Annotated in this window: 48 protein-coding genes, 1 pseudogene and 1 other annotated feature (2 of these 50 cut by a window edge); of the genes and pseudogenes, 14 read left to right on the top strand and 35 right to left on the bottom strand. The window is 55.6% G+C overall.

Annotated features, from left to right (window positions below; all coding sequences use genetic code 11):
* A protein-coding gene (locus DW724_RS04145) for a 3-phosphoglycerate dehydrogenase family protein (RefSeq protein WP_118564215.1) crosses the window boundary here: on the bottom strand, positions 1–779 show its 5' portion. It extends 373 nt beyond the left edge of the window; 779 of the gene's 1,152 nt are visible here — the first part of the coding sequence; its start codon is at positions 777–779; its stop codon lies beyond the left edge, outside the window.
* A 104-nt stretch (positions 780–883) separates the two neighbouring features.
* Complete coding sequence (gene serC / locus DW724_RS04140) at positions 884–1,975, bottom strand: 3-phosphoserine/phosphohydroxythreonine transaminase (RefSeq protein ID WP_110435419.1); 1,092 nt, start codon at positions 1,973–1,975, stop codon at positions 884–886.
* Between the two features lie 351 nt (positions 1,976–2,326).
* On the opposite strand from serC, the gene DW724_RS04135 reads away from it, so the two are divergent.
* The 4 genes and pseudogenes from DW724_RS04135 to DW724_RS16290 form a co-directional block, all read left to right on the top strand.
* Positions 2,327–3,772 carry an aminotransferase class I/II-fold pyridoxal phosphate-dependent enzyme gene (locus DW724_RS04135; protein WP_118760771.1) on the top strand — a complete coding sequence of 482 codons (1,446 nt, stop codon included), beginning with the start codon at positions 2,327–2,329 and terminating at the stop codon, positions 3,770–3,772.
* Positions 3,773–3,833: 61 nt separating this feature from the next.
* On the top strand, positions 3,834–4,157 hold the full coding sequence (locus DW724_RS04130; RefSeq protein ID WP_110435421.1) for a cyclic-di-AMP receptor: 324 nt from the start codon (positions 3,834–3,836) through the stop codon (positions 4,155–4,157).
* Positions 4,154–5,035 (top strand): hypothetical protein, encoded by an 882-nt coding sequence (locus DW724_RS04125; RefSeq protein WP_118760770.1) that lies wholly within the window; start codon positions 4,154–4,156, stop codon positions 5,033–5,035. Before DW724_RS04130 ends, DW724_RS04125 begins: the two co-directional genes overlap by 4 nt.
* Positions 5,036–5,064: 29 nt before the next feature.
* Positions 5,065–5,937, top strand: a pseudogene (locus tag DW724_RS16290) (PSP1 domain-containing protein); the annotation flags it as partial.
* A 380-nt stretch (positions 5,938–6,317) separates the two neighbouring features.
* Here the strand turns inward: DW724_RS16290 and mfd are convergent.
* The 4 genes from mfd to DW724_RS04100 form a co-directional block, all read right to left on the bottom strand.
* Positions 6,318–9,782 (bottom strand): transcription-repair coupling factor, encoded by a 3,465-nt coding sequence (gene mfd / locus DW724_RS04115; RefSeq protein WP_118760768.1) that lies wholly within the window; start codon positions 9,780–9,782, stop codon positions 6,318–6,320.
* A gap of 225 nt (positions 9,783–10,007) precedes the next feature.
* On the bottom strand, positions 10,008–10,442 hold the full coding sequence (gene nifU, locus DW724_RS04110; RefSeq protein ID WP_118477998.1) for a Fe-S cluster assembly scaffold protein NifU: 435 nt from the start codon (positions 10,440–10,442) through the stop codon (positions 10,008–10,010).
* Positions 10,443–10,559: 117 nt separating this feature from the next.
* Positions 10,560–11,801 carry a cysteine desulfurase family protein gene (locus DW724_RS04105; protein ID WP_110435446.1) on the bottom strand — a complete coding sequence of 414 codons (1,242 nt, stop codon included), beginning with the start codon at positions 11,799–11,801 and terminating at the stop codon, positions 10,560–10,562.
* A gap of 230 nt (positions 11,802–12,031) precedes the next feature.
* On the bottom strand, positions 12,032–13,027 hold the full coding sequence (locus DW724_RS04100) for a putative ABC transporter permease (RefSeq protein WP_118760767.1): 996 nt from the start codon (positions 13,025–13,027) through the stop codon (positions 12,032–12,034).
* A 120-nt stretch (positions 13,028–13,147) separates the two neighbouring features.
* Between DW724_RS04100 and DW724_RS04095 the strand changes: the two genes are divergently transcribed.
* Together DW724_RS04095 and DW724_RS04090 are read left to right on the top strand one after the other, a co-directional pair.
* Positions 13,148–14,326: an iron-containing alcohol dehydrogenase gene (locus DW724_RS04095; RefSeq protein WP_118760766.1), complete on the top strand. Its 1,179-nt coding sequence runs from the start codon at positions 13,148–13,150 to the stop codon at positions 14,324–14,326.
* Positions 14,327–14,439: 113 nt separating this feature from the next.
* Positions 14,440–15,291 (top strand): AraC family transcriptional regulator, encoded by an 852-nt coding sequence (locus DW724_RS04090; protein WP_118564222.1) that lies wholly within the window; start codon positions 14,440–14,442, stop codon positions 15,289–15,291.
* A gap of 274 nt (positions 15,292–15,565) precedes the next feature.
* Here the strand turns inward: DW724_RS04090 and DW724_RS04085 are convergent, their stop codons facing one another.
* From DW724_RS04085 to DW724_RS04030, 13 genes are all read right to left on the bottom strand, one after another.
* On the bottom strand, positions 15,566–15,802 hold the full coding sequence (locus DW724_RS04085; RefSeq protein ID WP_118360048.1) for a hypothetical protein: 237 nt from the start codon (positions 15,800–15,802) through the stop codon (positions 15,566–15,568).
* Complete coding sequence (locus tag DW724_RS04080) at positions 15,765–16,862, bottom strand: sodium:solute symporter family transporter (protein ID WP_118760765.1); 1,098 nt, start codon at positions 16,860–16,862, stop codon at positions 15,765–15,767. The genes DW724_RS04085 and DW724_RS04080 overlap by 38 nt, the downstream gene beginning before the upstream one ends.
* A gap of 35 nt (positions 16,863–16,897) precedes the next feature.
* Positions 16,898–17,029 carry a hypothetical protein gene (locus DW724_RS16225; RefSeq protein WP_256372137.1) on the bottom strand — a complete coding sequence of 44 codons (132 nt, stop codon included), beginning with the start codon at positions 17,027–17,029 and terminating at the stop codon, positions 16,898–16,900.
* Between the two features lie 207 nt (positions 17,030–17,236).
* Positions 17,237–18,256: a sugar ABC transporter substrate-binding protein gene (locus tag DW724_RS04075; protein ID WP_118760764.1), complete on the bottom strand. Its 1,020-nt coding sequence runs from the start codon at positions 18,254–18,256 to the stop codon at positions 17,237–17,239.
* A gap of 200 nt (positions 18,257–18,456) precedes the next feature.
* A complete protein-coding gene (locus DW724_RS04070; protein WP_118360052.1) occupies positions 18,457–19,350 on the bottom strand; it encodes a TIM barrel protein in 894 nt (297 codons plus the stop codon).
* A gap of 116 nt (positions 19,351–19,466) precedes the next feature.
* On the bottom strand, positions 19,467–20,594 hold the full coding sequence (locus DW724_RS04065) for a Gfo/Idh/MocA family protein (RefSeq protein WP_118360053.1): 1,128 nt from the start codon (positions 20,592–20,594) through the stop codon (positions 19,467–19,469).
* Positions 20,595–20,957: 363 nt separating this feature from the next.
* Positions 20,958–21,617 (bottom strand): CDP-diacylglycerol--glycerol-3-phosphate 3-phosphatidyltransferase, encoded by a 660-nt coding sequence (pgsA, locus tag DW724_RS04060; protein ID WP_118760763.1) that lies wholly within the window; start codon positions 21,615–21,617, stop codon positions 20,958–20,960.
* 6 nt (positions 21,618–21,623) lie between these two features.
* Complete coding sequence (gene rimO / locus DW724_RS04055) at positions 21,624–22,958, bottom strand: 30S ribosomal protein S12 methylthiotransferase RimO (protein ID WP_118728760.1); 1,335 nt, start codon at positions 22,956–22,958, stop codon at positions 21,624–21,626.
* A gap of 166 nt (positions 22,959–23,124) precedes the next feature.
* On the bottom strand, positions 23,125–23,496 hold the full coding sequence (gene rplL / locus DW724_RS04050; protein WP_118564225.1) for a 50S ribosomal protein L7/L12: 372 nt from the start codon (positions 23,494–23,496) through the stop codon (positions 23,125–23,127).
* 78 nt (positions 23,497–23,574) lie between these two features.
* Positions 23,575–24,141 carry a 50S ribosomal protein L10 gene (gene rplJ, locus DW724_RS04045; RefSeq protein WP_110435457.1) on the bottom strand — a complete coding sequence of 189 codons (567 nt, stop codon included), beginning with the start codon at positions 24,139–24,141 and terminating at the stop codon, positions 23,575–23,577.
* 13 nt (positions 24,142–24,154) lie between these two features.
* Positions 24,155–24,319 (bottom strand) — a sequence feature (ribosomal protein L10 leader region).
* Between the two features lie 54 nt (positions 24,320–24,373).
* A complete protein-coding gene (locus DW724_RS04040) occupies positions 24,374–25,759 on the bottom strand; it encodes a citrate/2-methylcitrate synthase (RefSeq protein ID WP_118760762.1) in 1,386 nt (461 codons plus the stop codon).
* Positions 25,760–26,101: 342 nt separating this feature from the next.
* Positions 26,102–27,517, bottom strand: a complete 1,416-nt coding sequence (gene cysS, locus DW724_RS04035) for a cysteine--tRNA ligase (protein WP_118760761.1) — start codon at positions 27,515–27,517, stop codon at positions 26,102–26,104.
* 752 nt (positions 27,518–28,269) lie between these two features.
* Positions 28,270–29,190, bottom strand: coding sequence for an FUSC family protein (locus tag DW724_RS04030; protein ID WP_118760760.1), 921 nt, complete (start codon positions 29,188–29,190; stop codon positions 28,270–28,272).
* 686 nt (positions 29,191–29,876) lie between these two features.
* Here DW724_RS04030 and potA point away from each other — a divergent pair.
* Genes potA through DW724_RS04010 form a run of 4 tightly spaced genes read left to right on the top strand, consistent with a single transcriptional unit; the run spans position 29,877 to position 33,617 of the window.
* The gene (potA, locus tag DW724_RS04025) at positions 29,877–30,929 is read left to right on the top strand and encodes a spermidine/putrescine ABC transporter ATP-binding protein (RefSeq protein ID WP_118753471.1); all 1,053 of its coding nucleotides are present in this window, start codon (positions 29,877–29,879) and stop codon (positions 30,927–30,929) included.
* Positions 30,926–31,777 (top strand): ABC transporter permease, encoded by an 852-nt coding sequence (locus DW724_RS04020; RefSeq protein ID WP_243105690.1) that lies wholly within the window; start codon positions 30,926–30,928, stop codon positions 31,775–31,777. Before potA ends, DW724_RS04020 begins: the two co-directional genes overlap by 4 nt.
* On the top strand, positions 31,774–32,583 hold the full coding sequence (locus tag DW724_RS04015) for an ABC transporter permease (RefSeq protein WP_243105689.1): 810 nt from the start codon (positions 31,774–31,776) through the stop codon (positions 32,581–32,583). The genes DW724_RS04020 and DW724_RS04015 overlap by 4 nt, the downstream gene beginning before the upstream one ends.
* On the top strand, positions 32,580–33,617 hold the full coding sequence (locus DW724_RS04010) for an ABC transporter substrate-binding protein (RefSeq protein ID WP_118760759.1): 1,038 nt from the start codon (positions 32,580–32,582) through the stop codon (positions 33,615–33,617). Before DW724_RS04015 ends, DW724_RS04010 begins: the two co-directional genes overlap by 4 nt.
* A 148-nt stretch (positions 33,618–33,765) precedes the next feature.
* Here DW724_RS04010 and DW724_RS04005 read toward each other — a convergent pair whose 3' ends face one another.
* Genes DW724_RS04005 through DW724_RS03995 form a run of 3 tightly spaced genes read right to left on the bottom strand, consistent with a single transcriptional unit; the run spans position 33,766 to position 37,307 of the window.
* Positions 33,766–36,060 carry a xanthine dehydrogenase family protein molybdopterin-binding subunit gene (locus DW724_RS04005; protein WP_118760758.1) on the bottom strand — a complete coding sequence of 765 codons (2,295 nt, stop codon included), beginning with the start codon at positions 36,058–36,060 and terminating at the stop codon, positions 33,766–33,768.
* Positions 36,057–36,530 (bottom strand): (2Fe-2S)-binding protein, encoded by a 474-nt coding sequence (locus DW724_RS04000; RefSeq protein ID WP_118360063.1) that lies wholly within the window; start codon positions 36,528–36,530, stop codon positions 36,057–36,059. Before DW724_RS04000 ends, DW724_RS04005 begins: the two co-directional genes overlap by 4 nt.
* 12 nt (positions 36,531–36,542) lie before the next feature.
* Positions 36,543–37,307 (bottom strand): FAD binding domain-containing protein, encoded by a 765-nt coding sequence (locus DW724_RS03995; protein WP_118477967.1) that lies wholly within the window; start codon positions 37,305–37,307, stop codon positions 36,543–36,545.
* Between the two features lie 138 nt (positions 37,308–37,445).
* Here DW724_RS03995 and DW724_RS03990 point away from each other — a divergent pair, with 138 nt between their 5' ends.
* Both DW724_RS03990 and DW724_RS03985 read left to right on the top strand, forming a co-directional pair.
* The gene (locus DW724_RS03990; RefSeq protein ID WP_118760757.1) at positions 37,446–37,787 is read left to right on the top strand and encodes a winged helix-turn-helix domain-containing protein; all 342 of its coding nucleotides are present in this window, start codon (positions 37,446–37,448) and stop codon (positions 37,785–37,787) included.
* Positions 37,777–38,394: a nucleotidyltransferase family protein gene (locus DW724_RS03985; protein WP_243105688.1), complete on the top strand. Its 618-nt coding sequence runs from the start codon at positions 37,777–37,779 to the stop codon at positions 38,392–38,394. The genes DW724_RS03990 and DW724_RS03985 overlap by 11 nt, the downstream gene beginning before the upstream one ends.
* A gap of 482 nt (positions 38,395–38,876) precedes the next feature.
* Here the strand turns inward: DW724_RS03985 and DW724_RS03980 are convergent, their stop codons facing one another.
* The 5 genes from DW724_RS03980 to DW724_RS03960 all read right to left on the bottom strand — a co-directional run bounded on the left by DW724_RS03980 (position 38,877) and on the right by DW724_RS03960 (position 46,098).
* Complete coding sequence (locus DW724_RS03980; RefSeq protein ID WP_118753466.1) at positions 38,877–40,277, bottom strand: uracil-xanthine permease family protein; 1,401 nt, start codon at positions 40,275–40,277, stop codon at positions 38,877–38,879.
* A 263-nt stretch (positions 40,278–40,540) separates the two neighbouring features.
* Positions 40,541–41,377 carry a prephenate dehydrogenase gene (locus tag DW724_RS03975; protein ID WP_118760756.1) on the bottom strand — a complete coding sequence of 279 codons (837 nt, stop codon included), beginning with the start codon at positions 41,375–41,377 and terminating at the stop codon, positions 40,541–40,543.
* A gap of 106 nt (positions 41,378–41,483) precedes the next feature.
* Entirely contained in the window at positions 41,484–42,137 is a 654-nt protein-coding gene (locus tag DW724_RS03970; protein ID WP_117488140.1) for a VanZ family protein, read from the bottom strand.
* Positions 42,138–42,203: 66 nt separating this feature from the next.
* Positions 42,204–44,126, bottom strand: coding sequence for an NAD(+) synthase (locus DW724_RS03965; protein ID WP_118760755.1), 1,923 nt, complete (start codon positions 44,124–44,126; stop codon positions 42,204–42,206).
* 574 nt (positions 44,127–44,700) lie between these two features.
* Positions 44,701–46,098: an alanine/glycine:cation symporter family protein gene (locus tag DW724_RS03960; protein WP_118760754.1), complete on the bottom strand. Its 1,398-nt coding sequence runs from the start codon at positions 46,096–46,098 to the stop codon at positions 44,701–44,703.
* A 226-nt stretch (positions 46,099–46,324) separates the two neighbouring features.
* On the opposite strand from DW724_RS03960, the gene DW724_RS03955 reads away from it, so the two are divergent.
* Positions 46,325–46,876 carry a DUF3877 family protein gene (locus tag DW724_RS03955; RefSeq protein ID WP_118760753.1) on the top strand — a complete coding sequence of 184 codons (552 nt, stop codon included), beginning with the start codon at positions 46,325–46,327 and terminating at the stop codon, positions 46,874–46,876.
* 58 nt (positions 46,877–46,934) lie between these two features.
* Here the strand turns inward: DW724_RS03955 and DW724_RS03950 are convergent, their stop codons facing one another.
* The 8 genes from DW724_RS03950 to rsxC all read right to left on the bottom strand — a co-directional run bounded on the left by DW724_RS03950 (position 46,935) and on the right by rsxC (position 54,376).
* A complete protein-coding gene (locus tag DW724_RS03950) occupies positions 46,935–48,143 on the bottom strand; it encodes a peptidylprolyl isomerase (RefSeq protein WP_118760752.1) in 1,209 nt (402 codons plus the stop codon).
* A gap of 593 nt (positions 48,144–48,736) precedes the next feature.
* The gene (locus DW724_RS03945) at positions 48,737–49,150 is read right to left on the bottom strand and encodes a Mini-ribonuclease 3 (RefSeq protein ID WP_118760751.1); all 414 of its coding nucleotides are present in this window, start codon (positions 49,148–49,150) and stop codon (positions 48,737–48,739) included.
* Complete coding sequence (locus DW724_RS03940; protein ID WP_202183507.1) at positions 49,150–50,052, bottom strand: RnfABCDGE type electron transport complex subunit B; 903 nt, start codon at positions 50,050–50,052, stop codon at positions 49,150–49,152. Before DW724_RS03940 ends, DW724_RS03945 begins: the two co-directional genes overlap by 1 nt.
* Positions 50,053–50,073: 21 nt before the next feature.
* Positions 50,074–50,664 carry an electron transport complex subunit RsxA gene (rsxA, locus tag DW724_RS03935; protein WP_118760749.1) on the bottom strand — a complete coding sequence of 197 codons (591 nt, stop codon included), beginning with the start codon at positions 50,662–50,664 and terminating at the stop codon, positions 50,074–50,076.
* A 21-nt stretch (positions 50,665–50,685) separates the two neighbouring features.
* Positions 50,686–51,309 carry an electron transport complex subunit RsxE gene (gene rsxE, locus DW724_RS03930; protein ID WP_110435486.1) on the bottom strand — a complete coding sequence of 208 codons (624 nt, stop codon included), beginning with the start codon at positions 51,307–51,309 and terminating at the stop codon, positions 50,686–50,688.
* 14 nt (positions 51,310–51,323) lie between these two features.
* A complete protein-coding gene (locus tag DW724_RS03925) occupies positions 51,324–51,932 on the bottom strand; it encodes an RnfABCDGE type electron transport complex subunit G (RefSeq protein WP_118477951.1) in 609 nt (202 codons plus the stop codon).
* 3 nt (positions 51,933–51,935) lie between these two features.
* A complete protein-coding gene (locus tag DW724_RS03920; protein WP_110435488.1) occupies positions 51,936–52,949 on the bottom strand; it encodes an RnfABCDGE type electron transport complex subunit D in 1,014 nt (337 codons plus the stop codon).
* A gap of 14 nt (positions 52,950–52,963) precedes the next feature.
* On the bottom strand, positions 52,964–54,376 hold the full coding sequence (gene rsxC / locus DW724_RS03915; RefSeq protein ID WP_117750996.1) for an electron transport complex subunit RsxC: 1,413 nt from the start codon (positions 54,374–54,376) through the stop codon (positions 52,964–52,966).
* A 460-nt stretch (positions 54,377–54,836) separates the two neighbouring features.
* Between rsxC and DW724_RS03910 the strand changes: the two genes are divergently transcribed.
* Positions 54,837–57,671, top strand: the 5' portion of a protein-coding gene (locus DW724_RS03910; RefSeq protein WP_118760748.1) for a heavy metal translocating P-type ATPase. It continues 156 nt past the right edge of the window; the window shows 2,835 of its 2,991 coding nt (coding positions 1–2,835); it begins with the start codon at positions 54,837–54,839; its stop codon lies off the right edge, out of view.

Here is a 57,671-nt window from a genome sequence, read left to right as displayed (position 1 = left end):
ATCTCGTCGGACGCAAAGTCGGAAACGTAAGCCGCGACCTTGCCGCTCTCGAGTGCCTTCGCCATCGCCTTGGTGTCAACCAGCTCGCCGCGCGCAAGGTTGATGACGCGAACGCCGTCCTTCATCTTCTCGATCGCCTCTGCGCTGATGGTGTTCTTCGTGTCAGCGTTCAGCGGAACATGAATGGTGATGTAGTCGCAGTTTGCGAAAATCTCGTCCAGCTCGGTAACGTGCTTGACCGAGCGGTCGAGCTTGAGTGCGCCGTCAACCGACAGGTACGGGTCATAGCCCCAGACCTCCATATCCAGGCCAACAGCCGCATTTGCAACCTTAACGCCGATCGCACCCAGACCGATGATGCCCAGCTTCTTGCCGGCGATTTCCGGGCCTGCATAGGTGGCCTTGCCCTTCTCAGCAGCAGGACCGATGTCCGGCGTGCCCTTGAGGCCCTTAACCCAGTTTGCACCCTGTACCACCTTGCGGGAGGCCAGCAACAGTGCGCAGATAACCAGCTCCTTAACGGCGTTAGCGTTTGCACCCGGTGTGTTGAATACTACGATGCCTTCTTCAGAGCAGCGGTCGATCGGAATGTTGTTGACACCGGCGCCTGCACGCGCGATGCAGCGCAGGTTCTTCGGGAACTCGACGTCATGCAGCTTGGCAGAACGAACCAGAACGGCGTCATAATCGGTGAAATCCTCGGAGCAGGTGTACTTTGCCGGATCGAGATCGTCCAGACCTACCTTCGAGATCTTGTTGTAAAGTTTTACGTTATACATGGGATTATCCTCCAATAGAAAATGGAGAATTGAAAATGGAAAATGTCGCTATCCTTGCGCGATACCGCAATTTTCCATTCTCCATTATCAATTCTCAATTATTGTTACTTGTTTTCTTCAGCGAACTTCTTCATGAAGTCGATGAGCTTCTCAACGCCCTCGATCGGCATTGCGTTATAGATGGAAGCACGCATGCCGCCTACCGAACGGTGACCCTTCAGGTTGGACATGCCGGCTGCCATGGACTCCTTGGCAAACTTTGCGTCCAGCTCGTCATTGCCGGTGCGGAAGGTTACGTTCATGTGGCTGCGGGAATCCTTTGCGGCTACAGTCTTGTAGAAGTCCTGAGAATCGAGGTAATCGTACAGCATGGAGGAACGCTTCTCAGCACGCTCCTGCATAGCCTTTACGCCGCCCATGTCTTCAACCCACTTGGCAACCAGACCGAGTACATAGATGCCGTACGTGGGAGGCGTGTTGTACATGGAATCCTTGTCAGCCATGGTCTTCCAGTCCAGCATAACCGGGTACTTCTCGAGCGGATAGTTGCCGAGCAGATCCTCGCGGACGATAACAACGGTAACACCGGCCGGGCCCATGTTCTTCTGTGCGCCGGCGTAGATAACGCCGTACTTGGAAACATCAACCGGCTTGGACAGGATGTTGGAGGACATATCCGCTACCAGCTCAACGCCTGCCGGGGTCTCGGGATCGTACTGATACTCGGTGCCGTAGATGGTGTTATTGGCGCAGATGTAGAAATAGTCGGCATCCGGACGGATATCCAGCTCATCCTGCGTCGGAACGTGGTCGAAGTTGGTCTCCTTGGAGGAGAATGCAGCGTGCATGTCGCCGAACTTCTGTGCTTCCTTGTATGCCTTGGAAGCGAAGCTGCCGGTCAGCGCGTAGTCAGCCTTGCCGGTCTTCAGCAGGTTCATCGGGATCGCTGCAAACTGGGTGGTAGCGCCGCCCTGCAGGAACAGAACCTTGTAGTTATCCGGAATGGAGAGTACGCGACGCAGCGTAGCCTCGGTCTCCTTGATGATGCCGTCATATACCTTTGAACGGTGACTCATCTCCATGACTGACATACCGGAGCCCTGATAGTTCAGCATGTCGGCTGCACAGCGCTCAAGCACCGGAACCGGAAGCATGGAGGGGCCTGCGGAAAAATTGTAGATACGATTGTCTGCCATAGTGAATAGCCTGCCTTTCAAATATAAGCGTAAAGACGTTCCCGGTTTACATATCACAGTCTGTCGCGGTGATATTACTTTTATGAATGGAACGTATTATTTATTATAATACAAACCCCTTCCGTTGGCTACCGAAAAATGTCCCAAAAAATTCGCAATGAATGATTGATTGTCTGCACATTGTGGACAGTCCATGAAAATTAGTAATGCGTAATCAAAAATCAGTAATTTTTTGTGATAGGTAAATGTACGGCTTTAGAAAATATTATACTGTGTTATTCTCAATTTGCCAACCTACTCCCCTTCTGCTATACTGATAGTCAGTTATAATAGTAAGGAGTCAACTGTATTATGCACCACCGCCGACCGGCTGCGCCGCACAGCCACCGTCCCAATCACAGACAGATCAACCGCCTGATGCCGTTCACGACGGCGCCGCTGTTCCATGCTCTGCAGCTGCTCGAGACCGGCGACTCCGCGCGGTTTCACATGCCCGGGCACAAGGGTGAGCCGGTTTTCAACACATACGCGGATATTTTTGCCATCGACTTTACCGAAACCTACGGTACCGGCAACCTGTACACCGGTGAAGGCCCTATCCGCGATGCGGAGGTTGCCGCCGCGCGGTATTTCGGCTCGGAGGACTGCTTTTTTCTGACCGGCGGCTCGACACAGGGCATTCTCGCCATGCTCGGCACAGCGGTCGGACGCGGCGGCGCTGTCCTGCTCGACCGCGAGGTGCATAAGTCCGTCTGCTACGGCTGCGCGCTGCTCGGCATTACGCCGTATTTCTTTTCTGCACCGCTGATCGAGCCATTCGCGGTTTCCGGTGCGCTTCCGGTCAAGGATGCGGAAGCACAGCTGATCGCGCATCCGGAGATCAAGGCAATCCTTCTGACCTCTCCGACCTATTACGGCATCCGGCGGGCGATTCCCGAGTTTGCCGATCTGTGCCGCGCGCACGGCAAGCTGCTGCTCGTAGACGGTGCACACGGTGCACACTTCCCTGCTGTCGGCCTGCCGACACCGGTCGCGGAAGGTGCGGATATGGCCGTGCTCTCCATGCACAAAACGCTGCCGTGCATGGGACAGGGCGCCGTTCTGCTCTCCGCGGCAGGCGTGGACCGCCGCGCACTGCGCGAAAACACCATGCTGTTCGGCACGTCCAGTCCGTCCTACCCCATTATGGCGTCCATTGACCTTGCGCGTGCCTACACCGAGGGGCCCGGTCACGCGGAGTACCGCCGCTCGGCGGAAACCTGCGCCGAACTGCGTGCCTATGTGCAGCACCGAACCATGTTCACCGCACTGACCGAGGATCATTTTCCTGCGCTTGACCCATGCCGTCTGACGGTGTGCACCGCCGGAACCGACATCACCGGTCACCAGCTGGCCGATACGCTGTGGAGCGAATGCGGCGTGGCGTGCGAGATGGCGGACGACCGCAATGTTGTGTTCATCCTCACCGGCTCCGACCCGAACGGTGCGATCAGCCGTCTGAAACGTGGTCTGCGGCGCATTTCCAGACGGCGCGAGCTGATTCCCCTGCCGTCCCTGTCCGCACCGTTTCCGCCCGCCGAGCGCATGATGAGCGTGCGCGACGCATGGTTCTCACAGACCGGCAGAGTCCAGCCTGCCGCTGCCGAGGGTCTGGTCTGCGCCCGTCCGGTCACGCCGTATCCGCCCGGTGTGCCGCTGCTCTGGCCCGGCGAGAAAATTACAGGAGCGCACATTGCACTTATCCGTGAAAGATGGTACAATACAATAGATGAAATAACCGTTGTTGTCCATCAATAACGCATCTCATCCAAGCAAACGATATGTTTCCGCGCAGCAATGCGTATAGGGGGTTACTATTATGAAAATGGTACTGGCTATCATCAATTACGATGATTCGCAGGATGTTATCTCCAGCCTGATGAAAGCAGGCTTTTCCATCACCAAACTGGCGACCACCGGCGGCTTCCTCAAAGCAGGCAACGTCACGATCCTGATCGGTCTGGACGAAAGCAAGCTGGATGAGTGCTTTGACATCATCCGCGAGCACTCCTCCTCCCGCAAGCAGATCATGCCGGCAACCGCTGAGCTCGGCATGGGCTTTTTCCCGTCCACGCCGGTGCAGGTCGAAGTCGGCGGCGCAACCGTATTTGTACTCAACGTCGAGCGTTTTGAAAAGCTGTGATTTCATTTGACGCACTTGCGGGCAACAATGCGCTCAAAAACAGTCTGAAGCATGCGCTGAACGAGCGGTTTCCGCAGACCGTGCTGCTGTCCGGTGACGATCCGGCGGCGCTCAAAACCCTTGCTACTGTACTCGCGGCCGGTATTTTATGCGAAGGCACGGGCAGTCATCCGTGCGGAAACTGTCTGCCGTGCCGCAAGGTGGAGCAGGGTGTGCACCCGGATCTGATGATCGTGGACGAAGGAGAGGCCGAACTCAAGGTCGATCTGGCGCGTCAGCTCAAGGCGGAAAACGCCATTATCCCAAACGACGGCGAACGCCGTGTGACAGTCATTCACCATGCGCAGAATCTCAATCCCATGGCGCAGAATGCGCTGCTCAAGGAGCTGGAGGAGCCGCCTGCGTATGCGTTCTTCATTCTGACCGCCGAGCAGCCGGATTCGCTGCTGCAGACCGTGCGCTCGCGCTGCACTAAATTTGCGCTCGAGCCGTCGCAGGCGGCGGTGTCGGACGAGGAAGCGGCAAGCCTGCTTGCACCCTATCTCTCTGCGGTTGCCGAACGGCGCGAGGACCGCATGATGCTCAGTGCAATGGGTCTGGAAAAGACGCCGCGCCGCGCACTCTCAGGCGTGCTCGGCATTCTGCAGGCCGCTGTCCGGGACGCGATTTTCGTCTCGAAGGCTCTGCCGCAAAAGCCGCTGCAGCCTGCACTCCGCAAGCAGACGCAGGCACTCGCCGGCGCCGTCAGTGCGGAACGTCTGTTGGCGGTCTACGATTTTATTGATGTACTGATCGACCGTGTGTCGCGCAACGCGGCATCTGCGGCTGTCACCTGTGCATTAACGAGCGATATTTACCGCATCTGTTACGCTTCCTAAGCGTTTCCATCATACAGGAGGAAAACTTTTTGACAACAATAATCGGAGTTCGTTTCAAATCGAACGGAAAAATGTATTATTTCGACCCGCAGGGTCTGGAAATCGCACCCGGTACGGGTGTGATCGTCGAGACGGCACGCGGCGTGGAATACGGCGACTGCGTGCAGGGCAACACCGATGTGCCCGATCAGCAGGTCGTGCAGCCGCTCAAGCGCGTGGTCCGTGTGGCAACCGAGGCCGACATGAAAACGCTCGAGCGCAACAAAAAGCGTGCCGACGAGGCGTTTATTATCTGCAAGCAGAAGATCGAGGACCGCGGTCTGGAAATGAACCTTGTCACCGCGGAATGCACCTTTGACATGAACAAGCTGCTGTTTTACTTCACCGCAGACGGCCGTGTGGACTTCCGTGAGCTGGTTAAGGATCTTGCGAGCGTGTTCCGCACCCGCATTGAGCTGCGCCAGATCGGCGTGCGCGATGAGGCAAAGATGATCGGCGGTCTGGGCTGCTGCGGCCGCGAGTTGTGCTGCAGCTCATATCTCGATGATTTCCATCCGGTCTCCATCAATATGGCAAAGGATCAGAACCTGTCACTCAATCCGGCGAAGATTTCCGGTGTGTGCGGCCGTCTGATGTGCTGTCTCAAGTATGAGCACGAGGCCTACGCCGAGCTGCAGAAGGTCACGCCGCGTCAGGGCAGCGTGGTCGATACGCCGGAAGGCCGCGGCAAGGTAGTTTCCACCCAGATGCTGCGCGGCACCTGCAAGGTGCAGCTGGACGACAGTCCGGAGCACTCGCTGACCGAGTTCCAGTGCACGCAGTGCTGCATGGTAAAGGGTGCGTGCCGCAACCGTCAGAATGCCGCCGCTATGGCCGAGGAACGCCGTAAGCGCGAGGAGCAGGAGGATGTTGCCGCTCCCGCACCTAAAAAGGATGCACCGAAAAAGAGCGAGGCTCCGCATCAGAAGCCGCAGCAGCCGCGTCCGCCGCGCAAGCCTGCCCCGCAGCAGACTGCAGGAGACGAACTGCCCGAAGATGCTCAGAATGAGCTGTCTTCGGACGGTGAAGGTGCGCCGCGCCGTCGCCGCCGCAGAGGCGGAAGGCGCCGCCGCAAGCCGAATGGCGAAAACGGTGCCCCGGAACAGAATTCCGGCGAAGAATGAGAAAAGAGCGAAACCGTATGGTTTCGCTCTTTTTTTGCGCCAATACAGCCGCTCCCCTCTCTGCAAGCGCAGGGAAGCAAATTGACTTCAATGAATCACGCTTTCTATCATTCTCCTGCTTATTTTGCCGTGGCAGCGTACTTATCAACCAGCGTCTGCGCCATTTCCATCGCTGTCTCGCCCTTATTCAGGCGCAGCGACAGATACGGTGTCGAACCGGCGTTGAGCAGCAGGCGGCCCTTGAATTCACTGTCACCGCAGAGCGCGGACAGGCGCGCGAAATCGGTCTCGGAAAAGGTGAGCAGCAGCCGTCCGTCCTGCTGCTTGATCTCCGCAATCCCCTGCTCACTGGCCTTGGCACGCAGCAGCGCGATATCCAGCAGCGCGATGGCCTCCGCAGGCGGCTCACCGAAGCGGTCGATCAGCTCGTCAAGCATATCACTGCGCTGCTCGTCCGTTCGGATGAGCGCAATACGGCGGTACAGATCGACACGCTGCCCCGCATCCGCAACATAATCAGCGGGAAGATTGGCAGAAATCAGCAGCTCGGCCGCACAATCAACACGCGGCTTGGGTGTTTCTCCCTTCTCCTCCTGCACAGCCTCTTCGAGCAGCTTGAGGTACAGATCATAGCCGACGCTCATCATGTGGCCGGACTGCTCGGGACCGAGCACATTGCCTGCACCGCGAATTTCCAGATCACGCATGGCAATCTTGAAGCCCGAGCCGAACGCCGCGAACTCACGAATCGCACCGAGCCGCTTCTGCGCGATCTCGCTCAGCGCCTTGCCGTGCCGGTAGCACAGGTAGGCGTAGGCGTGGCGCGACGAGCGGCCTACACGGCCGCGAATCTGGTGCAGCTGCGCCAGACCCATATTGTCTGCGTTCTCGATAATGAGCGTGTTCGCGTTCGGGATATCAATGCCGGTCTCGATAATGGTGGTGCAGACCAGAATATCGATCTCGCCGTCCGCCATCTCGTTCATAACCTTTGCAATCTCTTTCTGACCCATTTTGCCGTGAACGATGCCGATTCGCGCATCCGGAAGCCGCTGCTGCCACATGTTCGCACATCGCTCGATGGACTCCACGCGGTTGTGCAGGTAGTATACCTGTCCGCCGCGTCCCAGCTCACGCCGGATGGCATCAAGCAGCACGCCGTCGTTCTGCTCAAGCACGAACGTCTGCACCGGATGGCGGTTCTGCGGCGGCTCCTCGATGGAGGACATATCGCGGATACCGGACAGCGCCATGTTGAGCGTGCGCGGGATCGGCGTTGCCGACAGCGTGAGCACATCCACGTTTTTGCTCATTTCCTTGAGCGTTTCCTTGTGCCCGACGCCGAACCGCTGTTCCTCGTCCACGACGAGCAGACCGAGATCCTTGAACTTGATCTTCTTGTTGAACAGCTTGTGCGTGCCGATAACCAGATCGACCGAGCCCGCCTCCAGCTTTTTGAGCAGCGCAGTCTGCTCCGAGCCGGTCTTGTAGCGCGTGAGCAGCTCGATCGTGATGGGGTGACCCTGAAAACGCTGCATCGCGGTCAGATAATGCTGCCGCGCAAGCACGGTCGTCGGTACGAGGATCGCCGCCTGCTTGCCCGCGAGAATGCACTTCATCACGGCACGCAGCGCGACCTCGGTCTTGCCGAAGCCAACGTCGCCGCACAGCAGGCGGTCCATCGGCCGGTCGGACTGCATATCGTCCTTGATCTCGGCAATGCAGCGCAGCTGATCGTCGGTTTCCTCGTAGGGGAAATCCTCCTCAAACTCGCGCTGCCACGCGTCATCCGGCGGGAAGGCGTAGCCCTTGACCTTGGCGCGCTCGGCATACAGCTTGATGAGACCCTCGGCCAGCTCCTTTGCCGCCGCCTTGGCGCGTGCTTTCGCCTTGCTCCAATCCGCGCCGCCGAGCTTGTTCAGCCGCACGCGCTCGTTGTCGCCGCCGCCGATGTATTTAGAGATAAGATCGAGCGAGGTTGCCGGAACATACAGAAAATCCGTTCCCGCAAACGCAATTTTGATGAAATCGCGCTCGGAACCGTCCACCGTCATGCGCTCCATACCGATAAACCGACCGATACCGTGGTGCTCATGCACGACAAGATCACCCGGTGTCAGGTCGGTGTACGACTTCACCTTGTCACGGTTGGACTTCTTGACCTGCGTTTTCTTTCGCCGGGCAAGAACCTGACCCTCGGTCATGACAACAAGGCCGAGATCGGGATACTCAAAACCGGCGGACAGCGTGCCCTCCATGATGTTGACACAGCCGCCCTTGGGCAGCAGATCGCTGATTTTTACGTTGAGACCGGTGTCGGTCAGCGCGTCCAGCATGTTCTGACAGCGCAGCGCACTGCCGCACACGACCGCCACCGCGCGTCCCTGCTCGGTATAGCTGCGGATATCGGCAGACGCCATGTCGAGATTGCCGCCGTAGGCGTTCATCTGGTTGGCAATAAAGTTTTCCAGATGCTGCGGCGTCAGCTCGGCCACATTGTTGAGAAAGCTGTCCAGACGCAGAATCTGGCGTTTCATGCTGCATACGCCGACAAAATCGAGCGCATATTCTCCCAGATTCGGCGGCATTTCGCCGCGCTCGAGCAGAGCAGTTACGTCGTCGGCTACACGCGCGTGGAAATCGCGGACAGCGTCACGCAGACGCGGCGTGTCCTCGATGATGACGATGGCATTTTCGGGCAGATAGTCGAACGCGGTCGCCATTTCGGGATAAATGAGCGGCATATACTTGTCCGCTGCGGGCAGCGAACCGGTCTCGCGCAGACGTTCTGCGTCCCGTTCAAGGTTAGTCTGCAAATCCGCGTGCTGCTTCTTTCGGCGGGTCGAGGTGAGTGCTAGAACAGCCTTTGCCAGTCCTGCCGCACCGCCCTTCGCCAGTGCCGGAATGGATTCCATGCACGGCAGACAGCGCAGGCACTCGCACTGCTCCAACCGGCGCTGACTGCCGACGTCGAACGTGGAGATTGAGTCAATCTCATCGTCCCAGAATTCCACGCGGTACGGGTGCTCCGCCTGCGGCGGAAACACATCGAGGATGCCGCCGCGAATGGAAAACTGACCGGTGCCTTCGACCTGTACGCAGCGCTCGTAGCCTGCGCGCGTGAGCGACTGTGCCAGCTCATCCAGCGGCGCGGTTTCACCGGTGGCCAGCGACACGATTGCCGCCTTGAGCGCCTCCGGCGGCATGGTGCGCTGCGCGGCTGCCTGCACGGACGCGACCGCAAAATGCGCTTCCGTCAGCTCGTCCAGTGCTGCCAGACGGCGCTGCTCGTAGCCGCGCGACACACCGACTACATCCGCCATCACCAGTTCGCGGGAGGGCAGCTGTACAACGTCACGCTCGGAAAAACCGCGCAGATCAGCTGCAAATCGGTTCGCGGCGTTATCGTCATCGGTCAGCACCAGCACCGGACGGTCGGTGTCCAGACCCAGAGCCGCCGCGAGGTGCGCCTTATGGATGGCAGACAGACCGACCGCCAGCAGAGGAGATTTGCCCTCGCCGAGGGCTTGATTTAACTGTTTGTATTCTTTTAGATAAGTTATACTTTTTGTAATTTCGTTCAAGAGGTTCACCTCCCTTTCATAATGGAAAATGGAGGAGTTCGCCTGTAAAGGCGGTTATTTGAATCATTGCGCAAAGCGCAATACCAGCACAGCGCGACTGAAGTCTGCGCAAGGATAGCGCTAATTCTCAATTCTCCATTATTCATTCTTAATTATTGAGACACCAAAAGGGCAGATTTCTCAATCTGCCCTAATGTTATGCGTATTTTCTGCGAAATATACGTGTTAGTCTGCCTTGTGGCAGGTCTCGCAGTCTGCATCGCAGCCGAGAATCTCAGACGGATCCTTGCCCAGACGCTTGTAATAGTCGGAAATTGCAGAGCGCAGCGCTTCCTCTGCCAGCACGGAGCAGTGCATCTTTACCGGCGGCAGACCGTCCAGAGCCTCAGCAACGGCCTTGTTGGTCAGCTTGAGCGCTTCCTCCAGGCTCTTGCCCTTTACCATCTCGGTAGCCATCGAGCTGGTTGCGATCGCTGCACCGCAGCCGAAGGTCTTGAACTTAACGTCCTCGATGATGCCGTCGTCCGACACCTTGAGGTAAATCTTCATAATATCGCCGCACTTTGCGTTGCCGACCTCGCCGACACCGTTTGCGTCCTCAATCTCGCCAACATTGCGCGGATGCGTAAAGTGGTCGAGCACCTTTTCACTGTACTGCATAAAATCTATCTCCTTTTTGTCCAATCAAATGAATATATTGCAGGAAAATCAATCGTAGGGCGCGACGACCCCGGCGCGCCGAGTCGTCGCGCCCTACGGGATACGTTTCCGCTTATCTTAATGTGCGTGCAGCTCGGTTGCAGCGGTCAGGTTAGGATGACCATTCTCCCAAACCGGGCTCATCGAGCGCAGGGTCTTAACAACATCGGTGACCGTCTCGATGATATAATCAACGTCCTCCTCGGTGTTCTGTTCACCAAGGGTCAGGCGCAGAGAGCCGTGCGCGATCTCGTGCGGCAGACCGATCGCCATCAGAACGTGAGACGGATCGAGCGAACCGGTGGAGCATGCCGAACCGGTGGAGCCACATACGCCTGCGTTATCCAGTCGCAGGATCAGACCCTCGCCCTCAATCGCCTCAAAGACGAACGAAGCGGTGCCCGGCAGACGGTTTACCGGATCGCCGGTATAGTGGGAGTACGGAATGTTCTCCATGATGCCCTTAACGAGCTTGTCCGTCAGCTTCTTGACGTAGCCCATCTTCTCGTCCAGACCTTCAACGGCCTCCTTCATCGCTGCTGCCAGACCGATGCAGCCTGCGGTGTTCTCGGTGCCGGAAACCAAACCGCGCTCCTGACCGCCGCCGTATACCAGCGGCTCAAGGGTGATGCCCTTCTTCACATACAGCACGCCGGTGCCGCGCGGACCGCGGAACTTATGACCGGACAGGGACAGCATGTCGATGCCCATCTCCTGCACGTCAATGTGCATATGGCCGACAGCCTGAACCGCGTCGGTGTGGAACTTTGCGCCAACCGAATGCGCCAGCTCGGCAATCTGCTTGATCGGCTGAATCGTGCCGATCTCGTTGTTTGCCGCCATAACGGAAACCAGTGCGGTGTCCTCGGACAGCTCTGCTTTAAGCTGTTCAAGGTCTACACGGCCTTCCTTATCCACATTCAGATAGGTAACGCGGTAGCCCTCCTTCTCAAGCGCCTCGCAGGTGTAAAGCACTGCATGATGCTCGATCTTGGAGGTGATGATGTGCTTGCGGCCCTTGGAGGACGGACCGTGCATAAAGCCGCGAATCGCAAGGTTGTCCGCCTGCGAGCCGCCGCCGGTGAATACAATCTCACCCGGTGCATAGTCGTTCTTCTCGTTGACCGGCTCTGCCGCGTTCAGGCACTTGCCAACAACGGTACGCGCATCGTTGAGCGCTTCCTTTGCCGCACGGCCGATGCGGTACAGAGAGGACGGGTTGCCGTAGTTCTCGGTCAGCCACGGCTTCATAGCGTTGAACGCAGTTTCGGACATCGGGGTCGTCGCCGCGTTATCCGCATATACAAATCTCTTTTCCATAGTATATCTGCCTTTCTTTGTCCAAAAAGGTTGTCTTAAACACAAGCTGAACAGGCGGTTTTCGACGCGCGAAAACCCGAGCAAAATGATAGGTTCAGCGGGTACTACTAATATACACCCGAAACGGGTATTTTAGCAAGTGAAAAACTGACGAAACAGCACGCATATCCTGCTGCATTTTGCATTAGTTTGTGCATTTTGTGTAGTTTTATAAGGAGGTTAGCTTTGTTTTACCGGTGCGTGTGCGTATCGAGGCGCTTTTTCAGCCGTTCGAGCACCTCGGTATAACGCTCGGAGCGGGCGGTCGGGTTGCCGCGCAGCAGGCTCTTGCGGGTGCGGCCGAGTGCGGCTGCCCGCTCGTCAAAGCGGCGCTGCAGCTCGTCGAGCTTAGCCTGCAGCTGCTCGCGTGCAGCTTCGGTCTGCGCCCTGCGCTCATCGGAGCGCATTTCATGCATGGCGGCAAGCTGTTCCTTCGCATCGTCCATTTTTTCGGAGAGCTGCGCTTTCGCGTCGGCAAGCTGCTCCCTGGCATCGCCCACACGCTCGGCAAACTGCGCCTTCGCCTCGCCCACCTTCTCGGTGAACTCGCCGTGCGCTTCCTCTACACGGTAGGACAGGTTGGTCAGACCGACAAGCGCAGTCTCGGACAGCTGCTGACGCAGCTCGGCTCCCTGCTCGCGCAGACGATCAAGTTCCTCGAGCACCTTGGCGAGATCGAGTGCGCTGCGTACAGATACGATCACATCGCTGATAAATGCCGCCGAAAACAGAACGTCGATCACGATCAGTCCGATAAACGGCAGACCGAGCACCAGCTTTTCAATCGGCGGATGAATGACGCTCGTCAGGATCAGGCCGAGAAAGCCCCAGCACAGTGACGAGCGCAGGCAGATATAGCCCTGAAACTGGAATCTCTGCTTGGAGTAATCCCAGTATTTTACCTTGAATATCTTCTCCATCACCACGCCGACGATGTATTCAAACACAGTCGCCGCGATCATGCTCGCCAGATACAGCCACACCGGATGCTGCTTTAACGGCAGCGAAACATGCAGCAGGATCACGGCGCCAAAGCCGTAAATCGGCAGCATGGGGCCGCGCAGGAAGCCGCGGTTGACTAGTCTGCGCTGTCCTACCGAGACCACGGTGGACTCAAAGCACCAGCCGAGCATACAGTACAGGTAGAAAACCAGCAGCCACTGGGCGGCGGAATAACTGTAATACACGCTCTCACTCCTCACGATTCGGATTTCGTATTTATCTATTTTATCGAATTTTTTGACTTTTTGCAAGGGGAACGATATAATAGAATCATACTATTTTAATAGGAAGGGCAGGAACGCCTAATGCTGAATTTTAATCTGCACACCACGACTGAGATTGTATTTGGTAAAGATATTGAGGAACAGATCGGCCCGCGTCTGAAAGAACTCGGCGCACATCGCATCCTCGTACACTTCGGCGGCTCGAGCGCCCGTACCTCCGGTCTGCTGGACCGTGTGGAAAAAAGCCTGTTTGCGGCGGGTCTTGCCTTTGTTGAACTGGGCGGTGTATCGCCGAACCCGAAGGTATCGCTTGTTCGCAAGGGCATTGCACTGGCAGAGCGAGAGGGCATCGACTTTGTGCTGGCAGTCGGCGGTGGCTCGGTAATCGACTCGGCGAAGGCCATCGCCATGGGCGTTGCCACCAAAACCGATCCGTGGCAGTTTGCATCTACCGGCACAAAGCCGGATACCACCCTGCCGGTCGGCACTGTACTGACGCTGGCAGCCTCCGGCTCGGAAAGCAGCAACTCCTGCGTACTCACCAATGAGGAGACCAAGGAGAAGCGCGGTATCACGAGCGAGACCAACCGTCCGCGCATCAGCTTTCTTGATCCGGAGAACACCTATACCGTGTCCAAATTCCAGACCGGCTGCGGCATTGTGGACATCATGATGCACACGCTCGAGCGTTACCTCACGCCGGAAGGCGGCGAAAGCGACATTACCGACCGCATTGCTGAGGGTCTGCTCATTGCCGTGCGCGATGCCGGCCGCCGGGCAATCGCCAATCCGCGCGATTATGAGGCGCGTGCGTCCCTGATGTGGGCGGGCAGCGTTTCACATAACGATTACACCGGCTGTGGCCGCAAGCGCCTGTTCCCGGTGCATAAGCTCGAGCATGAGCTGTCCGCGTTCCGCGATGAGATTGCACACGGTGCCGGTCTGTCCGTGCTGTTCCCGGCCTGGGCGCTGTACGAGATGAAGAACGACTTTCCGCGCTTTGCTCAGCTGGCGAACCGCGTATTTGGCGTGGAGATGGATTTCCACCATCCTGAGCGCACCGCACGCGAAGGCATCCTGACCATGAAGCGCTTCTTTGAGGAGATCGGCATGCCGACGCATCTGTCGCAGCTTGGCATCAAGCCGGAGAATTACGCACAGCTGGCCGCAAATACCGTCCGCACGGTCAAGGGTCCGGTCAAGAGCTATTCCGCACTTGATGAACAGGCTATCATCGAGATTTATAAGCTGGCGGAGTAAAACCGCCTGTGACAAAGGCAGCGCAATAAGCGTAACAGCTGCGAAGGGAAGGCTGTGCAGCAGCCGCCCCCTGTATCTCATCGCTATCGAGAACAAATGAAAGCAGGGATTTTATGCAAATTGTAGATACCGGCGTACTGACCCCATCCTTCATGGACTTCTCACTGCCGTCCGAATTTGCGAAAAGCGCGCTGTATTACTGCCCGCAGTTCGGTCAGTTCATCTGCAACAGCGATTACCGGATCGAACGAAACGGCATTGACCAATACCTGCTGATCTACATCAACAGCGGCTCGCTCTGCATCCGCACAGACGGTATGACCGCTGAGGCGCATGAGGGCGAAATAGCGCTGTTCGACTGCCGCAAGCCGCACTGCTACTGGTGTCCGGACAAGGTTGACTTCTACTGGTTTCACTTCAACGGTGCGAGCAGCAAGCAGTACACCGAATATCTGACCGAGCGATTCGGCCTTGTGCACGAAAAACAGCCGATGCTGTCGCTCAAGGACCAGTTCCGCACGGTTGTGCACTCGGCGCAGTACGGCATGAGCACGCAGTTTGCCTCCATGAACGAGCACCAGATTTCCATTGCCGTCCACAGCATTCTGGGCGGTCTGGCATCGCAGACCGTGCGAACCACCGTCATCAGCGAGCTGCTTGCACCGGCACTGGCGTACATTCACGGTCATTTTGCCGATGACATTTCGCTGAACGACCTTGCCGAGATGTGCGGCATCAGCAAATCCCACTTTATCCGCAGCTTCAAGCGATACGTCGGCTGTACGCCGCATGAGTATCTGCTGCAATACCGTCTGCGTCAGTCCAAGCGTCTGCTGCTGTCCAGTGACCTGACCGTTGAGCAGATTGCCGAGGACTGCGGCTTCAACAGTGCGTCGCACTTTGCGCGGGCATTCCGGCAGGAAACCGATATCTCTCCAACGGCGTTCCGGTCAATTTCCTTCTAAACGCACAAAAAAGACAGACCGCAAAACGGTCTGTCTTTTCTTCTTGTAAATCGTAATTCCGGCTGTCCGCAATGTGCTTCGTGCGGCAGCACGCATTCAATCGAATTTGCGAAGCAAATTCATAAAAAGGCAGGGCGTGTACGCGCAGCGCGACCGAGAAGTCGCGCAAGGATAGCGCCTGCCTTTTTATACAAGGGACGAAAAAATGTGTCCGCAAGACGCGTTTTTTCGTCGAAATTCGATTGAAACCGTGGTTTCAATCGAGGCGAAGCCTTTAGCCGCCCAGCCCCAGAGGAGAAAACAGCACATAAATGCCTGCCAGCAGGATGAACGTAACTGCAATGACCGGCTTGCGATACTTCCACGGGGTCATATCAACAACCTCAAGGTCAGGCAGTACATATGCTTCCTTGCGCGGTGCAGCCTTGGTCAGAATCGCCATCAGGATCAGGTCAATTACGAATGCGCCTACTTCAAAGTACAGGAAGTGGAACGGCAGAAGGTTCATCATCAGGCCATAACATACGATATGGACAATGATGGCAGCCTTCGGTGCGAAGCTCGGCATGCGCGGAGCCAGAATACCCATAACAACGATGGCCAGAACCGGAACGCCGTAGTAACCCCACATCTGATTGAGGAAGGTGCTGATGCCGGCCGGCAGATACAGCAGAAACGGTGCGATAATAGATGAACTGGATAACGCCGGGCGCTACCAGAAAGATCGGGCAGAATACGCAGGTAAGACCAGTCAGCAGAGAGCCCTTCTGTGCTTCCTTCAGGTTCTTAGCGCCGAGTACGCGCTGCATGATGGACTGGTTGGTGCACCAGTAAGAGATGTGGTTGATACCACAGCCAAGTACGATCATCGGCCACGGAATGTACGGCGGCTGTGCGTCAGCAGGCTGGATCGCATTCAGGTGCTCCGGAGAGGATGTAGCGAAAATGCGGATGCCTTCTGCGATGCTGCCGTCGCCCAGTGCGATAAACGCCAGAACCGGGATCAGGATGACCGCGCCGATGATAAAGATAATGCCGTTCAGAGAGTCCGATACGGCTACGGCCTTCAGACCGCCGAAGATTGCATAGATACCGCCGATTATGCCGAGTGCAACGCACATTACGGTGGTTGCCATGAAGCGGTTGCCGCCCATCAGTGCGGTAATGCCGAAGATACGCTCCATCGCTACCGAGCCTGCGTACAGCACCAGCGGCAGCATGGTTACAATATAAGCGACAAGGAAAATGAACGATACAATGACGCGGGTTGCGCGGTCAAAGCGGCTTTCCAGAAATTCCGGGATAGTGGAAATGCCGAGCTTGAAATACTTCGGGATGAAGAACAGTGCCATCAGCATCAATGCGATCGGGCACATGGTCTCCCAGCCCATCGCAGTCATGCCGGCTGCATAGCCCTGACCGTTGCGGCCTACCAGCTGCTCCGCGGACAGGTTGGTCATCATCAGCGAGCCGAAAATGACCATGCCGCTCAGGCTGCGTCCGCCAAGGAAGTAGCCGTCCTTGCTGGTTTCGTCCGTTCCCCTGGTTTTCAGCCAGCTTACAAATGCCACCGCTGCACAAATGAACCCAGTGTAAATACCATTTTTTAAAACCCCTCTTGTTTGCTGTGTAAATACGCTGCCACGGGTGTTTGCAGCAGCGTGTCCCTCTTTTTCTCTGCAGCCTGCAGGATAATCTGTACAGAATTGCTAATTTTGTCTATCTCATCCAACTTCATTCCATAGCAATGCCCCCTGATCCTGCTTGGGCAGGAGCAGGGGGCACCACCATATAGAGAAATAGAATGAGAGAAAGGATCTTTGAAATTTGCGTTATATCCATATCGGATTAGCAGAACGTTGGAGCGTTTTCCTGCCGATCCGGAGAGAGGATCTTACGCGTGAACATTATCGCACAATCTGCGTTTATGCGGAATGCAGTTTTCTTAGTGGAGCTGCGTCTTCAGGGTATCCAGGCGCTCCTGCGCGTTGTCCGGGGTAACTACGTCAGAACCTGAGTCAACGAACTCGTCAACGGTCTCGCCGTCCAGAACCTGAACCATGGTCTCAACAGCCTTGTAGCCCATCTCGTAAGCCATCTGGGCGACAGACATCGTCATCTGGCCGGCCAGGATTGCTTCACAAGCAGCGCGGTCACCATTGAAGCCGAGGAAGATGGTGCTCTTGTATGCGTCATGGCCCTGCGCTGCACGGGCTGCTGCCATAGCCATATCGTCGTTGTTTGCGCAAATGATTGCGATGCCTTCCGGATGTGTCTGCATGATAGCTTCCATAGCGGTGGTAGCGCGGTCAGCAGTTGCGTCTGCGTACTGTACTTCGTCGCTCAGGAAGGTGCCGCCTGCTTCTTCAACGCCAGCCTTGTAGCCGTTCATGCGAGCGGTGTTGGTCTGGTCGCCCTGTACGCCTGCGATCTCAATGCACTTGATATCGGTCCAGCCGGCAGCCTTGGCAGCCTCTACAGCAGCCTCGCCGCCCTTCTTGGCAGCAGCTTCGTTACCGGTACCTACGAAGGACTTAACCTCCGGTGCCGTGAAGTTGGTGTCGATCGCAACGATCGGCAGCTTGGTGCCGCTGACGAGCTGCGCCGCGGTATCCGACTGCAGCGGAGAGATAATAACGCCGTCATAGCTGCCGGAGCTAAGGTCGGTCTCGATCATGTTCTGCATTTCATCGAACGCGGTCTCAGAGCTTGGACCCTTAACCTCTACCGTAACCTTGTCCGAATGCTCGGAAGCATAGTCCTCTGCGCCCGACTTTACATACTGCCAGTACTCGGCAGCCAGGGTCTTCAGGATAACGCTGACCTTGTAGCTGCCGCCGGAAGCGGATGCGCCACCGTCATTACTGCTGTCATCGGTCGAGGCAGAATTGCCGCCGCCGCATGCGGTCATCGACAAAGCCATCGCGCCTGCCAGCAACATCGCTAACACTCTCTTCTTGTTCATAATTTTTCTCCTTTCTTTTCCGGGCCCTGCTCTCTCAGCGCCCTTTTACGCTTGTGTATTTCACACTTGCGTGTACTCTTTATCAGCAGTCCCTCTTGATTTTCTGTTGGATGAAATTCAAGAGGGACCGGATAACAAAATAATGAAAACGGGAATAGTGTAGATGCGATTGTAAAATGGGTATTGCGATTACTATTTCATTAGAAACCTGCCTTGCGGAGGTTCTCACGACCGATGGTCGCCTTTTCGAGCGGTACGTCGAAGGACTTGACCGGGAACAGATCCTGCTCTACGACGCACCAGCCGTCGTAGCCGCACTCGTCGAGTGCCTTATGCATTGCAGTGAAGTCGATGCTGCCCTTGCCCGGCTCAACCATGATATCCTCGGTTACAGCCTTGGCAAAAGACCACTTGTTTTCGTCCATCTTTGCCTTGACTGCCAGATCGCAGTCCTTGAAATGGATGTACGGGATACGCTTCGCCCACTTCTTGTAGAAGGAAATCGGCTCGCCGCCGCCGTACACATGGTGACCGGTGTCGAAGCACAGGTCGACGGTCGTGTCGTTCAGGAAGCGCTCAATCTGCTCCTCAGTCTGAACGTGGCTGTCAACATGCGGGTGGAACAGACCGATAAAGCCGTTCGCTGCGCAGCGGTCCGCGCACTTCTGCACGTTCTTGCAGTAAGTAGACCACTCCTCGTCGGTCAGCTCCGGATTCATCTCCAGCTCACCGGTAGCGAGGTTGGTGTACATCGGAGGCAGCAGAACGATATACTTCGCGCTCGGGAAAGCCTTCAGCAGCTTGGAGATATCGTCGATGTCCTTGAGCATGCCTTCAACAGCCGCGTCATCAAGGAAGTTGCCGCCCTCGGTAGCGCCTACGAGGGTCAGGCCGCGCGCGTCCATTGCGTTCTTGAGCACCTTGGGATCGTCGTTCGGCATATAGCCCCACGGACCAATCTCGCAGCCCTCATAGCCGGCGACCTTCATTTCGTCCAGGCAGCGCCACCACTGGGGCTGCTTTGCATTGTTCGGATCGCTTGCCGGGAACCATACACCCCAGGAGTCCGGTGCAATACCAATCTTGATAGCCATAATTTTATCCTCCCTGTCAAATTATTCAGGAAACTGTCAGCCTTTCCGGTCTCGGCGGAATCGCTCCCGCCGGAGACCGTTTCGGCATTATGTTTTAATTGATGTAAACGGGCAACTTACTTAACGTCAACCCACTCGTGAGTCTTGGAGGACTCGATAACAGCAGCTACGGTGCGGTCGATCTTGTAGCCGAACTCGAAGTCGGTTACATAGTCAGCGCCATTGGTGATAGCGTCGAACAGAGCGTGAACCTCGAGGATCTTCATATCGTTGTAAGCGATGGAGATGCCGCCTGCCGGCTGGAATGCGGAGTAACCCTTCATCAGCGGGTTGAGCAGTACGGTGCGGAAGCCGCGGTCGCGCTCGTTGTCAGACTGGAAGTAAACCTGAACTTCGCCCATGCGCTCCAGATCGTAACGAACAGAACCCTTGGTACCCTGAATCTCGTAGGTCAGGTAGTTCTTACGGCCGGTAGCAACACGAGAGCAAGCAATCTGGCCGATAGCGCCGTTAGCATACTCAGCCATGAAGGTCATGATGTCCTCGTTCTCAACGTCAACCATCTCGGTGGAGCCTGCAGACTTCGGACGCTTCGGGAATACGGTGGTAGCAACTGCGTTTACCTTGGTGATGTCGCCCATGATGAACTGGGAGATGGACAGCAGGTGGGAACCGAGGTCGCCCAGAGCACCGCAGCCAGCCAGCTTGTTGATGTGGCGCCAGGTGATCGGGAGGGACTCGTCGAGCAGCTGGTCCTGATCGTAGGTGCCGGTGAAGCGCATGATCTTGCCGAGAGCACCGGACTGAACCAATTCACGAACGTAAGCGTTTGCCGGGTTCTGGGTGTTGTTGAAGCCAACGTAGTTAACTACGCCCTTCTTGGCAGCCAGCTCAGCCAGCTCTCTGGACTCCTCAGCGGAGATGGACAGCGGCTTCTCGCAGTATACGTTCTTGCCGTTCTCCAGAGCAGCCTTAGCAACTACATAGTGGAAAGCGTTCGGGGTAGCGATATCAACCAGGTCTACGTTCGGGTCGGTAACTACATCGTGCCAGTCGGTGGAGATGCGCTTGAAGCCGATCTTCTTCTGAGCGGACTTTGCAGCCTCTTCGTTAGCGTCAGCTACGATCTCGAAGGATGCGGTGCCGTAGTCAGGGCCAAACAGCATCTCAGCGTCAGCCAGTGCAGAGGAATGAGCCTTGCCCATCCAGCCGGAACCTACCAGACCAATACGGATTTCTTTCATGATAATTTCCTCCTTGACATTTAAGTCTTAGACATACTCTTTTCACGATTTACCAGAAGTTTTTGTTTTGTTTTAACTTTCGGTGTTTTCGTTTGTTTGACTATATTATATCCGCGAATAGGTTATATCACAATGCACTGGGTAACTCTGTTCTATACAAAAATTACTCTTTTATTTTCCCTCTTGTACAGCTTGCACAGAGCCGGATGTGTGCGTTTGCACACCTTGAACGAATACCGATTTAGCGTAGAAAAGTCTTTCAAAATAAGAAAATTTTCACATTTATCCTGTTCCCGCACCAGAGAAAATAATAAAAAAGAGGTGCACCGAAGTGCACCTCTGAGGCTGAAACAGTATGCGGTTTTACTTTGCCTTTACCGCGCCGTCCTTGATGAGATCCCAGTTCTTCTTGAGATAATCATAGCCAGAGTAAATGGTAACCAGCGTTACCACCCAGCCGACGATAGTCAGCAGCAGCGGCATACCATCCGCATGAGAGATGAACATAACAGCGGTAACACCATCGCCGTCCGCGAAGGCGATACCGTTTGCCAGCGCACCCATGATGATATAATACAGATAAATGACGATGATGCCGCCAATCTGCACACAGGTCTTGACCTTACCCGTCCACGTTGCGGCGAGCACGCGGCCCTTATTGGCTGCAACCACGCGCAGAGACGTGATGATCAGCTCACGCGCGAGGATAACGCAGACCATCCAGCCTGCCATCGCCTTCTGCTCTACGAACAGGATGAGCGCGGACGCTACGAGCAGCTTATCGGCCAGCGGATCGACAAATTTGCCGAAATCCGTCACCTGATTGTACTTTCGCGCCACATAGCCGTCCAGAAAATCCGTGAACGATGCCACGCAGAACAGCACGAGCGCGATGACCGTGCTGGTCGGGAACGCGGCGAGATACCGGGTCTCATCGATGATCAGCATGGGCTGCGCCGCAAAATAGATGAAAAACGGAATCATCGCAATGCGGGTCAGCGTGATTTTATTTGCGGTTGTCATAGGAAATTATGCCTCCTTCTGACGGACACCGAGTAGGTCGGGTCCAAGGCTTTCGGTGATGAGAACGGACACGAACTCGCCTTCCGCCGGCTCGTTATCCGCCGCGTCAAAGTAGACGTGGCCGTCTACCTCGACCGAATCCGCGTAGGTACGGCCATACCACAGGCCCTGCTCCTCGTCAAAGCCCTCGCAGAGCACCTGCATGACCTCACCATGGCGGGAGGTATTGTAGTCGTCGAGCACACCGGACTGCAGCTCTTCGACGATCAGACGGCGGTTCTGCTTGGTCTCGTCGTCGATCTGGTCGGGCAGCTCTGCGGCCTCCGTGCCTTCCTCCGGCGAATACTCAAACACACCGACACGCTCAATGCCGACATTCTGCAGGAACTCACACAGCTCGGCAAACTCGTCCTCGGTCTCGCCCGGCAGACCGACGATCAGGCTTGTACGCAGTACAAGACCCGGAATACGCTCGCGCATATCCTCGATCAGCCTGGTAAATTCCGCGCCGTCACCCGGACGGTGCATGGCACGCAGAATGCGCTTAGAGACATGCTGCAGCGGAATATCCAGATACTTTACGATTTTCGGCTCATCCGCAATCACGTCGATCAGCTCGTCCGTAATCTGGTCGGGATAGAGATAGTGCAGACGAATCCAGGTAAAGTCCATCTTGCACAGCTCGCGGAGCAGCTCGGGCAGCAGACGCTTATGCTCGGGCAGGTCCATACCGTACTTGGTGATGTCCTGCGCGATGACGATCAGCTCCTTAACGCCTGCGTCAGAGAGCGCACGCGCTTCCTCGAGCAGCGATGCCATCTCACGGCTGCGGTAACGGCCGCGCAGCTTGGGGATGATACAGTACGCGCAGGTGTTCGAGCAGCCCTCCGCAATCTTAAAGTATGCGGTGTACGAGGGTGTCAGGCGGTCACGGCTGCCATCAAGTGCAGCAGAGGTCATATCGGCCATATACGCCGCCTGCTGCCCCTTGAGCGCCGCATTGGCCGCGTCCACGATGTCATCATAGCTGCCCGTTCCGCAGAATACGTCGATCTCGGGCAGCTCAGCGCGCATCTCGTCAGCATAGCGCTGCACCAGACAGCCGGTCACGACCAGCCCCTTCATATTGCCGGTCTGCTTGTTCTGGGCGGTCTCCAGAATGGTTTCGATAGCCTCGGTCTTAGCGGCTTCGATGAAGCCGCAAGTGTTGACAACGCCAACGTCTGCTTCGGTCATATCCTCGGTGATCTCCCAGCCTGCGTCCCGCAGCCGGGCCAGCATGTGCTCGCTGTCCACGAGGTTTTTCGCGCAGCCGAGCGAAATAAGTCCTAATTTCGGCATGAGATTCTCCTTCTTGTCCACATTATTATTCTATTTTATTATACCGCACAATTTCGGGTTTGTCACCACTGACTGACGGAAAATTTGGCATAGAAAAAGACGCAGAGCAAACACTCTGCGTCTTTGGAATTGCTTGATTGCAAGCAGTTGGTTCGGTAAGGAAACCTTACTTCAGCTCAACCTTAGCGCCAGCAGCCTCGAGCTTCTCCTTGATCTCGTTAGCCTCAGCCTCCGGAGCAGCCTCCTTGATGGTCTGCGGAGCGGAGTCAACCTTCTCCTTAGCTTCCTTCAGGCCCAGGCCGGTGATCTCGCGAACAGCCTTGATAACGTTGATCTTGGAAGAGCCAGCGTCAACCAGAACTACGTCGAAGTCGGTCTTAGCGTCAGCAGCAGCTGCGCCGTCGCCGCCTGCTACAGCACCTGCAACAGCTACCGGCGTAGCGGATACACCAAATTCTTCCTCGAGAGCCTTTACCAGCTCAGAGAGCTCCATAACCTTGAGCTCTTTTACAGCTTCCATAATCTCAGCAACAGTCATGGGATTAAACCTCCAATTTTAGATAATTTTTAAGTTAAAATGTGTTCCTGACCGAATAAATCAGTCAGTGCGGGGAAATTACTCAGCAGCTTCTTCTGCTGCAGCTTCCTTCGGGGCTACCAGTTCAGCAACCTTCATTTCCTCATTGCCCTCTGCCTTCTTAACGATAGCATCGCAAGCAATAGCGAGCTGCATAATGGGGTAGTTGAAGCTGTACAGTACCTGAGCGATAAGGGTTTCCTTGCTCGGCATAGCAGCCAGCTTCTTGACCTCGTCCTCACCGATGGCCTTACCTTCCAGGTAACCAGCCTTCAGGGTGAAGTTCTCGTGGGTCTTAGCAAAGTCAGCCAGGATCTTCGCCGGAGCGACAACGTCGTCGGTGGTGGAGATTGCCAGAGCGGTGGTACCGTGCAGGCACGCATCCAGCTCGTCAAAACCCAGTTCCTTAGCTGCAAAGCGGATCAGAGTGTTCTTGATGACAGCATACTCAACGCCAGCTTCACGGAGCTGCTTGCGGAGCTTGGTATCATCCTCTACGTTGATGCCCTTGTAGTCGACCAGTACACCTGCCGGAGAATTCTTGATCTTCTCTACCAGGGAAGCGACCAGAGCCTTCTTCTCTTCCAGAATCTTTGCGTTCGGCATCATTTTCACCTCCTGTAAAATAAAAATACCCTCCCGGTGCAAAGACACAGGGAGGGTACACAGAAAACATAATCAAATATGATAATAAACATGTCTGTGTTGACCTCGGCGGGCGGCGAACAAATCGCCATTTAAGCCTTACGGCGCCAGCTGTCTTTGACCAAGCTCATTCAGTATAACGCATATAGAGCAGGTTGTCAACACTTTTTTCAAAAAAACTAAAAATTAAAAATCAGTCATTGATTGGACCGTCATTCCGCTCATCAATATTAACGTACTCGACATTCTTCGCAACAGGCTTATACGCCGGACGGATGATCTTACCGCCGGTGGTAACTTCCTCAAGGCGATGTGCCATCCAACCGACGATACGCGCGGTAGCGAACAGCGGCGTATACAGCGACTTGGGCAGTCCGAGCATTTTGTAAACAAAGCCGGAATACATATCGACATTCGCGCACATCGGCTTGTCGCTGCCCTTGATTTCGGCAAAGACACCCGGCGTCAGCTTTTCTACCAGCTCGATCAAATCCATCTCGTCCGAATAGCCGGTCTTTTCCGCCAGCGGACGAGCAGCCTTCTTCAGTGCAACGGCACGCGGGTCGCTCAAGGTGTAAATCGCATGGCCCATGCCGTAGATCAGGCCGGAGCCGTCACCGGCTTCCTTATTCAAAATCTTACGCAGATAATTGCCGACCTCGGTCTCATCCTTCCAGTTGTGGATATTCTCCTTCATCTCCTCAAACTGCTTGACGACACGCAGGTTTGCACCGCCGTGGCGCGGGCCCTTCAGCGAGGAAACCGCAGCCGCGATCGCCGAATAGGTATCCGTACCGGACGAAGAAGTAACACGCACGGTGAAAGACGAGTTGTTACCGCCGCCATGCTCGGCGTGCAGGATCAGACAGCGGTCGAGCAGCTTAGCCTCGTCATCGTTGAATTCGCCGGTCGGACGGATGAGGTGCAGAATATTCTCTGCGGTCGAACGGTTTGAATCCGGCACATGCAGGAACATGGAATCATTATCAAAGTAGCGGCGTTTTGCCTGATATGCGTGCGAAATGATAACCGGGAACTTGGCCATCAGGCTGATACCCTGACGCATGATGTTCTCGACCGTGGTTTCATCCGGATTCGTATCATAAGAATACAGTGCCAGCGTTGCGCTTGCCAGCTTGTTCATGATGTCGCGGCTCGGCGCACGCATGATCATATCCTCGGTGAAGTTGTCCGGCAGGGCACGCTCCAGACCAATGGTATGCTGAAATTCCGCCAGCTGACGGCGGCTCGGCAGCTTGCCGCACATAAGCAGATAACCGATCTCCTCAAAGCCGAAGCGGTTTTCTTGCTCCAGACCGTGAATCAGGTCATATACATTATATCCGCGATAGGTCAGGCGGCCTTCGATCGGCTCACGCTCGCCCTCGTTGACGATATAACCGTGTACATTGCCCAGATGAGAAGCACCGACCAGAACACCGGTACCGTCCGCGTTACGCAAGCCGCGCTTGATGCGGTAGCGCGTAAACAGATCGGGTGGGAGCTGGTTGTGCATACGAAAGCTCTCACTCAGTTCATGCAAAAGTTCTTCCTTTACATAATCAGGCTGAATCGTCATTCCGCCTTCTCCTTTCCGTCCCAATAAATCAGATAATGAATATATTGTACCGCAATCCTGCAAAAATGTCAATCAACGACACTTGTATAAACCGACAAAAACCGCTTTTTTGCAGGTTTTCCGCTTGTTTATCCTGATATCACGCAAGATTTTTATTTGCAGCGTGCAAAGTTTTTATCAATTTGAAGTGAAAAAGTCGCCTGCAGTGTTGCCTTAGCACCGGTTGACCGGCACACGCGTGCTGCGTCAGCAAGATGCTCTGCCCGTGCGGAAACACGCAAAAAGTCCTCTATCCACACACGAACAGAGGACTTTCACTATCAAATAGTCAGGATTTGCGATTTAATTGCGGCTCCACTGCGTGCCCTGACGGGTATCCTTAATGATAACGCCCATATCAGCCAGCACACCGCGGATACGGTCTGCCTCAGCGAAGTTCTTCTCCTTCTTGGCTGCGGCGCGCTGCGCGATCAGCTCCTCGATCTTCTCTGCGTCCGGATCAACCGCATCGTCACGGTTCTGCACCAGATTGAGCACACCGGTCAGTTCCATGAACAGATCATGCGCTGCGGTCAGGAATGCCTTGGTTGCATCCTGATGTGCACCGTTGTACGCATTGATCTCACGGGTCAGCTCGAAGATAGCGGACAGTGCGTCAGCGGTGTTCAGGTCGTCGTCCATTGCGTCGATGAACTTCTGCTTGTAACCCTTCAGAGCCTCCAGCTTCTCGGTCTCCTCGGCGGTCATGGTGTCGCCGGATGCCTTCTCGATGCGGAACTCCATATTATTGCGGGCCTCGTACAGACGGGCAAGGGAGGCCTTGTTCATCTCAAGCGACTCAGCGGAGTAGTTAAGCGGAGTGCGGTAGTGCGCGCTCAGCATGAACATGCGGATGGTCTCATAGCCGAACTGCTTTGCTGCGTCGCGGACCATGAAGAAGTTGCCCTTGGACTTGGACATTTTCTCATTGTCGATGGTCAGGAAGCCGTTGTGCAGCCAATAATGCGCAAAGGTGCAGCCGTTTGCACACTCGGACTGTGCGATCTCGTTCTCGTGATGCGGGAAAATCAGATCAAGACCGCCGGAATGGATGTCGATGGTCTTGCCGAGGTACTTGTTCGCCATAGCCGAGCACTCAATATGCCAGCCCGGGCGGCCCTTGCTGCCCCACGGCGTATCCCAAGCCGGCTCACCCGGCTTTGCAGCCTTCCAGACCGCGAAGTCCATCGGGTCTTCCTTCACCTCACCGACAGAAATGCGGGCGCCGGCCTGCAGCTCCTCCATCGGCTGGTGGCACAGCTTGCCATACTCGGGGAAGGACTTGGTGCGGAAGTATACGTCACCGTTCTCAGCAACGTAAGCGTGGCCGTTCTCGATCAGGCGCTCAACAATATCGATAATAGCGTCCATGGTCTCGGTTGCACGCGGGTGCACGGTCGCCTTCTTGACGCCCAGCCCCTGTGCATCAACGAAATATTCCTTAATATAACGCTCAGCGATGGTGTTGAAGTCCACGCCTTCCTCGTTCGCCTTGTTGATTACCTTGTCGTCAATGTCGGTGAAGTTCTGAACGAACTCAACCTTGTAGCCGCGGTACTCGAAGTAACGGCGCAGCAGATCGAAAATGATGAACGGACGTGCGTTGCCGACATGGAAATAGTTGTATACCGTCGGACCGCAGGAATACATCTTTACCTCGCCCGGCGTGATCGGAACGAATTCCTCCTTCTGACGGGTCAGCGTGTTGTAGAGTTTCATGATTTTTATCTCCTTTTGATGGTTTTCAGGAAAGCTATGCGGAGTTTCGGGAATAAAAAAGCCTCCCAAGGGATATTCTTCCCTCGGGAGGCGTACAAACGCGGTTCCACTCCGATTTTTCGCTCGTGCAGTGCGGTAACGGGCACTTTCCGCAGGGCGTTTGACCCTGTTGCTCGGCAGGCGCACTTCACCGTTTCCCGCGCAAAGCCCTTTCAGCCGAGGAGCTTCTCTCTTTCGCGCAAGGCGAGCCGGTTACTTTTCCTGCGTCATCGCATAAATAACGATTATAATGGTTCTATTATAACCATTTTGTGATGAGAAGTCAAGCCGACCGGTGCAGACCACAGCTTTCCGCAAAATTAAATACACCGCAGAGAGCACCATCTTGACGAACAGCGCTTTCCGCGGTATACTATGGATATACAGGGACACTGTCTATGCAGTCAGCCCTTTATCGAATCAAAAGTTTTATGCTAATGACCGTTCGGGGACCAGCCGAGCGGTCATCGCGCTTTTACGAAGAAAATGTACAGTACAATGACCGCACAAATAAAAAGCTGAAGTGCTTTCTTCTTCATCTGCGCCCACCTCCTTTCCACCGCAGACCGCGGGGAAAGAAAGGGCTGACCGCCATACAAAAACAGCGTGTATATATCATAGCAGATTAAGGCGTATTTTGTCTATGCGCTGTATGACTATAAAAACACCGCAGCGTGCACGATTTTAACAGTTCGTGCACCTGCGGTATATTTTTACACATGATGAAACGCAGTCAGAAAATCATACGCATCGAGCAGATTGCCGATATGGAAATCCATAACCTGTGCATCCACCGGTGAGCACCGGCAGTAATCCTTGAGGTTTTCCGGTGCGGTAAGGCCGTGCGCGGTCAGCCGCTCTATGCTTTTCTCACCCGGTGCCGGATTGGAGTCCATATTGCACAGCGCCGCCAGCTCACCGCACATTTTAGCAAGCAGCTGCTCACAGCCGCGCAGATAAGCCGCCTCCTGCCGTCGGGCGGCAACACGCACGGCATGCTGCCACAGCGCTACCGGCTGCTTCTCGAAAATACGCAGCTCGGACGCAAGCGAGGTCATTTTCTCAGTCAGCGGCGTCAGATCCGGATAACGATGCTCGAGCACACGCGACTGCAGCAGCGGCAGAAACATTTTCTGAATCTCATCCATCGTATTGATGATCTTCTGGCGGTTGTTATACGGCCGAATCACCACATTGACGAGCAGCGCCACCACCAGACCGACCAGCGTATCCGTGAAGCGGTGGAAGCCATACACGATTGAATCTCCGCCGGTATACAGGCACACATCCGCAAACACGATGCTCGCCAGCGGAATCGCAAAATTCAGCTTGAGACCGATACACAGCGAAATCACACACAGCACGCCGAGCGCCATCCACACGAAAAACGTTGGATTGGGCAGCACGGTAACAAACACACATGCGATCAGATAGCCCAGAAATGTACCCGCTATCTGATTGAGGCTCTCCTTGAGTGAATCCACCCAGGTACGGCTCATCACCGAGATTGCACCGATGGCTGCAAAAATAGGCAGGCTGGAACCCAGCACCATCGCCAGTGCAAGCGCCAGACCGACCGATACCGCAGTCTTGATGGCGCGCTGGCCTACCCGAAACCGTTTGATAAACTGCAACGTCCTATCCCCTTTACCCCTGAATACCGTATGTTTTTAAGTGTACCACATTCTATCGGTAAAAGCCAACACAATCCTGTCACACAAAGAAAAAGGCTTCCCGGCCATCTGTTCCGGGAAGCCTTTATAAATTCGGTTTGATTACCGCTTACTTAGCAGTGCGCTCTGCCTTGCGAGCCTTAGAGAAAGAACGACCGTTATCCAGCTCCATCATGCGTGCGCTTACCAGACCATTAAAGAAACCCTTCATCATGATATATACAACTCCTTAAAAGTTAATGACTAAATTGCGTTTTTGTGTTTGGATCATTTCCTGATCACAGGTATTATAATACACGATAACCGCCTCTGTTACAAGAGCCATATTTTATGAACCTTTACCAATCGAAGCGCCATCTTTTTGTGCATATTTAACAGTATCCGTTTGCGAAGTGTACAAATCAAGCTATTTCAGCTTGTACGTTTTACATAACAAAGCTGGCAAATCCTCCAAACCGAGCATCCTCCCCTCGAATTTCCCTGCTTTTTGCGAGCAGAATCTGCGTATCACCTTGACTTTTACGGCATTTCCATATACTATTTATATGATAAAAATTATTTGCTATAATATAGATATAGAGCGACCCCAAACAGAGCCTGACCCGCTCGGTTTGGGGCTGCTACCTGTTTGGGGAGAGTGATGAGGATTGAATCAAAATCTGGTTGATCTGCAAAACCTGAAAAAAGAATTTGATGGAACGCCTGTGCTGCGCGGCATTTCGCTGTCCATCAAGCGCCGCGAGTTCGTGACCCTGCTCGGTCCATCCGGCTGCGGCAAAACGACCACACTGCGCATCATCGGCGGCTTTGAGCAGCCGGATTCCGGCGATGTATTCTTCGACGGCAAGCGCCTGAACGATGTTCCGCCGTATCAGCGCGAGATCAACACCGTATTCCAGCGCTATGCGCTGTTCCCGCACCTGAATGTTGCGGAGAATATTGCCTTCGGTCTGCACATCAAAAAGCTGGACCGCGCAGACATCAAGCGCAAAACCGCAGAAATGCTCGAGCTGGTTGGTCTGCGCGGCTTTGAAAACCGCGATGTGACCAGTCTTTCCGGCGGTCAGCAGCAGCGTGTTGCCATCGCGCGTGCGCTGGTATGCGAGCCGCGTGTGCTGCTGCTCGACGAGCCGCTCGGTGCCCTCGACCTCAAGCTGCGAAAGGATATGCAGATCGAGCTGAAGCGTATTCAGCAGCGCACCGGCATCACCTTTATCTACGTCACACACGACCAAGAAGAAGCGCTGACGATGAGTGACCGCGTTGTCGTTATGAACCACGGCGTTATCCAGCAGGTCGGCAGCCCGACTGATATCTACAACGAGCCGGTCAACGCCTTTGTTGCGGATTTCATCGGTGAATCCAATATCATTGACGGCGTGATGCTCGAGGACTGCAAGGTCGAGTTCTGCGGCCGCACCTTCGAGTGCGTGGACAAGGGCTTCGAGAAGAATGCGCCGGTCGATGTCGTTATCCGTCCGGAGGATCTTAAAATCGTTTACGCCGGTGACGGTCTGCTGCAGGGCGTTGTTGAGTCCATCGTATTCAAGGGCGTGCACTACGAGATGATGGTTCGCACCCAGTTCTTCACCTTCATGGTGCATTCCACCATGGCAGAGTCGGTCGGCAAGACGGTCGGTTTGTCCGTCATTCCGTTTGACATCCACATCATGCACAAGAGTGCGGAGGCGCAAGCGTGAAAAAGTCCTTTGCCTATCCCTACGGCGTATGGCTCGCCGTATTTATCCTTGCCCCGATTCTGATGGTCGTGGTCTACGCGTTCCACAATGCGGACGGCGGCTTTACCCTGCATAATTTCAGCTATCTGCCCGGCTATCTGCCGATTTTCGGACGGTCGTTCCGGCTGGCGTTTCTCTCAACGGTGGTGTGCCTCGTGCTCGGCTACCCGATGGCGTATCTGATGAGCCGCCTGTCCGCCAGCAAACAGAGCCTTTGCATGATGCTGATTATGCTGCCGACGTGGATAAACTTTCTGCTCCGCACCTACGCATGGATGTCCATTCTGGAGAACAACGGCTTCATCAACCAGTTTTTCCGTTCCATTGGCTTAATATCCTTCCTGCAGAGCCATTTCGGCTATTCGCTCGATTATATTCCGCTTATCAACACACAGGGCGCTATCGTGCTCGGCATGGTGTACAACTTTCTGCCATTTATGGTGCTGCCCATCTATACCGTTCTCATCAAGCTCGACCGCAAGCTGATCGAAGCCGCGCAGGACCTCGGCGCGCCGACCCATCTGGTGTTCCGCCGCGTCATCTTCCCGCTGAGCATTCCCGGTGTGATTTCCGGCATTACAATGGTATTTGTGCCGTCCGTGTCCACGTTCGTTATTTCGCAGATGCTCGGCAGCGGCAAAAACCTGCTCGTCGGTGACCTTATCGACCTGCAGTTCATGGGCGGTGCGTACAACCCGCACCTCGGCTCAGCAATCGCGCTCGTCATGATCATCCTCATCTTTATCTGTATGTGGATCATGAACAAGTTCGATGACGGCTCCTCCGAGGAAGGAGGTCTGCTGCTGTGAAAAAGTTTTTCAAAAACTTCTATCTGCTGCTGATTTTCCTGTTCCTGTACGCGCCTATCGTTGTGCTGATGATCTTCTCGTTCAACGATTCCAAGTCGCGCCGCCTGTGGAACGGCTTTACCACCCGCTGGTATGTCGAGCTGTTCCGCGATGCGGATATTCTCCATTCACTGTATGTCACGCTGCTCGTGGCTGTTGCTGCTGCCGTGATTGCAACCGTGCTCGGCACGATTGCCGCCATCGGCATCCACAACATGAGCCGCAGAGCCAAGGCGACTTACCTGACCGTTAACAACATCCCGATGTCCTCCTCGGATACCATCATGGGCGTAACGTTCATGCTGCTGTTCGCCGCCATCGGTCTGGACAAGGGCTACCTGACCCTTATCCTCGCGCACGTTACGTTCTGCACGCCGTATGTCGTGCTCAACGTCATGCCCAAGCTGCGCCAGCTCGATAAGAACGCCTATGAGGCCGCGCTCGACCTCGGCGCAACGCCGCATCAGGCGCTCCGCAAGGTCATCCTGCCGGAGATCATGCCGGGCATCGTCACGGGCGCTATCATGGCGTTCACCATGTCGATTGACGATTTTGTGGTCTCCTACTTTACCGCCGGCACGACCAGTCAGCCGCTGTCAGTCGTTATCTACTCCATGACGCGCCACCGCATGACACCGAAGATCAACGCCATCTCGACCATTCTGTTTTTGATCGTGCTGGTGCTGCTTATCGTCATCAATATGCGCCAGTCCCGCGACGAGAAACGCCGCGAAGCCGCCCGTCGGAAAGGAGCGATGCAGCCGTGAAAAAACGCATGCTTTCCCTGCTGCTGTGCGGCGCGATGTGCACCGGACTGCTCTCCGGCTGCGGCAATGCATCCTCGGCGGAGGTGCTCAATGTGTATAACTGGGGCGAGTACATCGACACCGACCTCATCGACCGGTTCGAAGAGGAAACCGGCATCAAGGTCATTTACAACACCTTCGATTCCAACGAAAACCTGTATTCGCGCATCCAGACCACGAGCTACGACGTCATTATCCCGTCCGACTACGCCATCTCGCGATTTATCGACGAGGATATGCTCCAGCCGCTCAATTACGACCATATCCCCAATATGAAGCTCATCGATGAGAAATACACCCATCTGGACTTCGACCCGGAGCAGAAGTATTCCGTTCCCTATACATGGGGCGTGGTCGGCATCGTGTACAACACCAGATACGTCGATGAAGCGGATATTGGCTCGTGGGATTTGCTGTGGAACCCCAAATACACCAACCGCACCGCGATGTTCAACAACTCGCGTGATGCGCTCGGCATTGCGCTGATGTACCTCGGCTATTCGCTCAACACCACCGACAAGGACGAGCTGCGCGAGGCGGCTGACCTTATCATCGCCGGAAAACCGGTATATCAGGGCATCTGGATGGACCAGATTCTCGAAAAACTGCCGAGTGAGGAAATTGTGGCTGCACCGTACTATAATGGCGATGCCGTCACGATGATAGACGAAAATCCCGATCTCGCATTCTACGTTCCGAAGGAGGGCACCAACCTGTTTGTAGATGCCATGTGTATCCCGAAGAACGCGAAGAACGTTTCGGGCGCGGAAAAGTTCATCAACTTCATGTGCTCGACCGAGGCGGCGATGGCAAACTGGGAGTACATCGGCTATTCCAGTCCGCAGACCGAGGTCTATAACGAACTGGACGAGGAAATCACCAGCGACCCGCTATATTTCCCGGATATTACGCAGTATCCGACTGAGGCGTATACCAATCTGCCGACGGAAATCAACCAGTACTATAATGATTTGTGGGTTGATATCTTAACGTGAGAAAAAGAGTGAAGATATTGTAACCGATGGATTCGCATCCAAGGCAAACCATCGGATAATCTCCACTCTTCACTCTCAACTCTCCACTCTGTCCCCAATTTTACAGTAAAAAAGAACGTATCCGATCGGATACATTCTTTTTGCATGCTTATTTCTTCTCCATCGCTGCCATCGCAATCTTTTCCGGCGTGATGGGAAGCTCATAGAACCGCTTGCCTACGGCATTTCGGATTGCATCCGAAATCGCCGGCAGCGGTGTATTGATAACAACCTCGCCGATGGATTTTGCGCCGAACGGGCCTTCGCCCTCGTAGCTGTTCTCGAATTCCACGCGAATCTTGCCGATATCCACGCGTGCAGGAATCTTATACTGGAAAAGCGAATTCTCCATCGGATAGCCGCGGTCATCATAGGTGACGCTCTCAGTCAGCGTCATGCCGATGCCCTGCGCAATGCCGCCCTCGGCCTGCACGCGCGTCAGGTTCGGGTTGATGGGCGTACCGCAGTCCACTGCCGCAGCGTAATCCAGCAGGGTTACCTCGCCGGTTTCGGTATCCACCTCGATTTCAGCCGCACCGACCATATACGGCGGAGGCGAAATCTCGGACGAATGCGTAACCGTCGCCTGCAGCTCGATGCTGTTGCCGTTCATGGAAGCCGTCGCAATATCACTCAGGTTAATGGTCTTGCCTGCATTTTCGCCTTCCTCTACGCGGACTTCCTTTCCGTCAAAGCTGACCTGCGCCTTGTCGCAGCCGAGCAGCTTTGCGCCGAGCGCACAGATTTTGCCGCGCAGCTCAAGCGCGCACTTCTCGGTCGCCTTGCCGGTGACATAGGTCGTACTCGAGGCATACGAGCCGGAATCATACGGCGACCAGTCGGTGTCCGCACTCAGCGTGGTAATGTTGTCAAGCGGACACTCAAGCACCTCTGCCGCGATCTGCGCAAGCGTGGTATCACAGCCGGTGCCCATGTCAGCCGCGCCGATGAGCAGCGTGTAAAAGCCCTCATCGTTGACCTTGAGCGTCGCACTGCCGACGTCCATGCTCGTGATACCCGAGCCCTGCATCGCCATGCCCATGCCGACCGCACGAATCTTGCCGTTTCCCATGTCCCGGCACGGATACTTGTTATCCCAGTCGATCATGTCGTGCACGCGCGCCAGACAGCGGTCGAGCGCACAGCTTGTATTCAGCTGACCGTAGTACGCGGGCATAATCTCACCCTCGTGCGTAATATTCATCTCACGAATTTTGAACGGGTCCATGCCGAGGATATTCGCCAGCTCGTTTACCGCGCTCTCCACCGCGAACAGGCCCTGCGTTGCGCCGTAGCCGCGGTACGCGCCCGCCGACATGTGATTGGTGTACACAACGTCACTCGTAAAGCGGAACGCCTCGGCCTTGCCGTACAGCGGAATCGACTTATGACCGGACAGACCGACCGTTGTCGGGCCGTGTTCGCCATACGCGCCGGTGTTGGACAGCGTGTGCAGGTCGATGCCGCGCACGATGCCGTCCTTGTTTGCGCCCAGACGAACGTGCATTTCCATCTCGTGACGCGGCGAGGAGGCAATCTGGCTCTCCACGCGGCTGAAGATAATCTTGGACGGCTTCTTTGTCATCCAGGTGACAAACGCCGGATACACCGCGCTGACTGCGGTCTGCTTCGCGCCGAAGCCGCCGCCGATACGCGGCTTGGTGACGCGCACCTTGCTTTTCGGAATATGCAGTGCGTTCGCCACGATTCGGCGGGTGTGGAACACGATCTGGGTCGAGCTGATGATGTGCAGACGGCCGTAGGTGTCGATCTCGCAGTAGGTGCGGAAGGTTTCCATCATCGCCTGCTGGCATGCCTGCGTATGGTACACGCGGTCGATAACAACATCGCAGTCCGCGAGGACCGCGTCAATATCACCGTTGCCGCACTCGTCGTGCGCGCACAGGTTGCGCTTGTTATCCGCGCCGACCGGCGCAAGGCTCTCCCAGTTGTCCTCCGGATGCACGAGCACCGGATTGTCCTTTGCCGTGTGGAAATCGAGCACCGGTTCGAGCACCTCGTACTCCACCTTGACCAGCTTCATTGCCTTATCCACGCATTTTTCGTCCGCACCGGCAAGGATGGCAACCACATCACCGACAAAGCGCACATGACGGTCGATAACAAGGCGGTCATACGGACTGGCCTCCGGATAAGTCTGACCGGCCTGCGTATAGCGGCGGCCGTTCTGGTCTACGTCCTCCCAGGTGAAGATGGCCTCCATGCCGGGGACTTTCATCGCGGCGGTCTTGTTGATAGACTTGACGATGGCGTTCGCGTGCGGCGAGCGCAGCAGCTTGACGCACAGGCAGTCGCGCGGCGTTACATCGTCCACATACACCGGCTGACCGGTCACAAGCTGCATTGCATCCTTTTTACGGAGCGGCTGATTGACTACCTTCACTGTGCGTCCTCCTCTCTCTGCTTTTTCCAGTCGAGATATGCGCGGATACCGCGCAGCTGTCCCTCATACCCCGAGCAGCGGCACAGGTTGCCCGCCAGATATTCCTTGATCTCCTCATCGGTCGGGTCCTGCTTTTCGCGGAACAGCGCGATCGCGTTCATCATAAAGCCGGGATTGCAGAAGCCGCACTGCTCCGCACCCTGATCCGCGATGAACGCGCCGAATTCGGCGGCTTCGCCCTGCAAGCCCTCCAAGGTCGTGATCGTATGTCCGCTTGCACGCGCTGCCAGCACCGAGCAGGACAGCACCGGCTTTTCGTCCATAAATACGGTGCACAGACCGCAGTTTGCAGTCTCACAGCCGCGCTTGACGCTCAGGCAGCCATGCCCCCGCACAAAGTCGATGAGCAGCGTATCCGCCGCCACATCGTCTGCTACTTTCTTTCCATTCAATGTCATTGTGATCAGCATATCCGTTCCCCCTTACTCTGCATCGAGCGCCTGTGCCGCACGGCGCACCAGCACACCCGCGAGGTGTCTGCGGTACTCCGCACTGCCGCGCAGACTGCTGCCGGTCTTAATTTCCGCCCGAACGACTTCTGCCATCTGCTCTGCCGTTCTATCCACAGGCTGTGCATAAATCTGTGCGCGTGCCGGACGGGCACCGATGGCGAACCGGTAGCCGTTTTCGTCCTTGACGGACGCACAGGTCAGCACCGGAATATCGGTCTGGCTGATGCGCACAGACTGGTAATTGAACTTCGCCTTTCGCTTGGGAACGATCACGCGCACCAAAATATCGCGGTCCTTGGGTCTTTCGGCGTACTCGGAAAGCGGCACAATGCCGCCCTTGTACAGCTCTACCTGTGCATCCAGCACAAGGAACATGGTCAGCACATCGGAAAAGCCGAACCGACTGTACAGGCTGCCGCCGACGGTCGCCAGATTGCGAAGCTGCACGCCGACAATATGGCGCACAGACTCGCGCATCGCACCGTTCGTGTAGGCTGCCAGTCCTTCGTGCAGCTCCAGCGCGCGCAGCGAGGCCATCGCACCGATCCGGAACTCGGTGTCGGTCTCCTCGATAGTGTCCAGTCCCAGACCGGACAGGTCGATTGCCGTGCCGACATTCAGCGTCTCCATTTTGAGCCAGATCATGCCGCCGATCACGCGGTTGGACTTTTTCTGGTTGAGCGTATACGCTTCCTCGAGCGACTCGGCTTTTTTGTATTCCCGTATCGTCAACATACGTTATATCCTCTCTCTTTCAGGGGAATGTGTTATCTTTTCAGTATACTACTTTTATTTTACCACAAAATCTGCTATAATGCCGTTGTGAATATCAAAATACAACGGAAAAGAAAAAGTTGTGGGAAAGGAGCCGCCATGCAGCCAAATATCCGCGTGATGCTGTTCGATGAGAACGGCGAACGCTTTTTCGGTGAGGGACCGTGCCGTCTGCTGCATGCCATCGAGCAGACCGGATCGCTTCGCGCCGCCGCGCAGTCTATGCAGATGGCATACACCAAGGCGCTCGGACTCGTTCGTCATGCTGAGCAGGTGCTCGGTTTTGCGCTCACCGAGCGCAAAATCGGCGGCAAAGGAGGCGGCGGCAGCGTACTCACCGACGAGGCAAAGGAGTTTCTCTATCGCTATGAGCAGTATCGTGACGCCTGCAAACAGGCAGGAAAACAGCTCTATCCGCAGTTTTTCCCCGATGAAACGTGAAATCGGATGTGTGATCATGGCATCCGGACTGGCAAAACGGTTTGGCTCCAACAAGCTGCTTGCCGAATTCGACCGAAAACCGCTGCTCTGCCGTGCGTTCGCCGTGACAGAGGAGCTGCACCGCGTGGTCGTTACCCGCTCGACCGAGGTGCAGGCATTGTGTGAAGAATGCGGCATTCCTGTCCTGCACCATGCCCTTCCCTTTCGCAGCGACACCGTGCGGCTTGGACTGGAGTACCTGCTGCCGCGGTTTCCTGCCATGTCCGGCTGCGTGTTTCTGCCGGGTGATCAGCCGCTGCTGACGAGGAAAACGCTCGACGGTATGGCTGCGGCGTTCTGTGCGCAACCGAGGAAACGATCACGGATTTTCCGTCTATGCGAACCGCAAAGCGGTACGCCGGGCAGTCCCGTGCTGTTCGGCGCGGATTATTTTGAGGAATTGCGTTCTCTTCCCGAAGGCAAGGGCGGCGGCGTAGTTGTCAAACGGCATGCGGAACAGGTTACGCTGTTTCCCGTAAAGCATCCGGCGGAATTGATGGACGCGGATACGCCGGACGTTCTTGCAGAATTAAAAATGATTTTTCAAAACGATTCATTTTATCGGTAATGCCAACCATTTGATGTGGCGTTATGCGGGTGCACCTTGTGCGCCCCTACGGTTACGTTTGTGCAGTCGGTTTACACGGTGCGCCGAGGTCGTCGCACCCTACAGTATTATTTTACGCCTCTCTCAATCGGAATGGCGAATGGTTGACCGTTACAATCATTTTCCATTCTCAATTCTCCATTCACAGTTAAAAACCCCGGAAAGAGCTTCTTTCCGGGGTTTCAGTCTGTCAAAAAAGTATTATTTTAATTTTTACGCTTCGTGCGGCAGCACGCATAAAATAGAATTTGCGAAGCAAATTCATAAATTCCGGGAGCATGTATCTCGGAATTTATACAAGGGAAGAAAAAATGTGCCCGTCAGGGCGCGGTTTTTCTTCGGAATTCGCTCGAAAGCGTGGTTTCGAGCGAGAGACTGCTCGGAAAACGTTAGTTTTTCGACAGTCTCAAACCCCGGAAAGAACTTCTTTCCGGGGTTTTGCATTATGCTTCGGTTTTCTTATCCTTCGGGAGCACGATATTCAGCAGAATCGCAACAAACGCTGCCGGTACAATACCGGAACCGCCAAAAATCAGCTGAACCGCCTGCGGCGCCTGTGCCAGAATGGTCATATTGGCACCCATGCCGTAGCCGACACCCAGAGCAACCGACACGATGGTCAGATTACGCGGCGTCATCTCCTCCTTGGTGATCAGCTGGATACCGCTGATAACGATGGACGAGAACATCATAACAGCCGCACCGCCGAGCACGGACTGCGGCATAATGGACACGATCGCGCCCAGCTTCGGAATCAGACCGCACAGAATGAGGAAGATCGCGCCGACGGCCAGTGCGCCTCGGTTGACAACCTTGGTCATGGTAACAAGGCCTACGTTCTGGCTGAACGAGGTATTCGGCAGTACGCCGAACAGCGCCGCAAACGACGAACCGATACCGTCGCAGGCTACGCCGCCGGACAGCTCCTTGTCGGTTGCCTCACGGCCCATGCCGCCTTCCATAACGCCCGAAATATCGCCGACGGTCTCGACTGCGGTAACAATAAACATAACCAGCACCGGCAGGATGGCGCGCAGATCAAACACCGGCTTTACCGGCATCAGCTTCGGGATGGAAAACCAGCCGGCCTGTGCTACCTTGTCCCAGTTGAGTACCCATGCCTTGGTGAATTCTACACCGTCCGCGTCAACTGCGGTGGTCGGCAGAACAAAACCCATGATGATTGCCGCAATGTAGCCTGCAATAATGCCGACAAAGATCGCGGACGAGCCAAGGAAGCCCTTGCAGCCGTGCTTGACGACCAGAATAACCACCAGCACGAACAGCGCCAGCAGCAGATTTTCCATCGAGCCGAAATCCTTCGCAGAGTTGCCGCCGCCGAAGGAATTGATGCCGACCGAGATCAGCGACAGACCGATACTCAGCACGACCGTGCCGGTAACGACCGCCGGAAAGAATTTGCGCAGCGGCTTGAGGAAAAAGCCAAGTACCGTCTCAAACAGGCCGCCGAGAATGGACGCGCCCATAATCGCGCCATACGCAATCACACCGCCGCCCATGGTAGCCGCAACGCTATTGAACACGCCGATAAAACCCGAGCTTGTACCCATGATGATCGGCACCTTACCGCCGATCGGGCCGATGGAAAACAGCTGCACCAGCGTTACCACGCCGGCCACGAACATCGCGTTCTGCAGAACGCTTACCTGCAGGTCCGCGAACTCGCCGCCTGCAATGCCGCACGCACCCATGATGATGAGCAGCGGCGTCAGGTTGCCGACGAACATCGCAAAAACGTGCTGCAGTCCCAGCGGAATCTTGCGCGACAAAGGCATTTTTGCCTCAAAATCGTGCGCTGCGTCCATAGAAATTTTCTCTTGCATACCCACACTCCTTTGTGTTGTCCTGTAAAGTGTCGTGCCATTCATTCCCCTTAGCAAAACACTTTCTGATTTCATGCAAATAAATTATAACAAAAACAAATTCCTATGTAAATGGATTGCGCAGACAGACGCAGGATTTTGGAGGTATGCGCAAAAATTTACGTTCTGCGACCTGTTTCCTTAACAATTTCCCGAATCCGCGCAAAAGGAAAGGAACAACGCACACAGGCATTGTCCCTTTTCGTATCGTTTCGAATTTCTGATTAACCCAGTCTTTCCTTGCGCTCGCGTCCGTCTCTCAGCAGAATGGTCAGTTCCTCGCGGTCTCCTGCACGGATGGCCTTGCGGTATTCGTCAAGGTGCTTGATGACCTCGTCAATCTCCTGCGCGAGCGGCTCTGCGTTGCACAGGAACAGCTCGCTCCACATGGTCTCATTCAGCTTGGCAACACGCGTCAGATCCTTGTAGCTGCCCGCCGAATAGCCGTTGTGCTTGTCCGCCTCCGGACTTTTGATGTACGCCGAGGAAACCACATGCGCCAGCTGCGAGGTAAACGCGATCATGTGATCGTGCTGCTGCGCGGTACAGCGCACGGTCTGACCGAAGCCGAGCGACATGAAGTACGCTTCCAGCTGCTCAAGCACACGCTCGGTGCTGCTCTTTGTCGGCACAAAGATCATGCTCGCACCGTCAAACAGGGTCGACAGGGCAAAATCCAGACCGGAGAACTCACGGCCCGCCATCGGATGGCCGCCGACGTAGTGCACACCGGCATCGAGCGCCGCCTGCTCCAGACGATCGACCATAAACTGCTTGACGCCGACCATATCCACGATCACGCAGCCCTTTTTCATCTTCGGCATGTTCTCGAGCAGCCAGTCTACCGTTGCCTGCGGGTACAGACCGATGATAACAAGGTCAGCCTCCTTGTACAGCGCTTCGGTCGCAATCGCGTCAATCGAGCCGTCAGCCAGTGCCTGCTCTGCGGTTGCACGCGTGCGGTTCCAGCCCAAAACGCGGCTGAGCGTGCGCGCCTTGATGGTTTTCGCCATCGAGCCGCCCATCAGGCCCAGACCGGCGATGAGTACGGTATCAAACATGAATGGGTTCCCCCTATCTTTTGTTTTTTATTCAGTTAAAGTTTATAACGGCAGACAGGGTTTGTCAATGAAAAACCGACTGCCTTTGCAGCCGGTTGTTATTTCATCATTTCTTTGGTCTTGGATTGACACTGCAAATCCGGTGCCACAACGGCGTAATCCGGCAGATAACGAACACAAGCAGCGCACCTGCCAGATTGAGGATGAGATCATCCACATCGCACGAGCCGGTGCCGGTGTAGATCTGCAGCACCTCCACTGCCGTGATGCTCAGCGTGAGCGACGCCGTGAAGAAGAAAATGCTTCTCTGCCAGCGGAACAGTGCGGGCAGGAACACGCCCATCGGCGCAAACGCAATCAGGTTGCCTGCCAGATTGAGCACCACAAGCCGCAGTGAGATATTGCCGTAGCCGTAGGCTAACAGGTAATTTTTCACCGTGCGGAGCGGCTCCAGATTCACCATATCGAGCGAGGTATGACCAAATCCGCGGCCGAATGCGTTATCGAAAAACAGCACATTCAGCAGCACCCATATGTAGTACAGAAACAGCACCAGCATGTACAGCCGCCGCCGTGTCGGACGCGTATTGTCCGGCACGCCGCAGAACAGCGCAGCACGCAAAAGCACCGCAAAAATCGCTGCAAACATGAATTTCTGCTCGGGTGCAACGGTGATTCCGGGTGCTAACTCATAATAGATGTTGAAGCACAGAAATACCGCTGTCAGCAGTACCGCTATGCCGCGAATTAAATTCTTCAAAAGGAGATTCTCCTTTGTATTGGAATATCATAGGGCGGGAGTACCCGCCCTATGTCAAAAATTCTGTTACAGGTTCTCCGCTTCCCTGAGCCACAGCGCGGACACTGCGTCCGACGGCATACGCCAGTCGCCGCGCGGCGAAAGCGTTACGGTGCCGACCTTCGGGCCGTCCGGCAGGCAGGAGCGCTTGAACTGCTGCGTAAAGAAGCGGCGCATAAAGGTCGTCAGCCACTTCTTGATGGTCGCATCGTCATACACGCCTGCAAAGGTCTTGTGCGCGGCGCGGAAGATCTTGCGCGGCGGATAACCGAAGCGCAGCATATAATACAGGAAAAAGTCGTGCAGCTCGTACGGGCCGACCAGATCCTCGGTCTTCTGGCTGATTTCGCCGTCCTTAGGCGGCAGCAGCTCGGGTGATACCGGGGTATCGAGCACATCCTGCAGCACGTCGGACAACTCACCGAGGGTGCGGTCTGCCTCGTAAGCGACAAGGTAGCGCACCAGCGTTTTCGGGATAGAGCCGTTCACGCCGTACATGCTCATGTGGTCGCCGTTGTAGGTCGCCCAGCCGAGCGCCAGTTCGGACAGGTCGCCCGTACCGACAACCATGCCGCCGTTCTTGTTGGCGAGGTTCATCAGCACCAGCGTACGCATACGCGCCTGACCGTTCTCAAAGGTGACGGAAAGATCGTCCTTGGACTGACCGATGTCCATGAAATGCTGATCGACCGCCGCCTTGATGTCCACGGTCTTGAGCGTAACGCCGTAGGCTTCCGCCAGTTTTTCCGCGTTGCCCTTGGTGCGGGCGGTTGTGCCGAAGCACGGCATCGTGACGGCCAGAATGCCCTTGCGGTCGAGTTCGAGCATATCAAACGCATGTACGAGCACGATGAGAGCCAGCGTGGAATCCAGGCCGCCGGACAGGCCGACAACTGCCGTCTTGGCGTGCGTATGGCGCAGACGGGTCGCCAGACCGGTTGCCTGCAGCGTGAGAATCTCCTCGCAGCGCTCATCGCGGAGCGCCTTGTTCGCCGGAACGAATGGCGTGCGCGGGAAGGTCCGGTCAACAAGGTCGTTCTCCACCGGCTCGAGCGAGAACGAGAACACGCTGCCCTCGATAGACTCGAATGTGTTCATGCGCTGACGCTCGTGCGCCAGACGCTGGAGGTCGATATCCGCGTAAATGATGCCCTGCGAGAACATCTTGCTCTCAGCCAGCAGCGCACCGTTCTCCGCGATGAGGTCGTGACCCGCGAAAACAAGGTCCTGCGTGGACTCACCGAAACCGGCATCCGCGTACAGGTACGCGCACAGCAGTCGTCCGGACTGCTGACGAACAAGGTCGCGGCGATAGCCCGCCTTGCCGATGATCTCATCCGATGCGGACAGGTTGACGATAATGTGCGCGCCCATCTGCGCCAGCGTAGTAGACGGCGGATTCGGCACCCACAGATCCTCGCAAATTTCTACGCCGAAGGTGAACAGCGGCTGCTCATCGCACTGAAAAATGCTGTCGGTCACAATCGGTACATAGCGCGGCTCACCGGCTGTATCAGTAAGCGTTACGCTCTCGATCGAACCCAACGCATCTGCCGATACGAAATGGCGCTGCTCGTAGAACTCGGAGTAGTTCGGAAGATGGGTTTTCGGCACGAACGCCAGCACGTCACCGGCATTGATGACAGCGGCCACATTATACAGCTTGCCGCGCACACGCAGCGGCAGGCCGACCACGATGACGGCTTTCAGCTCTGCCGTTTCGCGGCAGACCGTGTTCAGCGCCTCCAGCGCACCCTCGAGCAGCATTTCCTGCAGGAACAGATCGCCGCAGGTATAGCCGGTCAGGCACAGCTCGGGGAACGTGATGAGCTTCGCGCCTTTGGCAGCGGCCTCCTTCGCCAGTTTTACGATCTCAGAGGTATTATATGCACAGTCCGCAGCGTGCAGATCAGGCGTTGCCGCGGCAATTTTGATAAATCCATCTCGCATCGGTGATGCTCCTTCCAGTGGAATAGTCCAGATAGAGTTAGTATACCTCTTTTTGCGCGTTTACGCAAGGGAAATGCCCTCAGAAGAAAACTTGTGCACCCACAAGACTGGGTACGCGAAGCGCGCAAGCGGTATGTTGTTTCCGAGCGAAGAGTTACCGCCTGCGGGCGGCGGGAGTTCGCCGTACCCACGGCGTGGGGGCAAAAGGGTAGACACCTACGGTTTCTACCCTCTTGACTCCCGTTTCCCTTTATTTCTTAATCTGATGCAGACCAGAGACCGGCGACCGCTTCGAAACAGGGAACGGCAGAGGAGCTTTTCTACCGTAGGGGCGCACAGTGTGCGCCCATTTCTCTACCTATACGCAGTGTCAGATACCATTCTGCTACACATATCGGCTACTCCACGCAGGCGCGACATACCCGTGTCGCGCAACTCGTTTATCTGGATATTACGGACGGCACCTGCGAATTGCATTTGTCCATGTTATTCATTCGTACATATGGTGGGCGAAAACGAATCGCAAAACGAAAAAATGGAGAATGAAATGATTTCATTCTCCATTTTCAATTACTTACCGATCGACAACCGGAATCTCAGACTCATCCTTTTCATCCAGATGCTTCAGATAATGCTTTGTCTCTGCCGCGATCACGCCGGAGAGCAGCAGCACAGCGATCAGGTTCGGGATGGCCATGAATGCATTCAGCACGTCCGCAATGGTCCACACAAGGTCGAGCGCAAGCACGGGTGCGCACACCACGACCGCGATAAACAGCACCTTATACGGCAGAATTGCCTTTTTCCCGAGCAGATACTCAGCGGCACGCTCGCCGTAGTACGACCATCCGAGGATGGTGGAGTACGCGAACGTAATGATGCTGATCATCAAAATCAGCGGACCGATATACGGAATCTGTGCGAATGCTGCGGTGGTCATCTGACCGCCGTTTGCCATATTTTCCGCATTGACCGCCGAATTTTTCATCATCGAGGAGACAAGCACCAGACCGGTCATCAGGCACACGACAACCGTCGTCCAGAAGGTGCCGGTCGCAGAAACGAGCGCCTGCCGCACCGGATTGCGCGTCTGTGCCGCGCTGGCAACCAGCGGTGCAGAACCCATGCCGGACTCATTCGAGAACAGGCCGCGTGCCACGCCGTACTGCAGCGCCAGACGGATGCCGCCGCCGACCAGTCCGCCGGTCACGGCGCCCGGCTTGAACGCCAGCACGAAAATGGCCTTGAGAGCCGGCAGCAGAAAATCGTAATTGGTGCACAGAATAACAATGCAGCCGACCACATAGAACAGCGCCATCAGCGGCACCAGCTTTTCGCATACAACTGCAATGGATTCAATGCCGCCAATAATGATAATCGCGGTGATAATGCCGAAAACAATGCCGATTGCGATACGCGGCAGGCTGATGGGAAGGTTGGTCTCCAGCACCTCGGCAATCGCGTTGATCTGCGTGCCGCAGCCGATGCCGAACGAGGCGAGCATGGCGAACAATGCAAACAGCACCGCCATCACCTTGCCGAACTTCTTCCACTTGAGGCCGCGCTCAAGCGCGTACATCGCACCGCCCATCATGCGGCCGTCCGCGGTCTGCACGCGGTACTTGACCGCGATCAGGCTCTCCGCGTACTTGGTGGCAATGCCGAACACGCCGGTCAGCCAGCACCACAGCACGGCACCCGGTCCGCCAAGATAGATGGCCGTGCCGACACCGATGATGTTGCCCGTGCCGATGGTCGATGCGAGTGCAGTCGTCAGCGCCTGAAACTGACTGACGTCACCCGGTGAATCCGGGTCCTTTGTCACCGACAAGCGAATGCCGGTGAAGGTCTTGCGCTGGATGAAGCCCGTGCGGAACGTCATAAAAATATGCGTACCGCACAGCAGCACCAGCATGGGCAGACCCCAGATCCAGCTGTCGATTTTGTTCATTAATGCAACAAATACTTCCATGTATCCGATTCCTTCCTCACTTTTCTTCTCTTTCGGACAAGAGAAGGCGCTTACCCACCATTTTTGTTCGGATAAGCGTCGCAGGCTTATATTATATCGAATTTCTCGAAAATATGCAAGCATATTCGTGCATATTCGACACTTTTTCGGCATTTGACGCGATATTGCGCGTTCTCCTATCGTATGTTATAATCGTATCGAATTAAAAACTATCGAGGTGTTCCCTATGAACTCTGTGAATTATAAACGGCTGGAAAAGAGCCTGACCGACGTCATCCAGGAAGCACAGCTCAAAATCGGCTACGACCACCACCCGATCACGCTGTATTATCCCACGGAATCCGTGGCGCGTCTGCTCGGCACACCGGAGGAGGACGCGGACAACACCGAGCGTGCGCTCGCTTCCCTTTCCGCGCACACCGCCGGCACGCTCGGTGCAATCGAAGTCACCCGCGATGACAAGCGTTTCTGCTTCCACATTTCCGCAGAAGGCACACAGTATGTGCATGAACAGCTGCCGGAACCCGCGTTTCTGCGTGCATTTCTGCAGGTAATGCGCGGTCTGACGGTCAGCTTTGACGATATTCTTGCGGTGTTCCATCAGTTTTCCGACAAGGTACACTGTGAGAAGCTCGAGGGCAACGAGGAGTTTGACTACCTCGTGTACTTCGAGGACGGCACACCGGACAGCTACCGCTACTGCATCAAGCTGGATGATGACGGTGATGCCGTCTATCACCGTTTTACGCCGGAGGATTATGCGGCGTTTGGGTTCTAAATCCCCATATAAGCATGAAAAAAGGACGCTCAAGGAGCGTCCTTTCTGTTTTGCGGTTTTACTGAGCGGCTTCAGTATCAGCCGTCTGGGCCTCGTCAGTCGCGGTCTGGCTGTCGGTTGCGGACTGGTCTTCGCTCTGCGCGTCCTCAGTCTGCGCATTGCCGTCATCATCCGATGTATCACTGTTCAGAACAGTCTGCACGTCAGCCGGCAGATAGTCCTTGGTGTTATCATAGGTGATCTCGTCGTAAGCATCGGTGGTCTTGATGTCAGCCTCGTCGATCCACTGCTGCATCATCTCGTCGATCGAGCCGGCAGTGCCCTTTTCGGAAGCAACAGCCGCAATGATGGAATCGCGCATGTTCTCAAACTCATCCTGATTCAGCTCGCAGCGCTTGATGATGTGGTAGCCATACTGGCTCTTGACCAGGCCGGAAACTTCGCCTTCCTGCAGAGCCTTGGCAGCGTTGTAGAACTCGTCTACCATCTGACCCTCGGTGAAGGTATAGCCCTTGGCATACTGTGCTTCGCCTGCATCCTCGTTCTTCTCGGTCAGCAGCGCGTCAAAGTCCTCGCCGTTGTTCAGGCGATCCAGAACAGCCTGTGCTTCCTTCTTTGCTTCCTCATCGGTGCGGGTGGTCTCGCCGGTGGACGGATTCTTAGTCAGAATGAGGATGTGCTTTGCAGTGATGTAGTTGTCATCGAAATACTTCTGCAGCTCGTCATCGCTCGGAACACTTACGCCGTTCTCGCCGAAGTAGTAATCCTTCAGCACCTGTGCGCATGCGCTGACATACTGGTAGTTATTGTAGTGGTCCATGTCAAAGCCGATCGAAGCCAGACGCTGCAGATAAGCGTCCTCGCCGCCGAGCTGCTCCGCATTCTGCTTGTTTGCCGTAACAATGTTCTTCTTCTGGCTGTACGACAGGGACAGGCCCAGCTCATCCATCTTCTGCTTAACGATATGGATCAGAGCGACCTGCTGCTTTGCGGACTCCTTTGCGGCATCGCCGAATGTAGATGCCATATTCTTCTCAGAGAGACCGTACATAGCGTACATCTGCTGATAATTGATGATCTGGCTCATCATATAGCTTGCATACTCATCTGCGTGGATTTCCTCACCGTTGACCGTCATAACAACCGGTGCATCGCTTTTCAGCTCCTGATAATCCACCACAAAGGTGGATGCGCCGTATGCGGTTGCGCTCATAACGACAGCCAGCATAACGACCAGCGCAACGATGCGCTGCACTAACTTGCTCATATTACTATGCTCCCTTTTCTGTATTTTACGAACGCTATCAGTATAACACTATTTCGGAACAGGCACAAGCGAAAACACAGAAACATCACAATTTTCGCTGCCCGCTGGGGACGCTGCCCGCTGGGGCACAAGGATGGACACCAAGGTTTCCACCCTTGTGAATCCCGCTTCCTTTATTCCTAATCCGGCGCAGACCGGAGACCGGCGACCGCTTCGAGAAGGAGAACGGCAGTCGGGTTACTCTTGCGTATCTTTCGTGAAATATTCGCGGTTCACAGATAGCTTACTGCTACACAGGCGGTTTACTCTCCGCAGGCGCGACACGAGGTGAATTGCCCGAAAGGCAAGAGAAGGTCCCCTGAGGGATACCCGTGTCGCGCAACTCATTGGCCTGGCAGCTACAGACAGCACCTGCGAATTTCATCTGATGATAAATGTTATACCGTAGGGTGCGCCGACTCGGCGCACCTTTTCTAACGAAAAAACACCCGTAAAATGCAAAAATGGAGAACGAAAACCATCTGGTCAATTCTCCATTTTCCATTCTCAATTACTGCAAACAAAAAGAGAACCGCTTCCGCGGTTCTCTTTGTTCATTTCGCGTCAAACCCTTGACAGATAACCTCAAACAGCTCATTGATACGCTCATAGCGTCCCTTGAGGTACAGCCAGCCGAACAGCGCCTCGAGTGCAGTCGCATAGGCATACTCTGCCACGGAGGCCGACTTCGGCACGGATTTCGGCTTTGCGTTGCGTCCGTGACGCAGAACGGTCTGCTCGTCTTCATCGAGCATAGGCTGAATGCACTTTACCGCTTCCGCCTGCGCGGACGCACGAACGAGCTGGATCGTACGGCTGTGCAGGTTTTTCGCGGTCTGAGTGCCGCCACACGCCAAATGCGTGCGCACGAGTATCTCATAAACAGCGTCGCCCACATGGGCGAGTGCAAGACTCGTCATGCGGGCGATCGCAGCGTCATCCAGCACAGGGTGCAGATGATCGGTCATTACTTGTCCTCAGCAGCCTTTGCTTCAGCGGCCTGCTTTGCAGCCTCAGCCTTAGCCTTGGCAGCAGCAGCCTGCTTAGCCTGCATTTCCTTGAACTTGGCCTTCTCTTCCTCAGTCGGAACCGGCTCGATGCAGCCCTTCGGGCATGCCTTGGTGCACATCTTGCAGTTCTTGCACTTGTCGTAGTCGATCTTGGCAACGCCGTCTACTACATGAATTGCATCGAACTTACAGGTCTTCTCGCACATCTTACAGCCGATACAGCCGTTGGAGCAAACCTTCATTACTTCCGGACCCTTGTCCTTGTTCACGCAGTTAACGTGAACCTTCTTGACCTCGGATACCAGGTTGATGATCTTCTTCGGGCAGGTGGAAACACACTTGCCGCAGGCAACACACTTGTCGGTGTCAACCTTTGCAACGCCGTCCACAATGTGGATTGCGTCAAACGCACAGGCCTTTACGCAGGAGCCGAGGCCCATGCAGCCAAAGGAGCAAGCCTTCGGGCCGCTTGCTACACGCATTGCAGCGTTGCAGTCCTGCAGACCCTCGTAGTTTGCCTTGTCCTTTGCGTTGCAGCCGCCGTTGCAGTAAACGTGTGCAACCTGACGGTCGCCGGCAGCAACCTCAACGCCGAGTACCTTTGCGACCTTCTCAGCCGCAGCAGCACCGCCGACCGGGCAGCCGTTTACCGGCGCACGGCCCTCTACGATTGCAGCAGCCAGACCGTCACAGCCCGGGAAGCCGCAGCCGCCGCAGTTAGCGCCCGGCAGGCACTCGCGTACCAGCGGGATGCGCTCGTCAACCTCTACAGCGAAAACCTTAGCGGCAACGCCGAGCAGGATTGCGAAAACGATACCCATGATGAACAGTACCGCTACCGCGTAAATAACATTTTGCATATCCATTTCTTGTGTCCTCCCTTACCAAATCGACAGGCCGGAGAAGCCCATGAAGGACATAGCCAGCAGCGCTGCTGCAACCAGCGAGATCGGGAAGCCTTCAAAGCACTTCGGGCACTTGGAAGTAGCGTCCAGACGCTCACGGATGGAAGCGAACAGCACGATTGCCAGCGTGTAGCCAACACCGGCTGCAACGCCGTATACCAGAGAGCCGATGAAAGAGTAGCCGTTATCGATATTGGTCTTTGCAGCACCGAGCACCGCACAGTTGGTGGTGATCAGCGGCAGGAAGATACCGAGCGCAGAGTACAGCGACGGCATAGCCTTCTTCATGAACATCTCGACGAACTGAACCAGCGTTGCAATTACGAGAATGAACGCGATGGTCTGCATGTAGCCCAGACCCAGGGGTTCGAGAATGAAGTACTGTACAGCCCAGGATGCTGCGGAAGCGATCGCCATAACGAAGATAACCGCCATGCCCATGCCGAGCGCGGTGTCGGTCTTCTTGGATACGCCGAAGAACGAGCAGCAGCCGAGGAACTGAACGAGAATGTAGTTGTTGACCAGGATTGCCGCGATTGCGAGCGACAGGATATCGGTCAAACCCATAGAGGCAGGTAAATTAAACACTTACTTGTCCTCCTTTCGAGCCATGATCTTCTGGATCGCAGCCAGGATGAAGCCCATCATGAGGAAGCCGCCTGCCGGCAGGATCATCATGACCATCGGGTTGGAGTGGAAGAACGGAACTGCGATGCCGTTTACGCCGTTAACGTAACCGGACAGGATGGTGCCTGCGCCGAGCAGCTCACGGAAGAAGCCCATGAGTACCAGAGCGAAGGTGAAGCCCAGACCCATTACAACACCGTCGAGTGCGGACGGCAGAACCTTGTTCTTGGACGCATACGCCTCGGCACGGCCGAGGATGATGCAGTTTACTACGATCAGCGGCAGGAACAGACCAAGGGACGATGCCAGCGACGGCAGGAATGCCTGCATGGACAGGTCGATCATGGTTACGAAGGTTGCGATGATCGTGATGAATGCTGCGATACGGATCTTATCCGGGATAATTCTGCGCATCGCGGAAATAACGATATTGGAGCAGATGAGAACGACGGTAGCCGCCGCGCCCATGCCGATCGCATTCTGCAGAGAAGTAGTGGTTGCCAGCGTCGGGCAAAGACCGATCGTCTGCATGAAAACCGGGTTATCGAGGATAACGCCCGATTTCAGCTGTTCAGAAAATTTCATTTGGCTTTTCCTCCTTAACCCAGAGTAGCGACATATGCTGCCGCAGTATTAACGCCGTCGGTTACAGCACGGGAGGTGATGGTAGCGCCGGTGATCGCATTGATCGTGCCGCCGTCCTTGGTCACCTTGAGCTGACCGTCAGCAGTCTGACCTGCAAACTGGGTGATCCAGTTCGGGTCTGCCTGGCTCTTCGCACCGAGGCCCGGGGTCTCAGCGTGAGAGGTTACCTTTGCGCCTGCAACGGTGCCGTCCGCGTTGATGCCGACGATCATCGTCAGGTTGCCGCCGAAGCCCTTCGGCTCTACCTGTACGCAGTAGCCGATCTCTTCGCCGTCCTTAGTTGCCTTGTAAACGCCGTCGATCTGAGCAGCGGTACGGCCTGCCGGCAGGGTTACGCCAGCGGCTGCAACGTCCTCAGCGGACAGTGCGGTGCCGAGATCCTCGAAATCAGCGTCCGGGATGATCTCTGCCATTGCTGCGTTGCGGGTTTCGATACCGTTCTGGGTGATCTTATCCGCGGTTACACCGTTGATAACACCCAGCAGCAGTGCACAGATGAACGTGATGAGGCCCAGTACGACGACAAGCTGTACGATGCCGCCTTCCTTTTTGCTGTTATCCATGATTTACTGCGCCTCCTTCTTAGCCTTGTCAAGCTGATAACCGAACTTGCGCGGATGGGTCTTCTTGTCGATTGCCCAAACCAGCGTGTTCATGATCAGGATGGAGTAGGATACGCCCTCCGGCAGACCGCCGAAGTAGCGGATGAATACCGTCAGCAGACCGCAGCCAACGCCGAAGATGATCTGGCCCTTCGGGGTAACCGGGCTGGTAACGTAGTCGGTAGCCATGAAGATCGCGCCGAGCATCAGGCCGCCGGACAGTACCTGGCTGAGCATCCACTGTACGCGGGAAACATCGCCGGACAGCGGGAACAGGAAGGTGATGACAGCAACAGTAAGGATGTAAGCTGCCGGAATGTTGATGGTGATAACCTTGCGCCACAGCAGGTAAACGCCGCCTGCCAGCAGAGCCAGCGCGGAGGTCTCACCGATAACGCCGCCGGTCTGACCGAGCAGCATCTCCAGCAGGCCGGTGTCAGCCGGTACAGCACCGGTCTTGAGGGTAGCCAGCGGAGTTGCGGTGGAAATCGCGTCGGTAACGGTTACGTTGCCGAACAGCGGCAGGTTCGCATGCGGAGCAGTCCAGGTGGTCATGAAACCGGCCCAGGATGCCATCATGAACGCACGGGCACCGAGTGCCGGGTTCATAAAGTTCTTGCCGATACCGCCGAACAGCATCTTAACAACGATGATGCCGAACAGGGCACCGAAAGCGCTCAGCCACAGCGGAGCTGCAACCGGAATGTTGAATGCGATAAGTACGCCCGTAACCAGGCAGGACAGGTCGCCTACGGTGTTCGGGTGATGAACGATTTTGTTGTAAATGGTCTCAAACACAAGGCTTGCCACCATTGCGATAACAACATGGATCAGCGCACGAGCGCCGAAGGTGTAAACTGCAACCGCCAGTGCCGGAACAAGTGCGATGAGCACATCGAGCATAAGGCTCCGGGTGTCATCATCCGCCTTGATATGCGGCGAGGAGGTTACGACTACTTTGCTAAGATCATAAGCCATTTTCGTTTTCCTCCTTACTTGTTCTCTGCGGGCTTTTCAGCCTCTGCCTTTGCAGCAGCCTCCGCCTCGGCCTTTTTCTTCTCAGCCTCAGCCTTGGCGCGCTCTGCAGCACGCTTAGCCTGGATCTTGCCCTTGGTCAGACGGAACTGTGCAACCAGCGGGATACGAGCCGGGCAGACATAAGCGCAGGAGCCGCACTCGATGCAGTCCATCATGCCGCAGTCAACGGCGTTGTCCAGATCCTCCTGCTTGCCGTATACATTCATGTAGATCGGCAGGAGGTGCATCGGGCAGGCGTTGATGCACTTGCCGCAGCGGATACACTGGGGATCCTTAACGCGCTTATCCTCATTGCCTGCAAAGGCGAGGAATGCGTTGGTGCCCTTGACAACCGGGGCATCCAGAGAGAACTGGGCGTTGCCCATCATCGGACCGCCGGCAAGGAGCTTGTTCGGAGCTTCCTTGAAGCCGCCGCAGGCATCGATCAGCTTTTCGATCGGGGTGCCGATGCGTGCTTCGAGGTTCTTCGGCTCAGCAACAGCGGAACCGGAGATGGTAACGATACGGCGGATGACCGGCATACCGGTGGTGAAGCGGCGGTAAACCGCACCTGCGGTATCTACGTTGAATACCGCGCAGCCGGCGTCTGCCGGCAGCTTGCCGGACGGAACTTCACGGCCGGTGCAGGCATTGATCAGCTGCTTCTCAGCGCCCTGCGGGTACTTGCAGGTCAGCGGATACAGCTTGAGGCGGGAATCGTCCGCGATCAGCTCCTCGATCTTGGCGAAGGTATCCTTCTTGTTTTCCTCGATTGCAATGATTGCGGTCTGTACGCCCATGATGTCGGCCAGCATCTTCAGGCCGCCGATGGTCTCTTCCGGACGCTCGAGCAGCAGGCGATGGTCGGACGTGATGTACGGCTCACACTCTGCAGCGTTGATGATGACCGTGTCGCACTTGCCGATACCGGACTGGATCTTGACATGGGTCGGGAAGGTTGCACCGCCATGGCCGACAATACCGGCAGAACGGATGCACTCGATACGCTCCTCATTGCTCATGGAAGCGAAGTCGTAGGGATGCACGGACTCGTGCTTGCGGTCCTCGCCATCATTTTCAATTACGATGGACAGAACCTTGCTGCCGTTCGGATGCAGGCGAGGCTCGATTGCCTTTACCTTACCGGAAACGGTAGCATGGACAGGAGCGCTGACAAAGCCGCCGGCTTCCGCGATAGGCTGTCCCAGGTCCACGGTGTCGCCAACCGAAACGATCGGCTTTGCCGGTGCGCCGATGTGCATGGAAACCGGCAGGATTACCTCATCAGGCAATGCCAGCTTCTCGATCGGCTTGGTGTTTGTCGCGGATTTATAGCCCGGGTCTGCGTGAGTACCCGGGTGTATGCCGCCACGGAACGAATACGCCATTTCTTTCACCTCTCTAATATTTTGCGCAAGAAGAACCGGACGCGCGCCCGGCTTCCTCTTCTTCAGAAATTGGCTGGCTACGCATGAAGCATAGCCTTACAGTATAGATTATACTGGTTTTTGTACAGTATTGGCAAGACCAAAAGCAAAAAAAAATCGAATAAAATACAGGGGAACTTTGTACATCTTGTTAAGTCTATCATTTTTATCCGCTTTTTCTTTGTGAATAACGCTCGGGTTCGGTCAGTTTAGACGGATGCAGGTATTTCCTTTCCGGCTTGCATTTTTCGCAAAACCGGCTGAAATGCGCGCAAAATGCGAAGTTTTGCCCTCTGCCTTTTGTGCACATTTTTCGTATACCGCTATTGACTTTCCCTTTCTCCAGTTATAATATGAATACATGAACATATGAGCAATCGTTCATATATTATTGACTATCACCGACAGGAGGCGATCCGAAATGGCAGACGAACACAAGCATGAGGATACCTTATTAAATGAAGAAGTGCATGAGCACGAACATCATCATCACGAGCACGATGAAGATGAATGCGATTGCGGCTGCGGACACCATCACCACCACGATGAGGATGAACATGAACATCACCATCATCATGACGATGACTGCGACTGCGGCTGCGGACACCATCACCACCACGATGAGGACGAGGAGCACGAGCACCACCACCATCATGACGATGACTGCGACTGCGGCTGCGGACATCATCACCCCCACGATGAGGACGAGGAGCACGAGCACCACCACCATCATGACGATGACTGCGACTGCGGCTGCGGACACCATCATCACCATGATGAGGATGAGGAGCACGAGCATCACCACCATCATCATGACGATGAATGCGACTGCGGCTGCGGACACCATCACCATCACGATGAGGATGAGCACGAGCATCACCATCATCATGACGATGACTGCGACTGCGGCTGCGGACACCATCACCACCACGACGAGGACGAGGAGCACGAGCACCACCATCATCATGACGATGAATGCGACTGCGGCTGCGGACATCATCATCACCACGATCAGGATGAGGAGCACGAGCACCACCACCACGAACATTCTGCAGGCGCGCACAGCGTTAAGCGCGTTTACACGCTGCAGAATGTCGGCTGCGCACACTGCGCGGCAAAAATGGAGCAGCGCATCAGCGAACTCGAGGGCGTAGAGGACTGCGTTCTCGTATTTGAGACCAAGCAGCTGCGCGTAACCGGCGAAAATCCGGATGCGCTCCTGCCGGAAATCCGTGAGATCTGCTCGTCCATCGAGAGCGAAGCCAAGGTCATTGCACCCAAACCCAAGCACTACGGCAAGGACGGTCAGCGCGTTTACATGCTCGAAAACCTCGGCTGCGCACACTGCGCTGCGAAAATGCAGCACCAGATCAGCCAGCTGGACGGCATCGACGATTGCGTGCTGGTCTACGAGACCAAGCAGCTGCGCGTCAAGGGCGACAATCCTGATGCACTGCTTCCCGAAATCCGTAAAATCTGCTCAAATATCGAGAGTGAAGTCAAGGTAATCGCTCCCGAGGAGGAAAAGGAAGAGAGCAGCAGCCATCCGCTTGCCGAAATGCTCATCGGTGCAGCGCTGTTCGTTGCCGGTCTGCTCATTCCGGTCATGGCTGTCAAGCTGGTGCTGCTCATCGCGGCTTACCTGCTGCTCGGCCGCCATGTCCTGCTGACGGCTGTCAAGAACATCGGCCGCGGTCAGGTATTTGACGAAAACTTTCTGATGGCCGTTGCAACCATCGGTGCATGGGCGGTCGGCTCGTTCGACGAGGCTGTCGGCGTTATGCTGTTCTACCGTGTCGGCGAATACTTTGAGGATCGTGCGGTTGACCGTTCGCGCAAGCAGATCATGGATGCGATCGACCTGCGTCCCGAGACGGTAAATCTGGTCAAGGACAACGGCAAAATCGAGGTTATTCCTGCTGAAGACGCACAGGAGGGCGACATTGTTCTGGTGCGCCCGGGCGACCGCGTTCCGCTGGACGGCGAGGTTGTCGAAGGCGAAAGCCGTCTGGATACCTCGGCTGTTACCGGTGAGCCGGTTCCGGTTCGTGTCGCTGCCGGCGACAAGGCAACCTCCGGCTGTGTCAACACCGACGGCGCGATCAAGCTGCGTGTCACCCACATTCTCGCTGAGAGCATGGTACAGCGCATTCTCGACAGCGTGGAGAATGCAGCGGCCCGCAAGCCGAAGATCGACCGCTTTATCACCCGTTTCTCACGCGTTTACACCCCGGCTGTTGTTGCGATTGCCCTGCTGACCGCCATTATCCCGAGCCTTGTTACCGGCGAGTGGCACAAGTGGGTCTACACCGCGATGACCTTCCTTGTAATCTCCTGCCCGTGCGCACTGGTGCTCAGCGTACCGCTGACCTACTTCTCCGGCATCGGCGCAGGCTCCAGACGCGGTATCCTGTTCAAGGGCGGCGCTTCTCTGGAAGCACTGAATAACGTTAAGACCATCGTTATGGATAAGACCGGCACCATCACCAAGGGCAACTTTGTGGTACAGAAGGTCGTTCCGGCGCAGGGCGTTCCGCTCGATGAGAATGAGCTTCTGTGGCTGGCTGCCGCCTGTGAAGGCGCTTCCACCCACCCGATTGCCAAGTCCATCATCAACTCCTACGAGGAGCGCAAAACGTCCGCGGCAAAGGCCGGCGACTTTTCTCTTGTTGCCGTTGGTGCAACGGTTGAGAACATCCGCGAGCAGGCCGGCGAAGGCGTTTTCGCCGAGCTGGAAGGCAAAACTATACTCTGCGGCAACGTAAAGCTGATGGAGCGCAATAATATCGACCTTTCCGGCTACCACGGCACCCCGGGTAGCACGGAAGTGCTGCTGGCGATGGACGGTCACTTCCTCGGTCATGTTGACATTGCCGATACCATCAAGGCAGATGCCAAATCCGCAATCAGCCGCATGAAGGCGCAGGGACTCACCACCGCCATGCTGACCGGTGACGGTCAGGCCAGTGCGGACGCGGTTGCGCAGGAAGTCGGCATTGACGAAGTGCGTGCCCGCCTGCTCCCGCAGGATAAGCTGTCGGCGCTGACCGATATCCGCGAGAAGCGCGGTGCGGTTATGTTCGTCGGTGACGGCATCAACGATGCTCCCGTACTCGCCGGTGCAGATGTCGGCGCGGCAATGGGCAGCGGCGCAGACGCGGCAATCGAGGCTGCAGACGTGGTGTTCATGAACGCCGACCTGGCCTCCATCCCGATCTCGATCAAGATCGCCCGCAAGGCGAATATCGTCTCCAAG

This window comes from Butyricicoccus sp. AM27-36 (assembly GCF_003480945.1).
Classification (GTDB): domain Bacteria; phylum Bacillota; class Clostridia; order Oscillospirales; family Butyricicoccaceae; genus Agathobaculum; species Agathobaculum butyriciproducens.
This window is presented reverse-complemented; position numbering and strand designations above follow the sequence as displayed.

Coding starts and splice junctions, on each gene's coding strand:
- DW724_RS04130 (WP_110435421.1), top strand. CDS start 3,834: ATGAAAATGGTACTGGCTATCATCAATTACGATGATTCGCAGGATGTT.
- DW724_RS03925 (WP_118477951.1), bottom strand. CDS start 51,932: ATGGATAACAGCAAAAAGGAAGGCGGCATCGTACAGCTTGTCGTCGTA.
- DW724_RS16225 (WP_256372137.1), bottom strand. CDS start 17,029: ATGAAGTTGGATGAGATAGACAAAATTAGCAATTCTGTACAGATTATC.
- DW724_RS03975 (WP_118760756.1), bottom strand. CDS start 41,377: ATGTTTGATACCGTACTCATCGCCGGTCTGGGCCTGATGGGCGGCTCG.
- DW724_RS03945 (WP_118760751.1), bottom strand. CDS start 49,150: ATGACCGATCATCTGCACCCTGTGCTGGATGACGCTGCGATCGCCCGC.
- rimO (WP_118728760.1), bottom strand. CDS start 22,958: ATGCCGAAATTAGGACTTATTTCGCTCGGCTGCGCGAAAAACCTCGTG.
- DW724_RS04000 (WP_118360063.1), bottom strand. CDS start 36,530: ATGCTGATCACAATGACATTGAATGGAAAGAAAGTAGCAGACGATGTG.
- DW724_RS04065 (WP_118360053.1), bottom strand. CDS start 20,594: ATGAAAGAAATCCGTATTGGTCTGGTAGGTTCCGGCTGGATGGGCAAG.
- DW724_RS03965 (WP_118760755.1), bottom strand. CDS start 44,126: ATGCGAGATGGATTTATCAAAATTGCCGCGGCAACGCCTGATCTGCAC.
- DW724_RS04090 (WP_118564222.1), top strand. CDS start 14,440: ATGCAAATTGTAGATACCGGCGTACTGACCCCATCCTTCATGGACTTC.
- DW724_RS03995 (WP_118477967.1), bottom strand. CDS start 37,307: ATGTTGACGATACGGGAATACAAAAAAGCCGAGTCGCTCGAGGAAGCG.
- DW724_RS03940 (WP_202183507.1), bottom strand. CDS start 50,052: ATGCAAAATGTTATTTACGCGGTAGCGGTACTGTTCATCATGGGTATC.
- DW724_RS03990 (WP_118760757.1), top strand. CDS start 37,446: ATGCAGCCAAATATCCGCGTGATGCTGTTCGATGAGAACGGCGAACGC.
- rplJ (WP_110435457.1), bottom strand. CDS start 24,141: ATGCCGAACGCAAAGATTCTGGAAGAGAAGAAGGCTCTGGTCGCTTCC.
- DW724_RS03980 (WP_118753466.1), bottom strand. CDS start 40,277: ATGCAAGAGAAAATTTCTATGGACGCAGCGCACGATTTTGAGGCAAAA.
- serC (WP_110435419.1), bottom strand. CDS start 1,975: ATGGCAGACAATCGTATCTACAATTTTTCCGCAGGCCCCTCCATGCTT.
- DW724_RS03955 (WP_118760753.1), top strand. CDS start 46,325: ATGAACTCTGTGAATTATAAACGGCTGGAAAAGAGCCTGACCGACGTC.
- cysS (WP_118760761.1), bottom strand. CDS start 27,517: ATGAAACTCTACAACACGCTGACCCGTCAGAAGGAGGAATTCGTTCCG.
- DW724_RS03920 (WP_110435488.1), bottom strand. CDS start 52,949: ATGGCTTATGATCTTAGCAAAGTAGTCGTAACCTCCTCGCCGCATATC.
- DW724_RS04135 (WP_118760771.1), top strand. CDS start 2,327: ATGCACCACCGCCGACCGGCTGCGCCGCACAGCCACCGTCCCAATCAC.
- DW724_RS03985 (WP_243105688.1), top strand. CDS start 37,777: ATGAAACGTGAAATCGGATGTGTGATCATGGCATCCGGACTGGCAAAA.
- DW724_RS03960 (WP_118760754.1), bottom strand. CDS start 46,098: ATGGAAGTATTTGTTGCATTAATGAACAAAATCGACAGCTGGATCTGG.
- rsxC (WP_117750996.1), bottom strand. CDS start 54,376: ATGGCGTATTCGTTCCGTGGCGGCATACACCCGGGTACTCACGCAGAC.
- DW724_RS04070 (WP_118360052.1), bottom strand. CDS start 19,350: ATGGCTATCAAGATTGGTATTGCACCGGACTCCTGGGGTGTATGGTTC.
- pgsA (WP_118760763.1), bottom strand. CDS start 21,617: ATGACAACCGCAAATAAAATCACGCTGACCCGCATTGCGATGATTCCG.
- rsxA (WP_118760749.1), bottom strand. CDS start 50,664: ATGGGTTTGACCGATATCCTGTCGCTCGCAATCGCGGCAATCCTGGTC.
- DW724_RS04040 (WP_118760762.1), bottom strand. CDS start 25,759: ATGACGATTCAGCCTGATTATGTAAAGGAAGAACTTTTGCATGAACTG.
- nifU (WP_118477998.1), bottom strand. CDS start 10,442: ATGCAGTACAGTGAAAAGGTGCTCGACCACTTTACGCATCCGCGCAAT.
- rplL (WP_118564225.1), bottom strand. CDS start 23,496: ATGACTGTTGCTGAGATTATGGAAGCTGTAAAAGAGCTCAAGGTTATG.
- DW724_RS04075 (WP_118760764.1), bottom strand. CDS start 18,256: ATGAACAAGAAGAGAGTGTTAGCGATGTTGCTGGCAGGCGCGATGGCT.
- DW724_RS04095 (WP_118760766.1), top strand. CDS start 13,148: ATGCTGAATTTTAATCTGCACACCACGACTGAGATTGTATTTGGTAAA.
- DW724_RS04085 (WP_118360048.1), bottom strand. CDS start 15,802: ATGATGAACCTTCTGCCGTTCCACTTCCTGTACTTTGAAGTAGGCGCA.
- DW724_RS04105 (WP_110435446.1), bottom strand. CDS start 11,801: ATGGAAAAGAGATTTGTATATGCGGATAACGCGGCGACGACCCCGATG.
- DW724_RS03950 (WP_118760752.1), bottom strand. CDS start 48,143: ATGAGCAAGTTAGTGCAGCGCATCGTTGCGCTGGTCGTTATGCTGGCT.
- rsxE (WP_110435486.1), bottom strand. CDS start 51,309: ATGAAATTTTCTGAACAGCTGAAATCGGGCGTTATCCTCGATAACCCG.